Raw genomic sequence first — 57671 nt, forward strand, 5'->3', positions numbered from 1 at the left:
ATTTCCTGGAGGAGAAGGCTCCTCAGTTCTTGTGGAATAGATTCCACTAATCGCACGACTTCATGTCGCACGTCTTCGAGCATTTCTCGTTCTGGAGAAAGGTTGTCTTGGTTGAGAACCACGATCTTTGTTCCATCGAGCTGACAGAGCCATTCAATGAGTTCAAAACCAAATCTGGCGAGTCGGTCTTTGTGGGCTACCACAACAGAGCCGACATTGCCTGTACGGACGGTTTCCAGAATGGTTCTGGTTGAGTCGAGGGAGGCTATTAAACCCCGCCCCTCTCAGTTAGAACCGTGCGTGCGACTTTCGTTGCACACGGCTCCCGATATCCTTAGCTCGCGCTTTTGCTCATGTGAGGTTCAGATTGGCAGGGTTCGTATATTTCAATTGCTTTTTCCCTGTTACTCATATGCACGTAATCGTGACAGGATTCATGTATTGCTACTAGATTCTTTTTGTCCCAATTGTCGTGGTCTCCATCTACGTGATGTAGATGTACCTTTTCTTCACCTATGAATGTAAGTCCACAGGCTGCACATTTACGGGTTTGCTTTTTGATAGCTTTAGAGGTCGTACCGTTATAGAGCTTACTATTCCGTTCGCTCCAGTAGGTCACATCCCCGTCGTAAGGAGATTTAGTTCCTTTGACGTTGATGTGTTTGTTTTCGGCGTAAGGAACTGTTGGAAATGCTCTGTCTAGCAGTTGCTTGCTAGTGTTGCAGTTCTGTTTGGTTTCTTTATTGAACACCCTGAATGCGCGGTGTTGGATGAAGTATAGAGAGTATCTTGACCCATCCATCTTGCAGTATCGGTGATAATTACGCCATCCTCTAACCAATGGCGCAAGCTTGGCGGCTTTTGCTTTGGCTCCGTAATTTGAGTTGTTGACGATGATTTTAACTTTCTTGCGGAATGCCTCAAAGTTACCCACTGAAGGGATACATCTGAATTTTCCGTTGTTTTTCTGGACGTAGAAATTCCACCCCAGGAAGTCAAATCCATCTGTCGTGGCGGTAATCTTAGTCTTACGTTCGCTGACCTTCATTCCTCTTGCTGCTAAGAACTGGCTGATTCGTTCAAGTATCTTATCGGCATTGTCTTCGGGCTTAAGGAATATCACCATGTCATCCGCATAGCGAACTGATGGATGGATATCTTCAATCCCATTGAGAGCGATGTTAGCTAGAAGAGGACTCACAACTCCACCTTGTGGTGTTCCTTGGTCTGGATATCCGATTGCTGTTCCCGCTTTTAGACATCGGAAGATACCGAGTTTTAATCTTGCGGGGGCGATTAGATTATCCATGATAGAGGTGTGTGAGATTCTATCGAAGCACTTTTCGATATCGAGTTCGATGACTCGTTTACCTATTCCATTTTTATTGGCACATAGGTTTAAGAATATGTATTTCTGCGCGTCATGTGCTGAACGTCCAGTTCTAAACCCGTAGCTCCGTGCATGGAAGGTTGCTTCATGTGCTGGTTCGAGGGCGTATTTTGCTAGGCATTGCCATGCTCTGTCCGCCATTGTGGGCACTTTTAGCATTCGGGTTGTTCCGTCCTTTTTGGGGATAGGAATTTCCCGTAGACCTTGGTGCTTCCAGTTGGTATGATTAGCTGATATTAAGTCTGCCAAGGCAAATCGTTCCTCAAAGGTGAGGGACTTTTTGCCGTCCATACCAGCCGTCTTCTTACCAGCGTTTAGCTGCGTAACTTGTCGAATCGCTAGCATTCTAGCGGAGTGGGACTTGAGTATCAGTTTTTGTAGTGACCGCGCCTTCCGCTTGTCTCCAACTGAAATAGCTTTGAACACGCGACGTTGTAGGCGGAACAGATTACGCCGGAATTGCTTCCAGGGTAAGTCTCTCCAAGATTCACTAGATTTTACTCTGCGACTAATCATGCTCTACTAAGTGTAGTGTTTTCTGAATACCTTGACCCAATTACGGGTCATCCTACCCGATTCTAGGGGATTAATCGGCTCGTCCCGTCTACATTGAGGGCGACCCCTCTCAGACCTCAGAATCGTTTTTCTTCGTTCCATCTATTCGATTGATTGTCCCTTTAGATGTAGCCAATTCAACCGCCAGAACCCCTTACTCTTGCCATTGTTGGTCTTAAAACATGGCGGGATACTAATCTCTGGCGAAGTCAGTCTTTAAGATTGCGACTGCTTAGGAATAGGTTGCTTTTTTAGGCTCGGTTTCATCATGGAGACTCCCTGTTAACGCCAGTGTCATCTGCAATTGATGTCTGATTGCGTCCTGTTCCCAGCTTCGACCTCCCGAATTCCGAGTCGGGTCATCGTGGGCAGATGAGGATTCACACCTGAGTTTGGTGGGAAGGGCTTTCACCTTCATCGGTTAGATAGTTAAGCTAGTCTTAGGAGACTAGGCTCCAGCAGTTATTTTCGGATTGATTACCGAGATTCATGCTGAACGAATCGCACAAGTCCTTTCCTTTTGAAATTAAGCCCCCCAGCAATGTCGGTAATGAGTTCGGCTGATGGGTAGAGTTCCAGTAATTTTGCAATTTGTCGGTCAAGGTCGGCTTTTTGACTTCGACTGGAGACTCTGGCGTACAAGAGAGTTCTAAGATTAGTTGTCTTGCGTCCGGCATAGGAATTAATCAAATATCGTCGTTGACCAGCGGGTGTGCGAATAGCCTTGATTGTGCCATCCTTCTCCCATCGTCTGAGTGTATGCAGGCCAACTCCAAAATGTTCGGCTGCTTGTCTTGGGGTTGAGTAGTTATCCAAGGTCGAACAATGCTGACTACTCTTCTAGAAGAGTGCATTGTTCAGGTAATTCCAGCAAAGTTCAGTAAATTAATCGACAGGACTTAACTCTTGTTATAGCCGAGAGGCAGATCACTTGGGGATTGCCCGTACCTGGTGAGAAAAACGGGCGGGGTGTGTCCCCGAACCGCGATCGTTCTATATTCGCAAATTGTTTGGTCAAATTACAGGGCCCTCGCAGGCGCGGTTAGCTGTCAATTAGTCACTAAACAAGACTTCGGACTATTTTTGATGGCAAACCGTATAATAAGGGTGTAAGGGCGCTGCTCTGGGAGCAACGCTGACTAGCCACACTCTAGCCTTTCCGGTAAATCTCGGGTTTCAGACTACGACAAAACAATATTCCCGACTATTGACTAAATACAAAATTATCTTCCTCCCGACTTTTGAAACGCCACAAATGCTAAAAATGCCAGAGTCTGCTCCCGACTAAAATAGCAGACACATTAACTTTAAATCACTATCGCTTTCAGCAAATTTAGAACCATTAATCCTCGAAATATGGAAGGATTTTAGCAGGCGTAACACCCGATTTTTTGATAAAAATTCCGGGCTTATGCGATAGCCTAAATCCCCAATTATGAGCCAACAAAAGGTTGGTTTGTTCCTCATACTATCGGTAGATATCTCGACGACAATTTCAATATTTGATGAAAAGCTTTGAGAGATGCCTCCACAAAGGGGCGAGATTTCCTATGAGTCAGATAGTGCCATACACACTAAATTCTAGTTCTCTAGATTTACCAGGTAAAATGTATCTGCTAGAATTGATAGGGTTCTGTCGCGCAGCTTTTATGATTGACGAGGAAAAACAGCAAGATCAAGATCTTAACTCAACAGGGGGAACCCCAGAGGGTTCGCCAATGGCAAGCGAAACTCCGCCGGCACCAGCAAACTCCAACGAAGCAGCCGATTGGGAACTCGAACTTGCTCAAGCTTATCAAAGTGCCCAGACCGATCGCAAGGGAGCAAACGCATCCGGGTCTACCGTTACCGGCAGTTCCACCAACAGCCCGACAGCAGACGCGGCTGATTCATGGCAGAGGGAACTCGCCTCCGTAACAGATGAAAAAGAGGCTTTAAAAGCTCAGTTGCAAGCCACATCCGCTCAACTAGAAGACCTGAAAAATCAAAATCTCCGCCTAGCAGCAGATTTTGACAACTTCCGCAGGCGCACCCAAAAGGAAAAAGAAGAGTTAGATTTACAGGCAAGGTGTGTGACGCTCAAGCCTCTGTTGCCGGTCATCGACAATTTCGAGCGCGCTCGATCGCACATCAAGCCGCAAAATGACGGCGAAATGAACATTCACAAAAGCTACCAAAGCGTTTACAAGCAAATGGTAGATAGCCTCAAGCAAATCGGGGTTTCTCCGATGCGCCCCGAAGGCGAACCGTTTGACCCCAACCTCCACGAAGCTCTCCTCAGCGAGCCCACAGACGAACACGAGGAAGGAACAATCATCCAAGAACTAGAACGCGGCTACATTCTGGGCGATCGCGTCTTGCGGCACGCCAAAGTGAAAGTTGCAGCGCCTGGGATATCTGTGGTAGCCTCAGATGAAAATCCCGATAGTTCGGAAAGTTAATCAGGATACAAGCTACTGCATTCCTCGAAGTCACTGACCCCCGAATTCTATTCGGGGGCCCGAAGGTGGCAGACTCACCAACTTCTTAATTCAGGACTAAAAGCAGGTCAGCACTTTCTCAACAAATTCGGAAAAATGTTTGAACCAGCCCAAAAACGGGTAAAAACCCCCGACTTAAGTCGTGGAACTCCCCAAATTTTAGACCAAAGTTTAAGCTCCAAGATTCATCTGTGGGAGTAAATCTCAAATCTCAAATCGAAAAATGGAAAATCGACTTGCCCGTCTTTGATATTGGATTAAAATATCAAGTTTGTTTCCTACAAATCCAGTCGGGTGATGCTTGTTTTAACAAGCTGAGTCGTTTTTCATCCCCCAACTTGTAGTTGCAGGTTCCCAAACATCCCACAAAGTTTTATGAGGCGCTATGGGAAAAATTATTGGAATTGACTTAGGCACGACCAACAGTTGCGTAGCTGTGTTAGAGGGCGGTAAACCCGTCGTAATCGCCAATTCCGAGGGCGGCCGCACAACTCCGAGCATCGTTGGATTTGGCAAGGGGGGCGATCGCTTAGTAGGTCAACTAGCCAAGCGACAAGCTGTAACTAATGCTGTAAATACTGTCTACAGCATCAAACGATTTATCGGGCGCAGGTGGGACGACACTGAAGAAGAAAGATCCCGCACTCCCTATACCTGCATCAAAGGCAAAGACGACACCGTTAACGTCCAAATTCGCAACAAGGTTCACACCCCCCAAGAAATCTCGGCAATGGTACTCCAAAAGCTGAAGCAGGATGCTGAAGCTTATTTGGGACAAGCTGTTACCCAAGCTGTAATTACAGTGCCGGCATACTTCACAGACGCCCAGCGACAAGCTACTAAAGACGCCGGTACGATCGCGGGTTTAGAAGTCCTGCGCATCGTCAACGAACCGACGGCGGCCGCCCTTTCCTACGGGCTCGACAAGCAAAATATCGAACAGAAAATCTTGGTCTTTGACCTCGGTGGCGGTACTTTCGACGTTTCGATCCTGCAATTGGGAGACGGAATTTTTGAAGTCAACGCCACCGCAGGTAACAACCATCTCGGAGGAGACGACTTTGACGACTGCATAGTCCAGTGGCTGGTAGAAGCTTTCCGGACTCAAGAAGGAACTGACCTCTCAAAAGACAAAATGGCATTACAGCGCCTCCGAGAAGCTGCCGAAAAGGCGAAAATTGAACTATCCAACCGCGAATCCACATCGATTAATTTGCCGTTCATCTCCTCTGATGCCAAAGGGCCGAAGCATTTGGAAATGGATCTTTCCAAAGCTAAGTTTGAAAAACTGGTAGCTCATTTGGTGCAAGCGACGATCGATCCGGTGACTCAAGCCCTCAAAGACGCAAGTCTTACCCCCAAAGAGATAGACAGGATTATTTTAGTCGGAGGCTCAACCCGGATTCCGGCAGTTCAAGAGGCAATTAGCAAGTATTTTGGCGGCGCTTCTCCCGATAAATCGGTCAATCCCGACGAAGCTGTAGCCGTAGGCGCGGCAATTCAAGCCGGGGTGTTGGGCGGTGAAGTCAAAGATTTGCTGCTGCTAGACGTGACGCCTCTGTCCCTGGGACTCGAAACCTTGGGCGGTGTATTCACCAAAGTCATCGAGCGCAATACAACGATCCCCACCAGTCGATCGCAAATGTACAGCACTGCGGCAGACGGGCAAACCTCCGTAGAAATTCACGTCCTCCAAGGCGAGCGCGCATTGGTAAAAGACAACAAAAGTCTCGGCAAATTCCTGCTCAAAGGCATTCCCGCAGCCCCCCGCGGCGTACCTCAAATCGAAGTTACCTTTGAAATCGATGCCAACGGCATTCTCAAAGTTGCCGCAGAAGACAAGGGAACCGGCAAAGAACAAAGCATCCAAATCTCCAATACAGGGGGATTGACCGAAACCGAAGTCGAGCGGATGCGGCAAGAAGCCGAACTTTACGCCGACGAGGACATCAAGCGCGCTCAAGTCGTCGAACTCAAAAATCAAGCCGACACCCTAGTCTATAATTGTGGTGTCACTTTGAAAACCAACGCGCAAGTGCTGGGCGACGACCTCAAAGCCGAAGCCGAAACAGCAGCAGCAGCCTTGAAGGCGGCGATGGCTAACCCCGACATCACAGGCGAGGAACTCACCGATCAAATCGAAGCTTTCAAGCAACTGCTATACTCGCTCGGGACAGCAGTCTACGAGCAAGCCCGCAGCGGCGTAGCTCCGTCAGGAGCAGAGGTTGAAAGCGAGATGGTGTCAGAACTAGAAGAGGTTGCAGCTACCTCCGACAGCATTTCGCTGACGGAAGAGCTGCTGGTGGCGCTCGAAGCTCCGCCGCAACCTCCGCCACAACCGCAACCAAAACCGGAACGACAGCCGGAACGACAGTCCAAGCGACAGCCGGAACCAAAACCGGAACCAAAACCGGAACCAAAACCGGAACGACAGTCCAAGCGACAGCCGGAACCAAAACCGGAACCAAAACCGCAGGTTCCCGAACCTGAAGTTGATGATATGAATCCTTTCCTTTAGAACTGAACAGCTAAAAATTAAAAGTTAAAAATTAACAATGAGAATTTTTAATTTTTAATTGTAATTTCAGGAAAGGTCGCCCGTTTCTTTTTCGTACACTTTTTGTTATTTACCTCCAGGCAAGCAGCTCTATGGCCGGTGATTACTATGAAATATTAGGCGTTTCTCGCAGCGCAGACAAAGAAGAAATTAAGCGTGCTTATCGCCGCCTAGCTCGCAAGTACCATCCAGATGTCAACAAAGAATCCGGTGCCGAGGAGCGGTTTAAAGAAATTAACCGCGCTTATGAGGTTCTCTCTGAACCGGAAACCCGCGCCCGTTTCGATCGCTTTGGCGAAGCAGGCGTGAGCGGTGCGACAGGGGGCCCAGGGTTCCAAGACTTCGGCGACAGCTTCGCTGATATCTTTGAAAGCTTCTTTCAGGGTTTTCAAGGAGGGCCGGGCGGCCAACAACAGCAAGGTCGCAGACGCAGCGGGCCTGTGCGCGGAGATGATTTGCGCCTAGACTTGCGACTAGATTTCCGCGAAGCAGTGTTTGGTGGGGAAAAAGAACTCCGCATCAAGCACCTAGAAACCTGCGAAACTTGTACCGGAACTGGCGCCAAACCGGGAACCAGACCTCAAACCTGTTCGACTTGTACCGGCAGCGGTCAAGTCCGACGCGCTACCCGCACGCCTTTCGGCAGCTTTACTCAAGTTTCAGTTTGCCCTACTTGCAACGGCACCGGGCAAGTGATTGAGGATAAGTGCGAAACTTGCGGCGGCCGCGGCCAGAAAGAAGTGATGAAAAAGCTGAAAATCACTATTCCGGCTGGGGTTGACAACGGTACTCGCTTGCGCGTTTCCAATGAAGGGGATGCTGGCAAGTTGGGCGGGCCGCCCGGGGATCTATACGTGTTTTTGGCTGTGAATGAAGACCCGCTATTTAAGCGGGACGGCATTAACGTTAATTCGGAAGTGAAGATTAGTTACTTGCAAGCAATTTTGGGCTGCCGGTTGGAAGTGGAAACTGTAGATGGGCCGACGGAATTGTTGATTCCTACCGGAACTCAGCCTGGTACGGTTCTGACTTTGGAGAAAAAAGGAGTGCCTAAGTTGGGCAATCCAGTCAGTCGCGGCGACCATTTGATTGCGGTGTCTATTGATATTCCGACTAAGGTGACGGCTGAGGAACGGGAGTTGCTGATGCAGCTTGCTAAGCTGAAGGGCGATCGTACTGGTAAAGGTGGCTTGGAAGGATTTCTGGGCAATTTGTTTCAGAAATAAGCAATTTTTGACACCCATGGGTGTCAAATTTTTCTGTTTGATGATTCCGTGGCATTTTGTTTAATTCTCTCTCAAAAATTTGTGTCCAATTGGACACATTTTGTAGAGGAATAATAATAGGGTGGCAATTGGCTTAATTATCTGTCGGAAAAATGAGCGCAATTGCGCTCATTTCGTCCAGGAAGAATAATATGATGGCATTTTGTTTAATTCTCTCTCAAAAAAGTGAGCGCAATTGCGCTCATTTTGTACAGGAAGAATAATTGTTCGATAAAAGTTTCACGAAAAAATAAGGCTTTCAGGATTTGAGATGGGAAATTTGAAAGTAAACAACGCATTATGAATTCAACATCCAAAATTGAAAATCCCAAATCCCCAGATGCCAAAATCGATCTGCGGGGGACTCCGTGTCCTCTGAATTTTGTCCGCACTAAATTGCGCTTGGAGCAAATGGCACCGGGTGCGGTTTTGGAAGTGTGGCTGGATGCTGGGGAGCCGATCGAACAAGTGCCTGATAGTCTGAAAATGGAAGGCTACCAGATTCTCGAAACGCAATTTATGGCGGATGAGTCGGAGTCCGGCTTTTTTGCCATGAAAGTCCAGCGCCCAGAACTCCAGGAAGCCGGATGAGCCTGAATTTGTCCTCGATCGTCGGTACAGTGGTGGCTGTTCAGGCTAACTTTTACCGAGTCAGGTTAGATCCCGCCGCCGGCATTCACCAGAATATAGCCCTGGCGGATGCTCCAACTCTCCTGTGTACTCGCCGCACTCGACTGAAAAAAATTGGTCAGCAGGTGATGGTGGGCGATCGCGTGGTGGTAGACGAACCGGACTGGACTGACCGCCGGGGTGCTATTTCAGAAGTCTTCCCCCGCCGTACAGAACTCAACCGCCCGCCTGTCGCTAATGCCGATCGCATTCTCCTCGTTTTTGCCCTCGCCGAACCCGATTTAGACCCCGCCTCATTAACTCGGTTTTTAGTCAAGGCAGAATCTACAGGTTTAGAGGTGAGTTTGTGCCTCAACAAATGCGATTTGGTGACGAACGGGGAGTTGGAACAGTGGCGCGATCGGCTTTCAGGCTGGGGCTACGAACCAATGTTTATTAGTGTTCGCAGCGGATTAGGAGTCCAGGAAGCTGCGTCTAACTTGCAAAATAAAGTTTGTGTCGAAAAAGTAGCAGACCAGCATTTAAAGGACAAAATAGATGGTTCTCTGTTGCCTTATGAGGATAATCCCCTAGTTGCAAATTCCGTCAATCCGTTAGATTCATTAAATTCCGTACAAAATCCGTTGCCGAACTCCCTCAACAGCCACATCCAAGAAAAAATAACGATAATTTGTGGCCCTTCTGGGGTCGGCAAGTCCAGCTTGATTAACCAACTGATTCCGGCGCTGAAGCTGCGAGTGAGCGCTGTTTCCGGCAAACTCGGCCGCGGGCGCCACACGACTCGCCACGTCGAACTATTTGAACTCCCCGACGGCGGACTGCTGGCGGATACTCCGGGCTTTAATCAGCCGAGTCTCGAATGCGATCCGTCGGAGTTAGCTGAATATTTCCCAGAAGCTCGTCAGAGGCTGGCTTTGGGTAGCTGTCAGTTTAGCGACTGTTCGCACCGAGATGAGCCTAACTGTGTGGTGCGGGGGGATTGGGAGCGCTACCAGTATTATTTGAATTTTCTGGAAGAGGCGATCGTCCGCCAACAAGCTCTGCAAAACTCTAGCAGCGCCGAATCGAGTTTGAAGCAGCAAACCAAGTCGGATGGTACGCAGCAGTACGAACCGAAGCTGCAAACTAAAAAATATCGCCGCACGAACCGCCGCCTGCAACACCAATCGCTGCAAGATATGTGTCAAGAAGATTTAGAGGAATTCTGAGGAGGTAGTCGCCGATCGCCCGCGAGGAGGTCGAAAATATCACCAAGACTTACCCAGCAACCGGATTTGATGGAGTAAGATACTTCTTTGCAGCCCGAGGCCTTGGGCTGCAAGACCCGGTTTCTTTAGTCGCGAGTGCGTCAGTCCGGAGTACATTAATAGCTAAAATTAAATGGCCGATAATTTCTTAAAAAAAGTAGAACAGAAGTAAAAGTTAGCGGGTAATGCAGGAGCAAAAATATTGTGAATATTCAAGAGCTATTTCAGAAAGGCGGCCCCGCCATGTGGCCCCTGTTGGTGTTATCGATTCTATCTGTAAGTACAATTATCGAGCGCTTGTGGTTCTGGGCGAGCCTCTTGAGTACAGAAAAGCAGATAGTTAGCCGCATTCTCGACGCGGCCCGCAGCGATTGGGGGGCTGCTAACGAGATTGCTAGACAAGCTAACCGACAGCCGATCGGGCGATTTCTATCTGCACCCCTGCGGCTGTACAATCCTGAACCAGATTTATTTCGACTCGCACTCGAAGCTGCTGCTGATGAAGAGTTGGCTTCGATGCGCCGGGGCGACAAAATCTTAGAAGCGACGATCGCTCTCGCCCCTTTGCTGGGCTTGCTGGGAACAGTTTTGGGATTGATTAACTCCCTCAGTTCCATCCGTCTGGGCGACATCGGCACGGCGGCAACCACTGGCGTGACTTTGGGGATTAGTGAGGCGCTGATTACTACTGCTTCTGGGATGGTAGTAGCAATTTTTACCTTGGCATTTTATCGGATATTTCAAGCTTTTTTGTTCAATCAGGCCAAAATATTTCGCAAAGCTGGCAATGAAATGGAAATGCTTTACAGGCAATATTGGCCGGCGGCTAATGCTAAAGGTCGATCGCCCGGCGCAGAATACAGCAATTCTTCCTTTGGTTCCGATGGTTTGAACAGGCGTTCTCTCAATTCTCAAGAGTCGGGCGAACGCAACCGCGAGCCGAAATTGAAAAGTTCCGATCCTGATGTTGATTCAACTTCTAATAATTAGAACAAAGGAGAATTGATGAAGATTCACTTAGAAACTCCTGCTGAAGATGCTCGGATTGAACTGGTACCTTTAATTGACGTGATCTTTTGCATTCTGACGTTTTTTTTGCTGGCGGCTTTGCAACTGACTCGCCAGCAAGCGATTAATGTCGATTTGCCGAAGGCAAAGACGGGACAAACGCAGATGCGAGAGATGCTGATTGTCAGCATTGACGATTTCGGGCAAACTTATATCGACCAATTGCCTGTTAATTACCAACAGCTCGATCGAGTTTTAAAGAGTTTCCACAACAAAAATCCTGCCGGGTTGACGGTGTTGTACGCCCCTCAAAATGCTAAATACGCCAAAGTTGTGGAGGTTTTAGACAAATTGCGGGAGGTTGGGGGCGATCGAGTAGCGCTGGCAACACTACCTAGTTCGGCTCCCTCTGGGCAGCCGAATAATCCGTCGCTTCCCAATTCTGGCATTCCTGCGGCACCTTCGGGCAATTCGGCTCAACCGCTGCCGTCTCCCGTGGCTCCCGGACAGCAGCAGCTCAATCCCAATCGGTTTCAATCTCCTCTCCCGGCTCCGGGACAGCAGCAGTTCAATCCCAATCAATTTCAATCTCCTCTCCCGGCTCCGGGACAGCAGCCTAGCAACTCTGGGGCAAATCTGGGCATTCCTCCCGTTTCGCCCGCAGCCACTGCCCCCAATTTGAGGCCCGGAGCGGCCGCTCCACCCCAGAAAGTCGCGCCCTCCAATTAGTTAGAAGGTTTCCGAAGCAAGAAGGAAGTTCGGCCAACGACCAATTTACGGGATTTAACGGATGTAGCGGATTTAACGAATGGATGTTGAGGGTAGAAGTCCGAAGCAAGTTAGGCAAAGGATTTGATCGCGGATACAACGAAGAAGGGAAGGGAGAAGAAACAAATACAAATTCTCCCACTCTCCCCATCTCCCCCTCACCCAGAGAGAATTTTTGCGCTAGTTGGTATAAATGGCTTCAATTATTTTGGTTCGTACTGAGCCTTTTTTCTCTTGACAAGTAGATAGAGTGGTATCAGCCTGCGGAAGGAACTTTTGCAGACATCCTGCCATCTCTCTAGTTAAGTTATTTCTTGGGACAGATGGTAATTTTGTCAAATCATTGTTACCTTTTGTAATATACTAAAGCGAGATGGGCTGGTGAGGCATCCTGAAATCAACAGCCGATCGCTGAAGCAACTTACAGAAACAACTTACAAATCTGGTTAATCCAGGTTTTCACTGTCAAGTCACCTTTACTTACAGAGGAGTCTTTAGTCATGAGCCAACCAGCAGAATTGTCTTTGGAGCAGCAATTTAGCCTGTGTTCCTTCAAAACACAGGTAAGTGACATGAGCCGCGAACAAGCTCAGGAGTTTTTGGTCAAGCTTTACGAGCAAATGATGTTGCGCGAAACCATGTACCGCCATTTTCTCAAACACCACTGGGGATTAGAACCCAATCCAGGCGTTGAATAGGTGAGAGTCGCAGTCGGCGACCTCCGTCTCTTACTCTCTTCCCTCAGGCGGAAAGGAGTTGGGGGTGATGGGGCGTCACTCTTTCAGCAGAAGGCTTCAGAAGGCTTCAGAAGGCTTCAGAAGGAAGAAGTCCGATGGAAGTCGGAAGATGGAAGATGGAAGATGGAAGGCGCAATAAAATCAAGGGTTTCAACAGTTAAGAACGTCCTGACAGTCAGGGCGGTTGCTATAGAAGGCTGAGGAAAAAGGTCTCTGGATGGATTTATTGTCGATCGCCAAAAGTTGACAGTTTGTTTGTTGATTACACTCGATTTGGGAGTCAATCTTAGCAATCTGTCGATCGACACAGCGGGAAAACTCAAAAATAATGAATCGCGACGAGACTCAAAACCTCGATCGTTTTTGAGAATAAGTTTTAAGTTTTTAATAAGATATTATAGCGCTTCGAGATCCCATATGAGGTATGCCAAATTCTCCTGCAAGCACCAGGGAGAACACACACACAGGGAGAGCATTTTTACTCCCAGAAACCTCAGAAAGCTTAGAGAAACTATCGATTACCTTTTTTCCAATTACCTTTTTCCCAATTACCAGACATACCTCATATGGGATCTCGAAAGGCTATAAATATATTTGTCTTTAGTTGCAGCGGATGAGGTTTGACAATAATGGCGCTAGTCGGACATCTGAGCGCGACCTCCGACTAGCAAGACTTTCAATTTTGATATTAAACCCTAGAACTCGCAACAGTTGACTTGAGAAAGAGTTATTCCGACTGACGTTCCAGAGTCGCCTCCATCGTACTCGTCAAGTAATGACCAGACATGATGCCGCTAGATTGGTAGTAGCGGTTGTCATCAACGCGGTGGAGGGTATCAAAACCCGTCCGCCGCTGGCGTTCGTCTCCCAATACCCAGTAACGTTGGACGATCGACTGGGGAGCAATCCAACCTTCGCCCTCGACGCGGCCGAGTTCGCCGTGTTGGAGTACAAAAGTATACTGCCGCTCATCGCTGTTGAGGTGTCCTCGGTACTGCAAAATAATCTCTTCGCGATCGCCTCCTGGAAACACGAGCTTCGTCACCATACTGAACCAATCTGTTCGGTTCCAGCTCACTAAAGTTTTGCCTTTCACCGTAATTGGCACGCCATTGCGCTCAATCCAACTTCCTTCGAGCGTCCATTGGCCAGATTCCATTAAAAACGTGTGAGCCACAGTGCTGTTCCTATGCTTTTCCTGCTGGCTACAATGCTGGTGCAACAACGCACAGCCGTTGTCCCTCAGACTCTATGCTATCATGCCCAACTGTGCCAACAAGAGTTAATTTCTCCTAACAGAACCGGTGCACAAGCACCAGTAACTTGAGGCAGATTGCCGGGAATACCCCGAACCCGCCAGGCGGCTAAAACCGCGAAAGCGATCGCCTCTTTAAAATCTACACTCAAGCCTGCCTCAGAAGTAGTCAACACTTGCACTGGATGCAATTGTGCTTGCAATCGGCGTTTTAAGTAAAGATTGTGGCTGCCGCCCCCGCACAATAAAACTCGATCGGGCATCTGCGGCAAAAAAGTTTGGTAACTGTGAACGATCGAAGCAACAGTCAGTTCCGTCAAAGTAGCCAGCACATCAGCAGGACTGAGGTTGTAACCTTGAGCCTCGACCAAACAACGGTTAAAATAGTCTACACCAAATAACTCTCGCCCTGTAGATTTGGGCGGTGCTTGGAGGAAAAAATCTTGCTGTAGCCAATCCTCTACTAAAGCTTGACAGGGAGTGCCGCTTGCCGCCCAAGCTCCACCTTCGTCACAAGTTTTTGTTCCGTCACAGAAGTGCTGCACTGCCAAGTCTAACAGCGAATTTGCCGGCCCGGTATCCCAACCCAAGATACCCTCGCCTCCATGAGAAACCCCAGACTTCTGGGCCAATTCCCGATCTTTCGTGGCAGGAAGATAAGTACAATTGCCAATTCCGCCGAGATTTTGGATGCAGAGGTTGCGGTTGGGTTCGGCCAGCAGGCAGGCGTCAACTATGGGGACTAAGGGTGCTCCTTGACCTCCTGCTGCAATGTCTGCCGATCGAAAATTGCTCACAGTTGTAATGCCTGTCAGTTGCGCGATGAGCGCGCCCCGCCCGAGTTGCAAGCTGTAACCCATGTCTGATCTGGGACTGGGTACAGCAGAAAAACTACTGTTTGCCATATTCCCTGGGGGTCGGTGGTAGACAGTTTGACCGTGAGAACCAATTAATTCCGCTTTATCATATTCTGTTTGAATTGTCAAGGCTGCCTTAGCAAATTCTTGGGCGATCGCATCATCTAATTCGGCGAGTTCAGCCACGGACAAGGCGGAACCACTGCAAACCGAGAGAATTTGCGATCGCAAAGTAGCAGGATAAGGGAAAGTCTTGCCGGCCACCAACTGCACTTTCAAGTCTGCTTGGGAACCAACCACATCCACCAAAGCAGCATCAATGCCATCCACCGACGTGCCACTGATCAAACCAATAACCCGGATCATGCGATTTTAGATTTGAGATTTGAGATTTTTTGATTGGGAGATTTTTTGATTGGGAGATTGGGAGATTGAGAGATTGGGAGGATATTATTTGAGGTCGATCGTCACGATCACCACAGTAATATTGTCCCGTCCCCCCTTATCCTTAGCCGCTTCAATCAAAGCAGTTGCAGCTCCCTCGCACGCGCGAATCGACTTCAGAGGCGAAGCAATCAAAGGATCGGAAAGTTCCTCAGTCAAGCCGTCGCTGCACAACAGCAAGCGATCCCCGGGCTTTACATCCACCGGCAGAATATCTATCTCCTGCAAATCATCGCGGCCCAAACACTGGGACAAAACGTGACGCCAAGGATGACTGCGAGCCTGATCCGGAGTCAGGGCCTTTCTTTTCACAGCCTGAGCCACCCAAGTCTGATCTTCAGTAATCTGATCCAAGTGAGATCCGTGCAGCCGGTACAAGCGAGAGTCCCCGATATTAGCGCACCAAGGTCTGCCCTCATCTCTAAAGATCAGAACCACAGCCGTAGTCCCCATATCAGCACGCTCGGGATGTTCGAGCTGATCCGTCAAAATTGCTTGATTGGCAATTAACAAAGCCTTTTCCAACAACAGGGGAGAATCTTCAGGCCCTTCCCAATTTTCGAGCAAATAAGATTGAATCGCCTGAGTCGCAATCCGACTGGCTTCTTGACCTCCCGCGTGTCCTCCCATGCCGTCGGCCACTATGAAAAATCGCCCGTCAGGGTCTATGTAGTACGAATCCTGATTTACGGAACGAACTAGCCCTGTGTCTGTCTTGCCTGCGAAAGAGCGTTTCATAGATTGGGTGATTTGACTCATCGAACTTGAAAGCTTGATTTAACACGTGCAAAGTTTTCTTGCCAAACTTAACTCACGAACCGCAGTTGACATTTCTGCCACCGACGATCGCCCGTTTGGGAAAAATTGCAGTTACTTGATCTTATATTGTAGATCGTCTGATGGTAATCGCATCTAAAAATTTCCCTAAATCAAGGATATTAAGCAGCACCTGCAAAAAAACGGGATTTAGACACAAAAATCAGAGGTTAAGCTGGCGAGAAATAGGAATCAGCGTGGTTTTTAGTTGAGAGGGCGCGGCTGGTGGTGGTGTAAATTTTAGCTAGACTGCTGTTCATCCCTAGTCGGTAGCACTTTGGGGCTGGTGCGCGGATGAAAAGCAAGTGAGGCGAGGAGTACACTCACCTACTTGTCCGACAATCGCAGATATTGGCAAGTGGTGGGTGGATGAGGAGACGAACAAAATCCCTTGCCTGCTCTTGGTGTTTGTGCGATTTATAGGGCGATGACTTTCGTGGTGTTAAAAGCAGTCAAAGTTAGAATGTATCCCAGCCAAGAAGAAAAAAGTCATCTAGCGCCAGCTTTTGGTCGTGTCCATTGGGTATGGAATCAGTCATTTGCTACCATGTTCCAAACCTACAAAGAGGCTGGGAAAGGTATTTCTGCTTTCACTTTCAATGTCTTGAGTCGATGGTTTTAAATACCAAAACCCTTCTTGGTGAGAGGCACTAAACCGCAGCGGCAAACTTGTTCGGTGCTTTCACACAGTCTTTACAAAGCTTTGCAAAAAAATTGTAGAGTTTTGCATAAAACTACCGAGTCCGCCCTGATAGATAAATGAGGACTGACGCACCAAGGTCAAGAAACCGGGTTTTTAGCCTAATCTCCTGCTAACAGCGAATAATTTTCGTAAAAACCCGGTTTCTGGCCACCCGCGCATCAGTCCTAACCTCTGTTTCCGTGCTTTCACGCAGTCTTTACAAAGCTTTACCAAAAAACCGTAGAGTTTTGCATAAAACCACCGAGTCCGCCCTGATAAGTAAATGAGGACTGACGCACCAAGGTCAAGAAACCGGGTTTTTGGCCTAATCTCCTGCTAACAGCGAATAATTTTCGTAAAAACCCGGTTTCTGGCCACCCGCGCATCAGTTCTAAACTGGGGGCGATCGCGCTTCAACTCCCAAAACCAGCTCTTTTCAGTGCTTTTTACTGAGTATTTACAGAATTTCTCAAAATAAAGTGAAATTTTGCATAAAACTACCGAGTTAGCCCTGATAAGTAAATGTACGGAACAGTTAGGCGGTTGGGGCGATCGCGCTTCAACTCCCGAAACCAGGTTTTTCCGGTGCTTTCACGGAGTCTTTACAGAATTTCTCAAAAAAAATTGAAATTTTGCATAAAACTACCGAGTCCGCCCTGATAGATAAATGAGGACTTACGCACCAAGCTCAAGAAACCGGGTTTTTGGCCTAATCTCCTGGTAACAGCGAATAATTTTCGTAAAAAACCCGGTTTCTGGCCACCCGCGCATAAATCCTCTGGTGCGATCGACAATCAGGTGGTTGGGGCGATCGCGCTTCAACTCCCAAAAACCAGCTCTTTTCGGTGCTTTCACGGAGTCTTTACAAAGCTTTACCAAAAACAAGTTGAGTTTTGCATAAAACTACCGAGTCCGCCCTGATAAGTAAATGTAAGCAACAGTTAGGCGGTTGGGCCCAAATTCCCGAGACTTCAAAATCTGAAGGGTTATGGGAAACGGGGTATTCCGATGTGCGATTAATCTGTTGTTGTCGTTGGGTGTATTAATTTCACGGGGTGTATTGAGTATGTTTGACGATTTTTCGATGTTTTTAGAGGTTTACGCACGAACACTGAGTATGTTTTGCGTAGATATACGGGTTTTGAGCTAATCGGACTTTGACGGTTGTCTGCGGTTGTTGCGGGCGATCGAGCTTTTTAACAATACCTTAACTGACTTGAAATGACTTGAAGGGCGATCGACCCTAATTTTCAGGCGAGCAAATTCGGTAAATGTGACACGTCTGTGCGTGTCGGCGGAGTCTTTTTGTCAATTTTCAGCACACATTGTATCTACTCTTGGAGAATAAAACCATGACTTCTAACAACTCTTTCAATTCTGCGATCGAAGCTTCTCTACAACAGGCTTACAGCATTTTAAATAATTTTGCCAATGGTGATGATTTTGTAGCCAAAGTTCAAAGTATTTTCGGCACAAATTTTGATACTGGTAAGTTAGAAGAGATCCGCCAGCAGTGGGTTAACAGCGACTTTGCATCTCTGCCTGCGATCGAAATTCGCACTGGTTCTGAACTTCAAGGGGCTAATGCTGCCTATGCGGGTTCAAATAATACCATTTATGTTTCCCAAGACTTTTTGACTCAAAATAATGACAATCTTCAAGGGATTACGAGTGTTTTATTGGAAGAAATTGGTCATTCTGTGGATTGGCACATTAATACTTCGGATACTCCTGGGGATGAAGGTGAGTTCTTTTCAGCGATCATGCGTGGGGTGAATTTGAGCGATCCATATATTCAGTCATTAAAAGTAGAAAACGACTCAAAAACACTTCGATTAGATGGTCAAGCTATTCAGGTCGAGCAAAATTCTCCTGATATTAGCGCATTAGAACAATCTACATGGTGGACAAATAAAACAATCACCTATAGCTTTGTTACTAATTATGAGGCAGTAAAGCTACATCCTAAATTTTCCAGCTATGAAGTATCTGCTATCACAGACAACGGCATTATTACTAATACTGAAGAAATTTTAAGCCAGGTTTTTACACCTGTTATTCAGCTTGATTTTAATCTGCAATCAGAAAAAGTGGAAGATGCTTATTATTCTTGGGATACCTCTCAATCATCTCCTTATAAAAAGCTAACTCAGGCTGGGAAAATAAGGTTTATGATGGATAAATCTAATACAGCCGGTGCTTTTTATCCTTTGGACGATCAAGATAAACCAGAAGCTATTGGAGGTGATGTTTTTTTTGGAAGAAATGCTAACGAATCTTTTTCTTCATTACCAGGGACATGGGCTTATGAAGCAATTATTCATGAAATTGGTCATGCTTTAGGACTAAAACACCCTCATGAAGATGGAGCTATATTATCAGACAATGAAGATAACTTGTCTAACACAGTCATGACTTACAACTTCGGAGGAGCATGGCCAGTATCTTTAATGCCTTACGATATTTTAGCGTTACAAAAACATTATGGTGCTAAGTCAAAAAATGATGGAAATACAACATATGAGTTTACGAACAGTGTTGACAAATATCAAGTAAATGGCACTGATTATTATCCTAGTTTCAGTAGAGTAACGCCAGAAACAAAACTTAGAAGTACAATTTGGGATAGTAGTGGTATAGACACGTTAGATTTTTCTCAGATTCCATCCATGCTCTCGTTATATCAGAATGCAAATATAGACTATAGATTTGAGATGAGACAAGGTGGCGTTCTTACTAAAATGTCTGCTTATAATCTTGAATATACGAACCTGAAAAAATATAAATCTAGTCAACCAAATTTACTAGATTTTATTTTCGGTTCTATTCCAGCAGGAGAGTTCAAGTTTAACACCCATGAATTTGGTACTCTACTTGCTTATAGTCCATCCAGTGGATCTTTCGATGCAACTATTGAAAACTTGGTGGGAACCCAAGGAAACGACTGGATTACTGGAAATATTGCAGATAATCAGATATGGGGAAACAAAGGTAGAGATTTCATAGAAGGGGATCTAGGTAACGATGAAATTTATGGTGGAGATAACAGAGATACACTGTTTGGTGGTAAACAATTTGAAATTGCTCAAGCAGGAGATATAACAGTCCAAAATGGACTTAATACTACTAACATAGCTCCGGCAGATTATGTCAGCGGAGTTAAAGTTAAACCACCTATCATCGTCGATTATACTGGCACTGCATTTGACGGTAATGATTTGATCTCTGGTGGAAATGGCGATGACTATATCGATGGTGGTAACGGTAACGATAACTTAGCAGGAGACAATGACGATGATTTCATTAAAGGTAATACAGGACAAGATACTATTTCGGGTGGTAACGGCCAAGATATACTTCAAGGAAACGAAGGTAACGACTTTATTAGAGGTGATGCTGGTGATGACCAAATTACAGGTGATGAAGGTAACGATAACATTCAAGGCAATGAAGGTAATGACAACATTTATGGAGGCAAAGACAACGATACACTCAGTGGTGGCAGCGACCAAGACCAACTCTTCGGTGGCGATAACGAAGATATTCTCAACGGCAACGATGGCAATGACATCCTTTACGGCGAACTTGGTAAAGACATCCTCAACGGCGACAAAGGCAGCGACTCCTTATTCGGGCAAGAAGGAAACGACACCCTTAGCGGTGGCAACGATGCCGACATACTTTTCGGCGGTGATAATGAAGACATCCTTAGTGGTGGAAATGATGACGATATTCTCTACGGCGAACTAGGAGATGACCAACTCTACGGCAACTCTGGCAACGACAAACTCTACGGCCAAGCAGGCAACGACTTCATCCAAGGCAACGAAGGCGAAGACTACGCCGAAGGTGGCAGCGGCCGCGACTTCATCCAAGGTAACGAAGGCGACGACATCCTCTACGGACAAGAAGGCAGCGACACCCAACAAGGAAACGCAGGCGACGACTTCATTGATGGCGGCAACGGCCAAGACTACCTCCAAGGCAACGAAGGCGATGACGAAATCTACGGACAAGCCGGCAGCGACTTAATTGAAGGCAACACCGGTAACGACTGGTTGGAAGGCGGCAATGACCAAGACACGATTTTTGGCGGGGCCGACGATGACGATATTTTCGGACAAGCTGGCGATGATTCGCTGTTTGGCGAAGACGGCAAAGATTTGATCGATGGTGGCGATGGCAAAGATACTCTGTTTGGCGGCGCCGATGACGATGTACTTTTAGGTCAAGCCGGCGAAGATACTCTCAACGGCAATGCTGGCAACGACGAACTTTACGGCGGTACTGGCAACGACTTCTTAACAGCAGAAGCAGGCGATGATTTAATAGATGGCGGTGAAGGAGTCGATCGAGTTAACTACGATAACTCACCAAACGGAGTCATTGTCAACATCGATGAAAGCCAAACCTACGAACACAACAAAAGACAACGGGCGAGACAAGCCGTCAATCCAGCAAACCCCGACCAATTCTACACAGACTTAGAACGCGACTTTGAAATCGACTCCGGCGCAGCCAAAGACGGTTTCGGCAACACCGACAAGCTAACCAACTTAGAAGACATCACCGGCACACGCTTTGATGACATCCTGATTGGCAACAGCAAAGACAATCAAATCAAAGCCTTAGCCGGAAATGACATCCTCATCGGCCACCAAGGAAATGACAGCTTTGACGGCGGAGATGGCATAGATATTGTCAGCTACCGCCGCGACTTCAACGGTGTCACCGTCAACCTCGAAACAGGTACAGCCACCGACGGTTCCGGTGCAAATGATGCCATTACCGGAGTCGAAAACGTTGTCGGTTCCGAATTCAACGACGACATTACAGGCGACAAAAATGCCAACACTCTCACTGGCGGTAGCGGCGACGATAAAATCAACGGCCTCGACGGCAACGACCAACTCTACGGCGAATTCGGCAATGACGAAATTTCCGGCGGTACGGGCAGCGACAGGATTTTTGGCAACCAAGGAGAAGACTCTCTCTACGGTGAAGCCGGCAACGACTTTGTGTACGGCGGCGACGGCAGCGACTTCGTAGACGCAGGTATTGGCGATGATTTTGTCTCCGGCGACAGCGGCAGCAGCGACAGCAGCTACGGCAACGACACTATCTACGGCAATGCTGGCAACGACAGCCTGTACGGACGCGCCGGCGATGACAACATCTACGGTGGTGACGACAAAGACACCATCTACGGCGAAAGCGACAACGACAAACTCTACGGAGAAGGAGACACCGACCTAATCTACGGCGGCACCGGCGACGACGAAATGTCCGGCGGCGACGACAAAGACACCCTCATCGGCGAAGTCGGCAACGACACACTCAGAGGCGATGCAGGCGACGACACCCTAGACGCCGGAATCGGCAACGACTTCCTCTACGGCGGCACCGGCAAAGACACCCTCAATGCAGGCCTCGGCAACGACCAACTCTACGGCGGCGATGATGCCGACATCCTCCTCGGTAAAGAAGGCGACGACAACCTCTACGGCGAAGCGGGCGACGACACCCTCGATGCAGCAGAAGGCAACGACAACCTCTACGGCGGCGACGGCAAAGACATCCTCGATGCTGGAATTGGCAACGACCAACTTTATGGAGGTCAAGGCGATGACACTTTACTCGGCAAAGCTGGCGATGACAACCTGTTTGGGGAAGGTGGCAACGACATCCTCAACGCAGCCGAAGGCAACGACAACCTCTACGGTGGCGACGGCAAAGATATCCTCGATGCTGGAACAGGCAACGACCAACTTTGGGGTGGTCAAGATGATGACACCTTATTAGCCCAAGCTGGCGATGACAACCTGTTTGGGGAATCGGGCAACGACATCCTGAATGCAGGCGATGGCAATGATTCTCTCTACGGGGCCGAGGGCAAAGACTTCCTTGATGCCGGAAGTGGTAATGACCTACTTTATGGAGGTCAAGACGACGATACTTTACTCGGTAAAACTGGCGATGACAAGCTGTTTGGTGAATCTGGCAACGACAGCCTCGATGCAGCCGAAGGCAATGACAGTCTCTACGGCGGCGACGGCAAAGACTTACTTGATGCCGGTAGTGGCAACGACTATCTCTGGGGTGGGCAAGACAATGACACTCTATTCGCCCAAGCTGGCGATGACAACCTGTTCGGCGAAAACGGCGATGACTTCCTGAATGCTGGCGATGGCAATGACAGTCTCTACGGCGGGAACGACAAAGATACATTATACGGTCAAGCTGGCAGCGACTTACTGCAAGGCGGTTCCGGCGATGATTCCCTGTTGGGAGGCGAAGGAAACGATACCCTTCTCGGTCAATCTGACAGCGATACTCTCTACGGTAGCGGTGGCGATGACATCCTCGAAGGCAACTCAGGAACAGACCGACTTTTCGGCGAACTCGGTAACGACTCCCTGGATGGCGGTAGCGAAAATGACACCCTCGAAGGCGGCGACGGTAACGACTTCCTAGACGGCGGTGACAATAACGATAGTTTGTTCGGACAAGCTGGCGATGATACGGTTCTCGGCAGTCGCGGCGATGATATTGTGGATGGCGGTTTGGGGAATGATTTGCTACAGGGCAATGAAGGGCGCGATCGCCTGTACGGACAAGCTGGCCTTGATACCATCCTGGGGGGCAACGACAGCGACACCCTCTGGGGAGGCGATGACGGCGACAGTTTGCTAGGAGAATCCGGCAGCGACACCCTGTTCGGCGGCACCGGCGACGACATTCTCGATGGCGGCGATGACAGCGACGAGGTTTACGGTGAAGCGGGTAAAGACACCCTCTCCGGCGGTAGCGGTGACGACATGGTTGACGGCGGTACTGAGAACGATACTCTCTTCGGCAACGACGGCCGCGATCGATTGTACGGCCGTGCGGGCGATGACCTTTTAGAAGGCAATGCCGATAATGACGAACTCTGGGGCGGCGATAACAACGATACGCTGTTGGGACAAACGGGAGATGACGTTCTCTGGGGTGAAGCCGGCAATGACAGTTTGGATGGTGGTGAAGGGGACGATCGACTTTTCGGTCAAATCGGTACTGATACCCTCTCCGGTAACAACGGAGACGACTACCTAGAAGGCAACGCAGGCGATGATAGCTTGAGTGGCGGGGAAGGGCGCGATCGAATTTACGGCAACGACGGCAACGATATCGCCGAAGGTAACAGCGGTGACGACTTCATTGACGGCGGCGCGAACAACGATACTCTCTCTGGTGGTGAAGGGGTCGATCGAATTTTCGGTCAATCCGGCAACGACAGCATCGAAGGTAACGAAGACAACGACTTTATCGATGCCGGTACCGGCAACGACACCGTATTCGGCAACGACGGCGACGACGAAATCTACGGCCGCGAAGACCGAGATTTCATCGACGGCGGCCGTGGCAACGACCAAATTTACGGCGGTGACAACATTGACACCATCTTCGGACAAACCGGAAACGACAACATTGATGCAGGTTCCGGCGACGACTCCGTATTCGGTGGCGACGGAAACGACCAAATTTGGGGTCAAGCAGGCAACGACTTCATCAACGCCAACGCAGGCAACGACAACGTTTGGGGCAACGAAGACGACGACAAAATTTTCGGAGAAGCTGGCGACGACAAAATTGACGGCGGTTCCGGCTACGACACCATCGACGGCGGCGCGGGCAACGACGAACTCTTCGGCGGTACGGGCAACGACCAATTACTTGGAGGGGCTGGCGACGACAAAATCGAAGGCAGCATGGACGATGACAAGCTGTTCGGAGGCGCTGGAAATGACCAAATTTCCGGTAGTGAAGGTCAAGACACGATTTTCGGCGAAGTTGGCGAAGATACCCTCTACGGCGGCGACGAAACTGACTTGATGGACGGCGGCGCCAGCAACGACTTGGTTTACGGCGATTCCGGCGACGACACTCTGACAGGCGATTCTGGCAACGATACCCTCTTCGGCGGTTCTGGCAACGACTTCATGGGAGGAGGTGCCGGCAATGACTTGTTACTCGGTCAATGCGATGATGACACGATGCTGGGAGGTGCGGGCCGTGACACCCTCGATGGCGGTTGTGGCAACGACTTGCTAAGTGGAGAAGCTGGAAACGACTACCTGTTCGGCGATTTAGGCGATGACAGTCTCGATGCTGGTACCGGTGACGACATCCTCAATGGTGGGGGCGGCAACGACTTGTTAAATGGCAGCAGCGGCAACGATACCTTGAACGGTAACGACGGCAATGACCTTCTTTACGGTGGCGAAGGTAACAACGTCATTAACGGCGAAAATGGCGAAGATACGCTGTTTGGAGGCATCACTAGCGATCTGTTTGTCATCGGGCAAAATGCGGGAGTCGATCAGATTTTCTCCTTCCAAGCCGATCGAGATTATCTCGGACTCAACGGCAATCTCACCTTTGACCAAATCAAAATCTCCCAAGGGGCGAACGGTTTTACTAACGATTCCTTGATTACCATTGCAGACAGTGGCGAACAGTTAGCGGTCTTAAAAGACGTTCAATTCAATCAAATTGACAGTTCTCGCTTTGTCTCCTACAGCTACAACGGCGCCCTACCTCAAGGTTTCAATACTCCATCAAATATCGATCCGTTAACCGGTATTTCTTTAGATGCTGACGATTCGATGACTGGCAGTCTTAATCCGAACTTGCCCGGTGTGCAAAACAATACTGTTCCTGCATTAGCAAGTTCAACTATCAATCAGTTACCAACAGGTACTAGCGCCAGTATTCTGACAGCAACTACTACCACTAATGCTGTAGCACCAGCAGGTACTAGCACCAGCATTCTGACAGCAACTAACACTAATGCTGTCCAATTACCAGCAGGTACTAGCGCCAGCAGTCTCGCCCCAACTACCACGAAGACGAACCCTAGCGATCCATTAATCAATGGCGGTTCCATTTCTAGTATGATGAACTTTGGTGGTCAAACCGATGATGACATACTCATCTACGGTAATAACGGTTTCTTTGCTCCTCTAAGTCTCAGTACAACTCAATCAGTTACTGGTGTTAAGACGGCAAGCAGTGTTAATAATATTGTTCCCGATGCCAGCCTTGCTGCTATGGACAAGAACCTGTTAGTTACTTCTCCTACCAGCCCAGCTAATCCACTCACAAGTAATGGCGTTACTACCACGAAACTACTGTAGATAGATTGAAATCTATCGCATATATCAGATCAAAACCCGGTTTATTCTCGAAAGAAGCCGGGTTTTTGGCGATCGCACCAAAACTGATAATATTTTCACTTTTCATTGGTCATGTCATTAAATATACAATTTGGCACTTAGGAATGAAAATTCAATCATTTAATTGATTTTACTGTTGCCAGGAATAACCGGGTAACTAATATTTTTAGAAATAGCCTCGTTTTAAATCGCAGCTTATAGGAAAAAGGATTATATGAGGTGTTTAAGTTATTAAATTTTGGTTCCTTACCTGATGTAGAATCGGAAATCTAGTTTCTTAACAAAATATAGAGGTTGTAACTCGCAAATACCGGATGTTATGCTTTAACATCCTATTTATTCCAAGGTTTAAACAGTTGGTTAATCAAGGATGCGAGCAAAGCACTTAACCCTCGACATCTTAGAAAGCACGAACGAAACCTGAAGCGCAAATAATGCAAATTATATCGCAACAATATCAGGCTACAAAATAGCGACGCCAAGCTAAACTGGCTGTTGCCAAAATCACTTCAAAAATCGCTAAATATCGAGAATATTTCCGGCTTCAACTATCATGTAGGATCGATTGTGCAATAATTAAGGTTTGTAGTGCGGACTTTAGTCCGCAGCATTTTGCGGACTAAAGTCCGCACTACGAACTTTCATTACTACGAACTTTCATTGTTATGGTAATCGAGCTGACAAATCTGTGGTTGGCCAGCCAAAACTGAACGTTCACTTTTCAACTTTTGGCTGGTGAGAAATCTCAAATTAAAATTGCAAATTTGACATTGCAAAATTATGACATCCTGTCTAAACGATCGATCCGCTTGAAGACGCGCACCATAGCCAACCCCGCACCAGCCGCCAGCACTGCCAAACCCGCAGCCGGCCAGACTAGATTGCTGACAAACATAATTGTTGCCGAGACAGTAAAAGCACTCATCAACATCGCGTAATTCGTGCTGACTTGAGCGCTGCTCATGCGGCGGAGCAAGCGCTCTGTTTCGGCTGAACGGACGCGAATCCGCAAATCACCCTGTTCGAGCTTGTCAATCGTCTCCTCAATCCGGCGCGGCAAACCCAAAGCAGTCGAACTCACCTGAGCCGCCTGACGGCCGATTTCGTTAAAAATGCTGCCACTAGCGTCATAGCCATTTCCATTACTCATAAGCTGCATGGCAAAAGGTTGTGCCACCTCCATAAAATTAAACTCTGGATCTAAGCCTCGGCCCACCCCTTCGATGGTGGAAAAAGCTCGCATCACAAAAGTAAAAGTAGCTGGGAAGCGAAAAGGTTGGTTGTAGGCAATATCGTAAAGGTCGTCTGTAATGGCGCTCACGGACTGATTTTCAAAAGGCTTGTCCATGAAGTTATCCAGCATATACTGGATCGATCGGCGCACCGGACTCATATCGCCTGTCGGAACCAAAGCCCCCAAATTGATCAGAGAATCCATAATCCGCTGTCCATCCTTGGAAGCAATGCCGTAGAGAGTCTCCATCAGTCCTTCGCGGACGTTTGACTGAATTTGACCCATCATGCCGAAATCGTAGAAAATCAGAGCTCCGTCAGCACTAACAGCGATATTGCCGGGGTGGGGATCTGCGTGGAAAAAGCCATCGTTGAGCAACTGCCGCAAATAAGCTTTCGCGCCCAACTGAGCGATTAACTTGCGATCGATCCCGGCCGCTTCGAGAGCTTCGTAATGGCTGATTTTAATTCCCGGCAGGTATTCCAAAGTCAGGACTCGCGGAGCCGCGTAGCGCCAATAAACTCGCGGCACCCGCACCCAGTCGCAGTTGCTAAAATTGCGGCGAAAAGTATCAGCATTGCGGCCTTCATGGAGATAGTCAATTTCCAGCCACAGAATGCGACAACATTCCTCATAAATCCCCATCCAATCTCGGCCGCGGCCCCACTTAGGATGGTTTTGAAAATAGCGAGCAATTCCCTTGAGAATTTGCAAATCTATTTCAAACAGCTTCCGCAGTCCTGGGCGTTGCACTTTTACTACAACTTCCGGGCCTGAGTGTAGTTGAGCTTTGTGTACCTGACCCAAACTGGCAGCGGCCAGGGGCACGGGGTCAAAGCTGCGGTAGAGTTCCTCAACAGTCTTGCCCAAATCTTGCTTGACAATTACCTCTAGCTGTTCGTAGCTGAAAGCAGGCACTTTATCTTGCAGCTTAGAAAGTTCCTCGACAAACTCTGCCGGGAACAAGTCGGCGCGGGTGGAAAATAATTGTCCAACTTTAATGAAAGTTGGGCCTAAATCCAATAGTGTTTCTCGAACCCAGATAGCTTGAAAGCGGCGTCTGGCAACTTTCTTTTCTTCAGTTACGCCTCCCCAGTAGCTCCAGTTTTTGCTGTCGAACCACAGCGAAGCCAGCCAGAGCAAGACAAAGGCCCAAATGTCGAAGAAGCGCCGCTGCCGGGAATATTTTTCGCGATTCCAGCGATAAGATTTACTTTTGTAGGATTTACCAGCAGTTGTTGGCTCATCGGCGTCGCTAGTACGCTTGGGGGAGCGCTGGCGATTAACAGAGTCATCAAGGAGAGCAGACACTTGGGTTCCCAAATTGCTTATTTTATATTGTTGCTTTGATTGCAGGTAGGAAGGAGCGCAGGAGCGCATTGCTTTGCGCTCGTGTAGTAATCAATAGTTGTTGCGATCATCGCGAAGCACAGCTATCCCGAGCTTGAATCGCCCTTTGTTAAGGCAAACTGCTGCGGTAGCGCTGCAATTCGGATCGCACCAGAGCGACTTCAGCGCGCAGCTCGTCGATCGTTACTTGCAAGTCGGCGGGAGGGATATCTTGAATGGTAGTGGTGCTGGTGGTGGCAGTGCCAGTTCTGGTCTGCATCGCCTCATCCGCAGCTCGGTTTGCCCGTTCTACCACTCGATCGGTGAATTGGCGCAGGCGTTGTCTTTGTTCGGCGTCAAATTTGCCGAGTTCCGAGAAAGCGTTGGTTGCTGCGCTTTCTAATTGCTCGTATAGTGCTTCGGCAACTGCTCTGCCTACAAAAAAAGCATGAACTGGGGGTTTACTCATAAAAAAATCTCTGTGCGCTTCCGCAACAAATTATAACTTGATTCTCCTCGATGGTGCTTCCAAAGAAAGGAAGTTTGCCGGAAACCATCTACTGCCAGGAGTGCAGCCGGGAAACAAAGAACTTTTTTCAGGGTTGGCGATCGCTCCGGCAGTAGATCGCATCCGGGCTGCCACCTCGACCACCGGCCGGATTTTCAGATCTCTTGTTGCTTACTACTTTCTCAACCTCGTAGGTTTGGCCCAAGCAATGCGCGACATCACATTACCTGTGCGGCCTATATTTTAACATATTTATTATAAATAATCCAAGGTTTATACATTTTTTTGCAGCAGGCATTCTGATTGCCGATGGAATAGGAAATATGCGCTCTAGTCAGGCAGAGGCTGTTGGATTTTTCCGAGTCTATCGCAGGTTTTGCGAGATAGTCGGTGGTTCGGAATGGTGTTATTTAATCCACAATCGATCTCCTATTTGCTGACTGATAAAACCAAATCTTTGTCCGAACTTTTAACCGAAAAAAATAATTTTAATTGGTCACAGGTTCCGTCCAAGGCACAGTCGGTTCTGCCACAGGGGGCGGAGAGTAAGGTGCGATCGAGCTATCGGAATTGCTCCCGCTTTGGCTTGGTATTGGCGCGATCGCCGACGATCGCACACTCGGCGATCCTAGTGCTGGCGCGGATTCCGACTGCGGCAAGGTTTCAGCACTCTTCGCCACAGGGCCTTCGGGTGCGGGGGGCGAGTATTTGGGCGGTTCCGGCGGCAGGGGCGCAACTTCCGGTACCGGTGCCGATGCTGCTTGGGGTTCGGGTTCGATTTCGGTTTGAGGCTCGGGACTCGGAGACTCAGCAGCCTGCGCTTCTGGCTCCGGCGTCGGGGATGCTGAAGGTTTCGGTTCCGGCTGCTCGGCGGGAGTTTCCGGGCTTGGGGATGCAGAAGGTTGGGCGCTAGTTGCTGAGGGATCGATCGGTTCGGGTATGCTGCTGCTGTCTGAGGTGGGTTTGGGGCGCTTGTTGAGTTGGAGTGGGGGGAGAGGGCTGCTTTCGACAGACGGCTGGGCGAACATCGGCCCTGACAAATCCTGGGATTTAAGCAAATCTTCGAGAGATGGGAAGGATTGAGTGGTCGATCCGTTGTTGCTGACACTGATGCTGTTGTAGCGCCAGGCCAAGTCAAAACCCATCCAGCCTGCAATTGCAGCCGTTACGACAAACGCCAGCAGAGTTAACTGCGGCGGGGGAGGTGCGGGCAATCGCAGACTTTGCTTGCCTTTTTTCTGTGCTGGTACTAGCTCTGTTTCTTGCAGCATGGTAAGCCAATTTTCCACTGTCTGGGGGCGTTTCTGGGGGTCGGTTTCGAGTCCCTGGAGGATTGCTCGCTCGATTCTGGGGCTGAGGTTGGGCTGAAATTGCCGCAAAGAAGCTAGGGGAATGCGATCGCGCAGGGGGGCTGCTACGGGCGGCACGCCGGAGAGCAAGTAGTAAAGAGTGGCGGCGATCGCGTAAACATCTGTGGCCGGTGTACATTTACCGTCATAGAGGTATTGTTCGATCGGCGCGTACCCTGGGGAGAGCAAGTTAGTGTGAGTTTGTTTCGTGCCGGCGGTAAAGTCGCGCGCAATGCCGAAGTCTATCAACATTACTAGGTGAGAATCGGCTCGGCGGATCATATTTTCTGGCTTGATGTCTCCATGCAGCAATCCGCTGTGGTGAACTGTACTTACGGCTGAGGCTATTTGCCGAATGTAGTGCAGGGCCTGCGCTTCTGGTAGCGGCTGACTGGTTTCGACTATTTGGACGAGAGTTTTGCCCGGAATGTAGTCCATCGCGATAAAAGACTGTCCGGCTTCTTGAAAAAAGTCAATTACCCTGACGATGTTGGAATGCTGGCATCGGGACAGGCGTTGGGCTTCGGCAATAAACTGCTGCTGAAATTGGGTAGATGCTGGGTGTTGGCGCAGACTTTCGTTGAGGGTTTTGAGTACGACGGTTTGGTTTAAATGGGTGTGGATAGCTCGGTAAGTGATGCCGAACCCTCCTCTGCCTAAAGTCGCGTTGATTTGATATTTGCCCTTTTGCAGGACTGTTGCTGGCGCTCTGTTCATCTTTAGTTGATGCCGGTTCCCCAACTATGCTACCGCCTTTGGGTGATTTCGCTTTCTTTAGGGCTGATGTTCGATCGACGATCGGCCCCCTAGTTTTGGCTCTCTTCTGATCCCGATCATCTTTGCATCCCCGCGTTATTGTATCTGTAGCAGGCGTCTTAAAAAACTTAACACAATATTTTTCCAATAAAAATCCCGCTCTTGTGGAACGGGAAAGCCATCAGGGTGCATCTATTTATCTGACTATAGCGCGTGGGGGGTATCACCCCTCTTCGGTTTACCAAATCTTTACGATTCGCAGCTTTATGTAAATATTTAGGTTTTTATTTGACTTATAAGCACTATTGTGATATTTATGATGACCCTATGTCGAGTTTGAGCTTGGGGAAATAAAAAAGCTGGTGATTTTGATGCGTGTTGGGAGCAACGCAGATTCATTTCCTGATTGGAAAGCTTGGGAATGCAATGCAAGTCTATTGAAGATCCTGACAGGGATCAAATCAAGTGAGTTTCCTCTGAATCATGTCAACTTTAATCTCCCTTACCGTGTTTCGGCAAATGGTGCAGCAAATACCATAACACTGCTATATTTGCGATAAATACGGCTAACTTAAGTACGGTGACACCCTGAAATAACTCATATATTTCTGGTGGAATACTGATTCCTACCAGCACTAACACTAAAATTGTTGCCCAACCTTTTTCGTACCACAAACCAACCGCTTCAACAGCGGTTAAACCTGCATACATGGCGGCTGCCAGCCCGCTAAAAAGTAAGGTTTTAGGCTTAATGATTAGAATTTTGTATAATAAAAATTCAATAATTTTCAGCTTGCTTTCTAACAAATAAGATTCTGAAAAATCCTCCAATGCTTGATGATTTTTTAGTGCTAAAAGCAAAGCGAGCGAAGTTACTGTCAAGAGGGCAGCCACAAAACTTTTGTAAAGTACAATTGCGATTAAACCAGGAGGGCGCTGTTTTTTCACGTGAATTATCGGAATATTAATAATGTGCGATCGGTTTGTAAAGGAAGTTGGGAAACGGATTTTTTAACGGATTTAACGGATGGAATAAGGATCGAAAATTTAATAAATTAAACATATCCTACAGTCCTCTCTCCTATAAGCTGCGAGCTACAAGGAGGCTCTTCCTCCGGATATGCATTACCAGGCTCTTCCTGGTAAAAAGCAACAAGCAACAGTTATTAAATTTTCATTCCTAAGGAAGTTCGGCAACGATAAATGTACGCAATTTAACGGATAGTAAAAGTTGAGTATGCTGTGTCAGCAATTAGCTAATCAATTATACAAAAAATAACGCGCGGCTGACACACCCTACTAAGATTGAGGATAGCGTTGTGCTAAGAAAGAGATAGCAGTAGCCCGATCGCCCAAATCGCCATCCAACCTCGCAGCCAACAAATCATCCAACATCCGTTTAAACCCAGGCCCTGGCTTGTAACCCAATGCCTTCAAGTCATTGCCGTTCAATGGCGACTCAACATTTGCCCACCGGGTGAGGTATTCCCAAATCTGGCGGCGGGCGCTGCGGGGGCTTTGCAGGGCGATCGCAATTAACAGCGGCAACTCATGATTCCTCAACAGAAACACCAATTGACTGGGTAAATTACACTTCAGTAAACCCTTTGCTAATTCCTGATTTCCAGCTTCCAAAACTTCCAGCCGCTTAATACTATCAGCAGGTAACTGAAGATTTATAGCCACCTTAACCCGATATTCCGGTGCTAAATAAGCAATCAAAACTTCCAGCCGCATCAGCCAATCTGGAATATTGATAATTGGGAATTGGGAATTGGTAATTGGTAATCGGGCATTGGGCATCTTGCCCTGAGCGAAGTCGAAGGGTGGGCATTGGGCATCTTGCCCTGAGCGAAGTCGAAGGGTGGGCATTGGTAATTGGTAATTGGTAATATTTGCTGCCTGATTTCCTCTTCCGTCTTCCGTCTTCCGTCTTCCGTCTTCCTTCTTTCCATCCATTACATCCGTTAAATCCGTTACAGAATCCGCTGCCGAACCTTCTTCCTTCTTCCTTCCATTCAAACATCGATCGAGCAAACGCAGTCGCCGCCACAACGGACGATCCAACTCCAGAGTAGGATGAATGCAGCGCAAAGCCTGCAAATCTCCCAGCATTTGCAAAGCAACTTTCCAATAAGGAGCTTGCAAAATGTATTTTAACTCACTTTTGAGGCGAGTTTCCAAAGCCGGAGCTCTGCCGTTTTCCCCCTGAATGCGGTAATAAATCCCGCTTTCCAAAGCGTGGCGGATGTATCCTTCCGTCTGCGATTCAATTACAAATCCCAGCCGTACCGCAAACCGCACAGCCCGATAAATTCTCGTCGGATCTTCAATAAAACTATTAGCGTGTAAAACTCGAATTTGCCGCGCTTCCAAATCCAGCAAACCACCAAAAAAATCCAACAATTCGCCACTGCGCGGCACACCCAACCGCACAGCTAACGCATTAATTGTAAAATCCCGGCGGTACAAATCTTGACGGATCGAACTCGCTTCAACTTCAGGATTTGCAGCCGGATAAGGGTAAAATTCTGTACGAGCCGTAGCGATATCCAGCCAGAGCGAGCCGAAAGCAGAGTCTTTGTGCCACAACAGGGCGGCGGTTTGAAATTGACCGTGAACGTCTAAACGCGAGTCTGGGTAAAGCTTTTGCAGCGCTGAGGCTAATTCGACTCCAGCGCCGGAATCGTGGGCACCGCAGTTTCCATCGACTACCAAATCAATATCTGTGAGCGTTAGTTTATCATCCTTGGCTAGCAGTAAATCGCGGACTGCTCCACCGACAATATAAAGTTGCCAGCCGCGCTCTCGTGCTATGTTGGCCGCGATCGACAATAATTGCCATAATTCGCTACTAATGCCCGATCGCAATAATTGCTCAACCGATTCAGATACAGGATAATCGGACAATTGAGGATTACTGCTTCTATCGCGGGCTTTTTGCTGGTGCAATTCCCGCAATACGTCTGTGCGAGTCACAATTCCTACCAGTTGGCCGTTTTCCAATACTGGTAAACGCCCGATATCGTATGTCACCATTAAACCTTCAATTTCTGGTAACAAGGTATCCGGGGCGATAGTTTTTAGCTGCGGAGTCATGTAACCTTTGACTGGGGCGTGACTGAAACCGTGGTGTAGGGCAATATCAATGTCGCGGCGCGAGATAATGCCTGCCAGTCGATCGCCCGTATCGACAACTGAAAGTCCAGAATGCCCGTAGCGTAGGAGGATACGGTGAGCATCTCCCACGGAGGTTTCCGGGCGAATGCTCCGCACTGGGGATGACATTAACTCGCGGGCGGTGGGAGGGTGCGGGATTTGAGCTTTAAGTTCGTCGGCTAATTGATTTAAAGTCAGTAGGGCGTCAACATCGCGGGTGGCGAGGGAGGCGGCGCGGGCGTGCCCTCCACCGCCGAAAGGTTTGAACAATTCGCTGAGGTTTGTGCTGGAAATGCGCGATCGACCGATAATAGCTAAGCGGTTGGAAACTGCGGATTCGGAGATGTGGCGATTGTTGTCGTTTTCGCTAAATTTATAGACATTGCCTAAAAGTAAAGCATCGGTTTCAGTTAAATCTAGCAAGCGAGAAGCTAGCGCCGAAAGTCCGGGAACGTAAGATTCAGTGGATAGTAATACTGAAGTTACTGTATAACCGTGCCAAGTTTGCGATCGCAAATTTTCCAACGCTTCTCTGAGCAAATCCTGCAATTCCGGAGACAAACCGGGTTCTACATATTCCGAGATTACCCGCAAACTCGCTCCCTGTTCCATCAACCACGCTAAAGCTATTGCATCTCGCGCCGTTGCGCCCTCAAAGGTGAGGGAACCTGTATCGACGTGGATACCGAGGGCCATGACTGTGGCTTCTGAAGGTAAAAGCCGAAATGTTGTATCGCTGTTTTCTGCGGCTTTTTTGAGTTTTTCGACAATTAATGTAGTGGTGGCGCCGACTGCTTCAATCTGTGTGACAGTAGCGGGAATATCCAAATCGGCTTGTAAGTGATGGTCAAAAACGGCTATTTCGTTGATGTATGGTAAGTCTAACCATTCGGCGGCTTTTCCTAAACGATCGCGCCCCGAGGCATCTACTATACTAATAGATCGAATTTGTTGCGGATTGACCGATCGACGTTCGATCAGCGGGTACTCGTCGCGGTGTAGCGCCAAAAAATCCCGCACAGTCGGGTGACAACCGCCAGTCAGCACGATTCTGCTACCGGGGCGCAGCACGCACAGTCCCACCGCCGCGCCCAAGGCGTCAAAATCTGCTGTTGTGTGGCACAAAACTAAGTCCATAGCCGAAAATCCCGCATCTCTATCTCCCAGAGTAGCAATTTCTGGGGCTTTGATACGGGATCTGGCGATCGGAGTCAAACCAATGGTTAAAGCTTAGCTCGAAAGACCCCCATGGGTTAAAATCCCTGTCGGACTGTCGGACTGATGGTTTGACCTGGTTGTTGACACGGCTTTGGGCTATAACTTAACCTTTCCAGTTTTCTGTGGAGTAGCGAACAATGATAAAATTGATGAAAATCTCAAGAGCTGGTGACGCCTGTTCGCGCAAAGCCCGAATTTGCACTAGCTCTTTCGTATCAATCAACCGACAATCTCCCGATGACCATCGAGATACTGTCAGTCGATTTTAGATTTTAGATTGAAGAATTTTAGATTTACTCCACAGATCGCTCTGGGAGATGCAACTTTGGTCTAAAATTTTGAAATATCCACGACGTAAGTCGTGGAAGTCAATCCGTTTTTGAGCGAACAAAAAACTCTAACCTGGAATGTTTCTCTAGGTTGTGACCAACTATTTCTCATCCACAACGCACGGTTATATCGAAAGGAGAAAAGATGTTATCAATTCTGTTTCAATTGGTTTTACTGGCTTTGGTACTGCTGTCTTTTGTAATGGTGGTTGGCGTGCCAGTTGCTTATGCCTCTCCCCAAAACTGGAATCAGTCTAAATCGCTAATCTTTGCTGGTTCTGGTCTCTGGTTTTTGCTGGTTATTGCAGTGGGTGTATTGAACTTTTTGGTGGTTTAAATTTTCCCAGCCCGACCGCAGGTAGAAGGCAGAAGGTAGAAGGTAGAAGGCATTTGTAGGTAATTTGAAGGCACTCGGCCTGAGGACGTACCAGCTAGAATTTTTCTAGAGAGCAGACTGTAGGTTTTGGCAAGTTAAATCCCGAGGAAATGTTTCTGCTTTCTAAATTTTGCCTGCTTGCAAAAAAATCTAAAAACTAAAAACTAAAATCTAAAATAGAACACTATGACAGTTTTTGAGGGAACTTTTACTCAAACAGAATCTCTCCGGTTTGCGATTGTCATCGGTCGTTTTAACGATTTGATTGTCAACAAACTTTTGGAAGGATGTCAAGATTGTTTGAAACGCCACGGGGTTGATATCAATCCTCATGGGAATCAAGTTGATTTTTATTGGGTTCCCGGATGTTTTGAAATTCCTTTAGTAGCCCGCAAAGCTGCTCAGTCTGGCCGCTACGATGCCGTAATCTGTCTGGGTGCGGTAATTCGCGGCCAAACCCCTCATTTCGATTATGTCGCTGGCGAAGTTTCTAAGGGAATTGCTGCGGCTGCTTTTCAAACAGGGGTACCGGTGATTTTTGGGGTGGTGACGACTGATACGATGCAGCAAGCTTTGGAAAGGGCGGGAATTAAGAGCAATTTGGGCTGGAGTTATGCGATGAGTGCTTTGGAAATGGGCACTTTGATGCGTCAAGTTAATGGTTTGGGTGGAAGTTCTTACGATCGATTACCAGAGGCTGCTGCTGTTCAAGTGCTAACGGGCGATCGGGCTTAAGATATCTTCTCAGATAACTCGGCGATTGAAAGAGACTGTTGGCGAATTGGTGGGGGCATTACCCCTCACCTCTGGAACTCAATACTTGCGTTCGCTATAGGTAGTTAACAGCTATAGCAATCCTAAATGATTCATGAAGATTTGTAGGGGTAGTGCCTTTGGTTGCCTACCCCTATTTCTAGTTTAAAGTACGATCGCGAAACCAAGCTATCTTTGTATGCTGAGGCGGGAATTGCTAATTATTGGATATTTAATTTAGTCGATCGTCAACTCGAAATGCACAGCGAACCTTATCAAAAAAGACAAGGTGACTTCAATTATCGATCGCAACGAGTAGTTCTGTCCGATGAGACTGTCTTAATTCCGGGTTTTCCAGATTTGTCTCTGGATTTGTCCTTGCTGTTTTCAGCCTAAGCTGAATTGAGGCTCTAAGTTAATTTATAGCAACCGGGCAAGGCTGTTAAGGCGACTGTTATAAAACACTCTCTGAAGTTTCAGTATATTTTTATACATCTATTAGTATGGCGAGCTAACTCGGATTTACTGAGTATTATATTACACATCAAATTGTTCAAATACTGAAGGATTATCAACTTTTTAACTTAAAATCCCTGACTATCTAATATCTCTCAACAGTTTTATGAGATTTAGATGAATCTGGTTGCACAAATATGAGAAATTCGTTATGTTAAGTTTTGTGTAAGCATTGAGGCAGTCTCAACTCGATCCTAGGATGGCTTTCAGCATAAATGCTGTACAAACAGTATTTAACGTATTCTTAACAAACAGGTCTGAAAGTAAATTTTCAGGTCAATTGTTAACGTGATATTAAATAATCAATTTGTCCAGTTAATATCTAGGAAGCTTACCAACAAAGGGATTGATAATTTTGAGGTTCGCCCGGATACTTACCGTTACTTACCAACATGAAAGTGAAAAAATTTTATGGGTGACATTCAAGCTACGTTTACAGCTACCGATCGCGCTTTTCATATTGAAGGGTACGAAAAAATTGATTTCAGCTTACTCTATGTAGATGGTGCTTTCAAGCTTGAAAATCCAGAAATTGCGGATAGTTACCGCCAACTTGGTCGCTGTTTAATGGTTGTAGACGAAACAGTCTATGGTCTGTATGGCAAGCAGATGCAGGCTTATTTCAAGTATCACGAGATAGATTTAACAGTCTTTCCAGTGAATATCAAGGAACCGGATAAGACCTTAACAACTTTTGAAAGCATCATAGATGCCTTCGTTGATTTTGGACTGGTGCGGAAAGAGCCTGTGTTGGTGGTTGGTGGTGGATTGACTACTGACGTAGCTGGTTTTGCCTGCTCCTCCTATCGCCGTCGGACTAACTACATTCGTGTACCAACAACCCTAATTGGGCTGATTGATGCGAGTGTGGCGATCAAGGTAGCCGTGAACCACGGTAAGCTCAAAAACCGCCTCGGTGCTTACCACGCTTCGCAGAAAGTAATTTTAGACTTCTCCTTCCTGAAAACTCTGCCGATCGACCAAATACGCAACGGCATGGCAGAGTTAATTAAGATCGCCGTAGTAGGTAACACAGAAATCTTTGAGATGTTAGAAAACTACGGCGAAGCATTGCTGCACACCCATTTTGGTTATGTAAACGGCACACCGGAACTTCAAGAAGTGGCACATCGGCTCACTTACAAGGGGATTGAGTCGATGCTGGCATTAGAAGTACCGAACCTACACGAGCTAGATTTGGATCGGGTGATTGCCTACGGTCACACTTGGAGTCCGACGCTGGAACTAACGCCGGAAATTCCGATGTTCCACGGCCATAGTGTCGCCATCGATATGGCTTTTTCGGCCACCATTGCCCAACTGCGGGGCTACATCTCGATCGCCTCGCGCGATCGGATCTTAGGGTTAATGAGCCGCCTCGGACTAGCAATAGATAGCCCTTATCTGACATCAGAACTGCTCTGGAAAGCGACAACATCGATCAGTCGTACCCGTGATGGTCTTCAACGTGCTGCGGCTCCGCGCCCCATTGGTGAATGCTTTTTCATGAATGATTTGACTCGAGGTGAGTTGGATAAAGCCCTACTGGTTCATCGAGAAATCTGTGAGGGCTATCCGCGCCGCGGCGATGGGGAAGATATGTACCTGTGGTCAGAAAAAGCTGAAAATCTTTCCACATCAGGGGTTTGACAATGAGACCAGTTACCCCAGTCGGGATTTTAGCCTCTTTACTCGAAAGTCTCGTCGAGCAAGTAGAAAAAATCGATAATCTCGATCGAGCTTTCAAGGCAGAATTACAACAAGCCTACGAATTGGCAAATGGTCTCGATCCGTACCTCGATCTTTGTACCACGCCGGAATCTCCTGCCTTAGCCACGTTAGTAAAGCGCACCCAATCAGAAGATTGGAGTAAGCGATTCTCTGACGGCGAGACAGTGCGGCAGTTGGAACAGGAAATGCTATCGGGTCATCTCGAAGGCCAAATGCTGAAATTTCTCGTCCATCTCACCAAAGCAAAGCGGGTACTGGAAATAGGGATGTTTACCGGGTACTCAGCACTAGCGATGGCGGAAGCACTGCCGGTGGATGGAGTGGTGGTAGCCTGCGAAGTAGACGCTTATGTAGCTGAATTTGCCCAGAAGTGTTTTCAAGAATCTACTGCCGGTCACAAAATCTCAGTGAAGGTGGCACCGGCTCTAGAAACCATGAAAGAATTGGCGGAGAATGGAGAAGTGTTCGATCTGGTATTTATCGATGCCGATAAAGCTGGATACATAGACTATCTCGATTTACTCCTAACTACGGGGCTGTTAGCTCCTAATGGCTTGATCTGCGCCGATAACACTTTGATGCAGGGACAGCCCTACTTGTCGGGCACTGCTACTGCTAACGGAGTTGCGATCGCCAAATTCAACCAGGCTCTAGTTGACGATCCGCGGGTAGAGCAAGTGTTACTGCCGCTGAGAGATGGATTGACCTTAATTCGGCGCGTTGAGTAGAACAAAACTTACGCGTCAAAACCAAAAAAACCGGGTTTTTTGCCCAGGCGGGTTCTAACGAAGTCCGATGTCAAAAAACCCGGTTTTTAACCACCCGTGGGTAATATCAAATCCGCGCTTCATCGGCACGATCCATCTCTCTGTTCTGGAGACTCTGCGCCTGCGTAGCTTCAACAGCGGTTTAAGCATTCAAAAACCGCCGCTAATTAGAGTATTTACTTAGTAAAAAATTATGATCGAAACAGTTTCAACGGCAGCGATGCCATCTGAACAGGAAACAAACGCGGCTTCTAGCCGCTTCCAGACAGTCAAAACCATAGCAACCTTAATTTTGCTGCTATTGGTACTGCCCCTGAATCTCGCTTTAACTGCGATCGCCCTACTGAGATCCATCATCATCAAACCGTTTCAGTCTCGAACGATCGCGGACTCTCCCCTAACGATTTTGGTCGGCGGCGGCAAGAGGACCAAAGCATTACAGCTAGCGAGATCGTTCCATAAGGCCGGTCATCGGGTAATTTTGTTTGAAACACACAAATACTGGCTGACAGGTCATCGTTACTCTTGGGCAGTCGATCGCTTTTACACAGTACCAAATCCCCAGACAGAGGAATACCCTCACGCACTCTTAAAAATTGTCCAACAAGAGAAAGTTGATGTTTACGTTCCCGTCACTAGTGCAGGCGGCAGTTACTACGATGCCAAAGCCAAAAGCGTACTTTCTCCTCACTGTAAGGTAATGCAGCTAGATGTCGAAACTCTGGAACGTTTGGATAATAAATATGAGTTGGCAACAGCCGCCAAAGCGTTGGGGCTGCGAGTTCCGAAGTCCTACCGCATTACTAATCCGCAGCAAGTAATCGATTTTGATTTTACTGATGCACAGCGTCCATATATTATGAAAAGTATTCCCTACGATTCTATTCGGAGGTTAGACCTGACGAAGTTACCCTGTGCAACTGAGGCGGAAACGGCCGCGTTTGTGAAATCTTTACCAATTTCCGAGAGTAAACCTTGGATTATGCAAGAGTATATTGCCGGGCAAGAATACTGCACTCACAGTACAATTCGTGACGGTCATCTTCAGTTGCATTGTTGTTGCAAATCGTCGGCGTTTCAGATAAATTACGAGCATGTCGATCGCCCGGATATCGAAAATTGGATTCGTCACTTTGCCAAGAGTCTAAATCTGACTGGACAAGTTTCCTTTGATTTCATGGAGGCGGCGGATGATGGAGAGATTTACGCGCTCGAATGCAACCCGCGCACCCATTCAGCCATCGCGGTGTTTTACAACCATCCCGATGTGGCAAAAGCTTATTTGGAACCAGACCCTTTACCACAGACACTGCTGCCTTTGGCATCGAGTCGCCCGGCTTACTGGATTTACCATGAAATTTGGCGATTGGTGACTCATTTGTGGTCGCCCAAACAAGTTTATGAGCGGTTACAAATTATCGCCAAAGGTAAAGATGCAATCTTCGAGTGGGACGATCCGCTGCCCTTTTTGATGGTGCATCATTGGCACATTCCCTTGTTGTTATGGGCAGATTTAAAGAAGCCGAATGGGTGGATTGGGATTGATTTTAATATTGGCGAACTTGTGGAAATAGGGGGAGAGTGAGTATGTCAGTATTACGGGTTTTGCATTTAGTCGGCTCGGCAGTTAGCGATTTTTACTGTGATTTATCAGGGTTAATGAGCCGCCTCGGACTAGCAATTGATAGCCCTTATCTGACATCAACCAGGCTCTAGTTGACGATCGGCGGGTAGAGCAAGTGTTACTGCCGCCCAGAGATGGATTGACTTTAATTCGGCGCGTTTAGTAGAACAAAACTTAGGCGTCAAAACCAAAAAAACCGGTTTTTTTGCCCAGGCGGGCTGTAACGAAGTCCGATGTCAAAAAACCCGGTTTTTAACCACCCGTGCGTCATATCAAATCGGCGCTTCATCGGCATGATTCATCTCTCTCTTGAGACTCTGCGTAGCTTCAAGATCGGTTTAATCATTCAAAAACCACCGCTAATTAGAGTATTTACTTAGTAATAAATTATGATCGAAACAGTTTCAGTTGCAGCGATGCCATCTGAACAGAAAACAAACGAGGCTTCTAGGCGCTTCCAGACAGCAGTCAAAACCATAGCAACCTTAATTTTGCTGCTATTGGTACTGCCCCTGAATCTCGCTTTAACAGCGATCGCCCTCCTGAGATCCATCATCCTCAAACCGTTTCAGTCTCGAACGATCGCGGACTCTCCCCAAACGATTTTGATTAACGGCGGCAAGATGACCAAAGCATTACAGCTAGCGAGATCCTTCCATAAGGCCGGTCATCGGGTAATTTTGGTTGAAACCCACGAATACAGGCTGATTGGTAATCGATACTCTTGGGCAGTCGATCGGTTTTACACAGTACCAAATTTCCAGGCAGAGGAATACCCTCAAGCACTCTTAAAAATTGTCCAACAAGAGGGAGTTAATGTTTACGTTCCCGTCAGTAGTCCAGAGGGCAGTTACTACGATGCCAAAGCCAAAAAGGTACTTTCTCCTCACTGTACGGTAATGCACGTAGATGTCGAAACTGTGCAACGTTTGGATGATAAGTATGAGTTGGCAAAAGCCGCCGAAGCGTTGGGGCTGCGAGTTCCGAAGTCCTACCGCATTACTAATCCGCAGCAAGTAATCGATTTTGATTTTAGTGACGCAAAGCGTCCATATATTATCAAAAGTATTCCCTACGATTGTGTCCACAGGTTTGATCTCACTAAGTTACCCTGCACAACTGAGGCCGAAACAGCCGCTTTTGTCAACTCATTACCAATTTCCGAGAGTAAACCTTGGATTATGCAAGAGTATATTCCGGGGCAAGAATACTGCACTCACAGTACCGTCCGTAACGGTCATCTTCAGTTGCACTGTTGCTGCAAATCATCGGCGTTTCAGCTTAATTACCAGAATGTCGAGCGCCCGGATATCGAAAATTGGATTCGTCAGTTTGCCAAGAGTCTCAATCTGACTGGACAAGTTTCCTTTGATTTCATTGAGGCGGCGGATGATGGAGAGATTTACGCGATCGAATGCAACCCGCGCACCCATACAGCCATCACGATGTTTTACAACCATCCCGATGTGGCAAAAGCTTATTTGGAACCCGACCCTTTACCGCAGACAGTGCAGCCTTTGGCATCTAGTCGCCCGACTTACTGGATTTACCAGGAAATTTGGCGGTTGGTGACTCATTTGTGGTCGCCAAAGCTAGTTTATGAGCGGTTAAAAATTATCGCCCAAGGCAAAGATGCCATCTTCGAGTGGGACGATCCGCTACCGTTTTTGATGGTGCATCATTGGCAAATTCCCTTGTTGTTATGGGGAAATTTGCGTCACCCGAAAGAGTGGATTAAAATTTATTTTCATAGTGGAATAATTCTGTAAATAGGGGGAGATTGAGTATGTCAGTATTACGGGTTTTGCATTTAGTCGGATCGGCAGTTAGCGATTTTTACTGTTATATATCGCGGGTTTATGCAGAAGATTGTCTAAAAAATGCTGCTACTTCAGCACTTTATGAAAGTCATATTGCCTATGTTTCTACCGATGGCCAATGGTATTTTCCCACCTCTCTCGATCCGAGTGCGATCGCGGCAGCTAATCCCATGTCTCTAGCGGGCGCAGTACAGGTGCTGGCAGATCTCCAGGTAGACGTGATGGTGCCCCAGATGTATTGTCTCCCCGGCATGACTCAATACCGAGCCTTGTTCGAGCTGCTGAATATTCCTTACCTGGGTAATACCTCTGAGGTGATGGCCCTGACTGCTGACAAGGCGAAGACTAAGGCAGTAGTAGCGGCCGCTGGGGTAAGTGTGCCACAGGGAGAAGTTCTCCACGCGGGCGATCGCCCTTCGATTGATTTTCCGGTGGTGATCAAGCCAGTGAATGCGGATAATTCTCTGGGAGTTACCTTAGTTAAAAATGCTGCTGACTATGATGCGGCTTTGCAGACAGCATTGACTCATTCAGAGGAAGTGCTAGTAGAAAAATTCATTGAAGTGGGTAGAGAAGTTCGCTGTGGGATTATTGTCGAAGCTGGCGAGCTAGTCTGCTTGCCGCTGGAAGAGTATGCTCTCGATCGTGATACTCTTCCGATTCGGAGTTATGATGAGAAGTTTAAACCAAAGGACGATGGCAACTTGAGCTTGACTTCTAAGCATAGTCCCAAGTCGTGGATAGTTGACACCAGCGATCCGATTACCGAGAGAGTTTGGGCTCAGGCCAGAAAATGCCACATCGCTTTGGGCTGTCGTCACTACAGTTTATTTGATTTTCGCATCGACCCCGATGGACAACCTTGGTTCTTAGAAGCGGGGCTGTACTGTTCTTTTACACCAAAAAGTGTGCTTGTAAATATGACCAAAGCATCAGGAGTTTCTCTGGATACTTTTTTTGACAGTATGTTGCAAAAGGCCTTACAAGGTCGATCGGAACGGTGCAACAAGTAATCTAAATTCGGGTTGCACGGCAATGATGGTTGAGCGTTGACAGTCTAGTGATGAATTGGGAATGGGTGCAACTAAGAAGGATAACTTGCAATTTTTGAAATTGTGTGATACCATAAAACGTTCTCAAAAATAGCGCAACACTAACTATTACTGCATGGCAACGAAGCCAACGATCGCATTTACTCACCTCGGCTGCGAAAAAAATCGCATCGATACCGAACACATGATCGGCTTGCTGGCTCAAGCGGGCTATCAAGTCGATTCTAATGAAGAATTAGCCGATTATGTTGTAGTCAATACTTGCAGTTTTATCCAAGCGGCGCGAGAAGAGTCGGTCCGCACCTTGGTAGAATTGGCAGAAGCTAATAAAAAAGTAGTCATCACCGGCTGCATGGCACAGCATTTTCAGCAGGAATTGCTGGACGAATTGCCGGAAGCAGTCGCAATTGTAGGCACGGGCGACTATCATAAAATCGTCGATGTTATGCAGCAGGTGGAAAAGGGCGATCGAGTTTCCCTCGTCTCCAATGAACCAACTTACATCGCTGACGAAACTACTCCTCGCTATCGCACAACATCCGAAGGTGTCGCTTATCTGCGGATAGCCGAAGGCTGTGACTACCGCTGTGCATTTTGCATTATCCCGCACTTGCGCGGAAATCAAAGGTCTCGCACGATCGAATCTATTGTCGCCGAAGCTAAGCAATTAGCCTCCGAAGGTGTCAAAGAAATTATCTTAATTTCTCAAATTACCACCAACTACGGCAAAGATATCTACGGCGAACCCAAGCTAGCTGAACTGCTTCGGGCTTTGGGTGAAGTAGATGTGCCTTGGATTCGGATGCACTACGCCTATCCAACAGGTTTGACTCCCCAAGTTGTGGCGGCAATCTGCGAAACGCCCAACGTTTTGCCATACTTGGATTTACCGCTGCAACATTCCCATCCCGAAATTCTGCGGGCGATGAACCGGCCTTTTCAAGCTGGGATTAATGATGCCATAGTCGATCGGCTCAAAGCAGCAATTCCCAACGCCGTGATGCGGACAACTTTTATCGTTGGCTTCCCCGGCGAAACCGACGAACACGCAGCACACTTACTGGAATTTGTCAAGCGCCACGAATTCGATCACGTCGGAGTTTTCGTATTTTCGCCCGAAGAAGGCACCCCAGCCTTCAGCTTGCCCCAGCAAATACCGGCAGAAATAATGGAAATGCGCCGCAATTCGGTAATGGCGGCACAACAACCTATATCATTGAAAAAGAATCAAGAATCTGTCGGTCAGGTAGTTGATGTCCTGATAGAACAAGAACAACCAGAGACAGGTGAGTTGATTGGTAGATCCGCTCGGTTTTCCCCAGAAGTAGATGGGCTCGTCTATGTGACAGGAGAAGCACGGCTGGGATCGATCGTACCTGTGAAAATTACAAGTTCAGATGTCTACGACCTCTACGGTCAAGTCGATTTGAGATTTGAGATTTTGGATTGTAGATTGAAGAATTGACTTCACAGACAAATGTGGGGGCTAGGACTTTGGTCTACAATTTGAGGATTGACCCTCTTGAGTGTCCAGGGCTTGTATCCGTTTTTGGGCGGGGTCAAGTCTAAGTGTTGCTGTAACTGTCGCCTTAGACCGTGTGGCGAAAAAAACCAGACACCAACCAAAAATGATTAGCGGATTGTGCAAGAAAAGTAACCATTAGCGCCAGATTGTGCAAAGATATGTAGAAAAGGGGCTGTAAACTTTTTTACCCCCTCTCTGGCAATCGACCCGCCCCTTGGGGTGTGGTAATCTCTACAGAACGATCGGAGAATTTTAACGAATTTAATGTTTTGTTTCTGAATGTAAAGAGTTATGATGATAGCAAGCCAGAAATAAGCGGGGAGAATTTGAGATTGCTTCGCCGTCCGCCCTACACCACAACGGTATCCCGAAAGAGTGTTGAGATGGATAGGCGGTAACGGTAATCCAAAAACGGATAGAAGCCACCGACGCCAGGAGTAGAGAGATTGAAAATTTTAGACGCTAGTGAAGACCCCCCAGATTCATCTGTGGAGTAAATCTAAAATCTAAAATCTAAAATCTAAAATCGACGCTCCGGTCGCTACATACCCTGTTGAATCCCGCAGGCGACGGATTGCGGGATAGCGCCTGAACCAACAAACCTGTAACTACTATGTAGTGCAGTTCAGTGGGGCTGGTCATGATCCTCACTATAAAATGCCCGCGTAGGGAAAGCTTGCAAGTACCTCAAAGGAAGTCCAATGTACTGTTTAAAGAATGTTGGAAGCCGATAACTCGATCGCTGGCGGTTGATATCGGTGATGTCACAAAATCAAAGACGGCTGTCGAATCGGTAAATTTAGTCACCATCGACGGAGCTGCCCTATACTCGATTGCTATTTAAAAAGGTGCGCGCAGGCGCAGCACCGTACAGAACTCATAGATGAGTTCCTGCCCTAGAGCAGAAATCCGCATCCGAGTTGGGCGACTTAGAAGGCTAAGACTCGTTATTAGGAGCATTAATGAATTTATTGTTTGAAGGCTTGGGTCTTTCGGAAGAACTCGTTCTCCATCTGGAAACACTCGGCTTTACAGAACCTACTCCCATCCAAGTACAAGCAATTCCGCACCTGTTAGCAGGTCGCGACGTTGTGGGTCAAGCCCAAACAGGAACGGGTAAAACGGCAGCATTCTCGTTGCCCATCTTGGAGCGGATTGATTTAGATGTAACTGCGGTGCAAGCATTGGTGCTCACACCGACTCGCGAATTGGCGATGCAGGTAACTGAAGCCATCCGCGATTTGAGCGGTATCAGCAGCGACGGCCCGGTAAAAGTGGGTCGCTCTCTGCAAGTTCTGACGGTGTACGGCGGTCAGTCGATCGATCGCCAAATGCAGCGTTTGAAGCGCGGCGTTCACATCGTTGTCGGTACACCCGGACGCATACTAGATATGCTGAGCCGCGGTAGCTTGAAACTAGACAAGGTACAATGGCTGGTTTTGGATGAAGCTGACGAAATGCTCAGCATGGGCTTTATCCAAGATGTGGAAAAAATCTTGGATGCTGCACCAAAAGATCGTCAAACAGCATTTTTCTCGGCGACGATGGAACCTTCCATTCGGAAATTGGTAGCGCGGCATTTGCGCAACCCAGTCAACGTCACGGTAGAGCAGCCAAAAGCAACGCCGAAGCGCATCAGCCAAGGCGTGTACATGATTCCTCGCGGCTGGTCGAAGGCAAGAGCTTTGCAGCCAATTCTAGAAATGGAAGACCCAGAATCTGCATTGATTTTTGTGCGGACGCGGCAGTCGGCGGCGGAACTTACCAGCCAACTGCAAGCAGCAGGCCACAGCGTTGATGAGTATCACGGTAATTTGAATCAGGCACAGCGGGAACGCTTGCTGTCTCGGTTCCGCCAATGTCAAGTCCGCTGGGTAGTGGCGACTGATATTGCGGCTCGGGGTTTGGATGTGGATCATTTGACTCACGTAATTAACTACGATTTGCCCGATAGTGTAGAAAGCTACGTTCACCGGATCGGGCGCACGGGCCGCGCCGGTCGCGAAGGAACTGCGATCACCCTGATTCAACCGGTAGATCGCCGCAAATTGCGCTTGATTGAACGCCACGTGCGATCGAGCTTGACTGTACGAAACATTCCGACACGCGCACAAATTGAAGCTCGTCAGTTGGAAAAGATGCAGGGTAAGGTTCGCGAAGCTTTGGCTGGCGAACGGATGGCATCTTTCTTACCTCTGGTGTCTCAGTTGTCGGAGGAGTACGACTCCCATGCGATCGCGGCTGCTGCTTTGCAAATGGCCTTCGATCAAAGCCGTCCTGCTTGGATGGGCGCTGATTACGCTCAACAAGAAGATCCCCCGGTTGGAGAAAACAGCGTCAAGCCAATCTTGATTAAGAAGCGGGCTAAGACTGGCGCGCCGACTAATTCAGTCGGTTCGAGCGTTCCTTCTCCTGTTCCCCAGAACAGCTAATTAGTAGGGTGCGCAATGCGCGCCTTATTTTCTAACTGGTAGGGTGCGCAGTGCGCACCTTATTTTTTTATGTGTGGAATTAAAGTCTAGGTACGTAGTTGCGCTTGGGCGCTCTTTATCTATATATGAAAGAGCGCCCAAGTGCAACTACGTACCTTTATTTAATTTGATAGTTGCGTCCACGAAAGTGGCGCTGAACGTGCAAGTTTGATTGTTGTTTTGAGCAACCCTGAAACTCGACAGAAGTAAGAAGGACTGAAGTCCTCACTACGAACCTGAAGTAAGAAGGACTGAAGTCCTCACTACGAACCTGAAGTAAGAAGGACTGAAGTCCTCACTACGAACCTCTATACGGGGATTTTGGGACTGCTGTCTAATATTTTAGTTGAGCTGCGTGCCGACAATAATCTTTTGCACGCGATCGCCCTTAAGTTCCAAAACCAAATTAGAAGCCTTTTGGTCGTTGCTGTAAGTCAACCGACTCACTCCACCCTCCACAGATTGCGAGCTGTAACCGTAAGTTTTAAGGACTTTTTGGGTTTTATCTCCTACTTTGACACTATTAAGTGTCCCGAACTTGGGATTTGTAGTAGAAATTAAATAAACTTTGCCATTCCAGGCTGCTACCGTCAATTTCGAGTAGGTTAGAGTGCGAATCTTGCCGCCGATCGCCTTACCAGCCGGTTTAGTTTCGTCGCGCTGCGGTTTACCCAACTTGCGTTTAGCCTCTTCGACAGACATTCCCAACTTCACGCCGCCAATCCCCAAGCGCGAATAGTCGATCGCCGCCGGCTTTTGTGTGGCGTTCAGCATTTTTTCGAGAGCAACAACTGTTTGATTCATACCCGCAACAGGGCGAACTAAAGCAGCAAATCCGAAGCTCGAAATTGCGATATTGAGCATGATGCCAGCGACGGCTGTTGTCACAAACAATCTTACCATTTTTTTATACCTTTATTTTGCAGTTTATTCCTGCAATACCCCGTTATATCCGGATAAATACTAATGATTGCGGGCGAATACAATTCGCACGCCAAACAGCCAAAGTCCGCCTGCGAGGACTAAAACAGTAAGGATATTCATCCCCCAAAATATAACATAGAGAAACCCGGTTTCAGTAGGGGGCGTACCCCCGTGCTCGTCTTTATTCGGGGTTTCTGAATACCAACACCATTTTACGTTTAATTAGCGCGAATACTTAATCGCGGGAATGGGTATGATATCCTAACAAAAGCCGTTTCTCCATAAAATCTGCAATTTAGATGACCGCCATAGATTCCACTAAACACCAGAAATCTAAAGCCCTAAAACCGGGCAGCCGCCGCCCCGCGAAAGAACTTTGCAGCGAGTGCGGTTTGTGCGATACATATTATATCCATTATGTCAAGGAAGCTTGCGCTTTCTTAACTCAGCATATCGCAGAACTGGAAGAGGAGATTCACGGGCGATCGCGCAATCTCGACAATCCCGATGATTGGTACTTCGGCGTCAGTCAAAATATGATGGCTGCTAAGAAAAAAGAACCCATTGAGGGCGCTCAGTGGACGGGAATTGTCAGCTCAATCGCGATCGAAATGCTAGAAAAAGGCATTGTTGAAGGCGTTGTCTGCGTCCAAAATACCAAGGAAGACCGCTTTCAACCGATGCCAATAATTGCCAGAAATCGCGCCGAGATTCTGGCAGCAAAAGTCAATAAACCAACTCTTTCTCCCAACCTTTCAGTATTAGAACAAATCGCAAAATCTGGGATGAAGCGGCTGTTAGTAATTGGCGTCGGCTGTCAAATTCAAGCATTGCGAACAGTCGAGAAAGAACTTGGTTTAGAAAAACTTTATGTTCTCGGAACTCCCTGTGTCGATAATGTCAGCCGCGCGGGATTGCAGAAATTCCTAGATACGACTAGCCGTTCTCCCGAAACGGTGGTGTCTTATGAGTTTATGCAAGACTTTAACGTTCATTTTAAGCACGAAGATGGTTCGGAGGAAAAAGTGCCGTTTTTTGGATTGAATACGAAGGAATTGAAAGATGTTTTTGCTCCTTCTTGTTTGAGCTGTTTTGATTATGTGAATTCCTTGGCAGATTTAGTTGTGGGCTACATGGGTGCACCTTTTGGCTGGCAGTGGATTGTGGTGCGAAATGATACCGGGCAAGAGATGTTAGACTTGGTAACGGCTCAGCTAAACACTCAGCCGGTGATGTCTCAGGGAAATAGAAAAGAGGCTGTTCAGCAAAGTATTCCGGCTTATGAGAAAGGTGTGACTTTGCCGATGTGGGCGGCGAAGTTGATGGGGGTTTTTATTGAGAGAATTGGGCCGAAGGGTTTGGAATATGCCCGTTTTTCAATTGATTCTCATTTCACTCGCAATTATTTGTATGTGAAGCGGAATCACCCGGAGAAGTTGGAGGCTCACGTGCCGGAATATGCTAAGCGGATTGTCGGTCAATATAAGTTACCAGATGTTTAATATTGTGGTAGCGCGAATCCTATCGTATCCTGTAAATTACCATTAAAAAAAAATGTTTGTAGTGAGGACTTTAGTCCTGCGATCGATGCGGACTAAAGTCCTCACTACAAACCAATTTTATGGTCGCATAAATATTGTAGGGTGCGTTAGTCAGAAGCTAGTTAATTATTCAAGAAATCATGCTAGCTGACGCACCCTACGAGTCTACGCCTAAGCTGCTAAGGCCTTACGGTAAACTATCTTGTCATCGCCTGCTTTGTAGAAGTCGCGAATCCGCGCTTCTTCGTCGAAACCGCACTTGCTGTAGAACGATCGCACGCGATCGAATTCCGGGAGCCCCGACGTTTCTACCAGTAACACTCGCCCGCCTCGGGCCATCAACGTTTGTTCAACGTAGCGCAGCAGTGTCGCACCGCGCCCTTGTCCCTGGCGATCGGGTAGAATGGCGATCAATTGCAGGTTCCAGGTGCGATCGGTCATCGGTTCCAATTCGCAGTAGGCGACTCCCACGGGCCCGCCGTCGTCATCGGTAATCCAGAAGCGATCGCTATCGTTGTTAGTGGCGAAGTAATCAGCCAGCATTTCACTAACCTCGTCGAGTTGGTTCGCCTCGAACAAGCCAGTCGCTTCGGCTAGGGCGATTAGGGCGATCGTGTCATCCGGCGCAGTCGATCGAATCATTATGAACTCCGGTTGAAATTTTGGACGGTGCGTAGCTTCATACTGAGTAAAAATGGCGATCGCACATTCCTATAAATCAGCAGCGTGTTCCTTCAATTCGTCCAAAGAAACGTATTCCAAAGTTAAGACGTGAGTCGCAGACAAAACCACGCGGGGCGCGCATCCAGCATCCATTGCTTCCTTCCAGCGAGAAGCGCACAAACACCAACAATCCCCGGGTTTCAATCCCGGAAATTTAAAATCGGGAACGGGGGTACTCAAATCGTTTCCCATTCTTTTTGTGTACTTCAAAAACTCTTCTGTCACTTGCGCGCAAACGGTGTGAACTCCCAAATCGCCGCCGCCCGTATTGCATTTGCCGTCCCGATAATATCCTGTCATCGGCGATGTGCAGCAAGTCTCTAACTTTCCGCCCAGCACATTTGTCGCTTCCGTAACCATCGCAGCTCCTCCACACAACTCTGCGATCTAATTTTACACAAAAGGTGGTTTTTTATATATTTTTTTCCATTGCAAAGTTGATTAATTTTTGTCCTCTCCGTTCTACTTCTTGCTTTTTAATCACCATAAATCCCTGGGTTTCAAAAAAAGGTCGAGCTGTAATGCTGACTTCGGCAAATAACTTTTTAAGTCCTAAGTCTTGGGCTTTTGACTCAATTTGTGTTAGAATCAGCTTGCCAATTCCTTGTCTTTGAAAGTTTTTGTGACAGTAGAAGCGATCGATATGGCCGTTGATTTCTAATTCTCCAAAACCTGCGATTGTATCGCCCTCTTCTGCTACGAAGGTAAATTTACTGCTTAAACTTTGCATCCACGTTTGAATATCGGTATCTGCTGGCGCCCAAGCATCTACTTGGGCTGTTGTGTAATCGCGGATATTTACTTCGTGCACTGTGTCATAGAACAGTTTGACAATTTTTTCAGTGTCGCTGATTTCGTAGGTTCGTACTTTCATAAAAATTCAAGTCAGTTTAAAAAATAATGCCACTCTTTACAAGCTCAAAACGATGATATTCATCAGTGCTGCTCAATCCTCAAATCTCAATCCTCAAATCTCAATCCTAAATTATAAAATTTCCAATCTAAAATCGTTCGACTGAGCGAAGTCGAAGTCTAAAATCGTTCGACTGAGCGAAGTCGAAGTCTAAAATCGACTGACGCAGATTGATGGCGAGGTGTTTTCGATTTCGAGCTAAATCTGCCCCGAAAAATCGACTCTAAAAATAATTTTACTGCACCCCTTGACAAGCTCTGCTAGTCTGTGCAACATTAATTATAACAATTGTTCGATATACTTATATTTTCCAAGCTCAGCCGCCAAAAGCTTTTTTTGTATTCGCTTATACTATATCGGATGTTCGATATAGGAATATTCGGTCGATCGCTCTTAAATCTCCGATCACCTAGGATCTAGAATCAAACATCAGAAGATCGATCGACCTATGCCAAAGATAGTTGACCGCGAATTGTACCGCAAAGAACTGCTGAACAAAAGTTTTGAGCTTTTTGCCGAAAAAGGCTATTCCTCAGTCACAATGCGAGAAATTGCATCAGGAATTGGAGTTTCTACAGGCACGCTTTACCACTATTTTGCTAGCAAAGAAAGCTTATTCGAGCAGTTAATTGAATACTTAAGCTATGAAGATACAAAAGAAGAAGAACTAGCACAATTGGGAAATCCGTCCACCCTAGGAGAAAGGATTCAAGAAATGATGAATTATTTGGCAAAGAATGAAGATTATATTATTAAAAATTTGTTAATAACATTTGATTTTTGTCAGCACAAAACTCGCCAAGAGATTGACCACAACCAGGCCCTTCAGCAAGCAGGAAAGCGTTACGAAGAGGCAGTGTGTTGCTACTTGGGTGTTTCCGATCCGGCAATTGCTATATTTATTATCAACTCTGTTGACGGCTTGCTGGTAAGAAGGTTTTATCAAGGCGAAAGGATATCTTTTGCGGAACAAGCGAATTTATTAAAAGAAATGCTGCTGGCTTATTTAGAAAAAAAATCACTGCAAATATAGGAGGAATATGAATTTTCAATTTTTCATCAAGCCTAAAAATCCATTGGTAACGGGATTAGTAATTGCTGGCGCTGCTATTAGCGTCGCTACAACTTTTTACGGCATTTCTCAGTATGGATCGTTAGCTAAAAATGCTGAACCTTTACCCGTAGAAACGCCGCCGCCCAGGAAAATTACGGCATTGGGAAGATTGGAACCGATGGGGGAAGTGATTCGCTTGGGGGTGTCGCAGGCGTTGGATGGCGATCGCGTGGCGAAGTTGTTAGTCAAGGAGGGCGATCGCGTGAAAGCGGGGCAATCGATCGCAATTTTGGATGCGGGCGATCGGCTAAAATCTGCTTTAGAGGAAGCCAAAGAAAAAGTCAAAGTTGCTGAAGCCAGTTTAGCCAAGGTAAAAGCGGGCGCCAAGTCGGGAGAACTTGCAGCACAATCTGCCACAATTGGCAAATTAGAAGCCCAATTGCAAGGAAACCAGGAGGCGCAACAAGCAACAGTCGATCGGCTGCAAGCGCAATGGCAAGGAGAAAAAACCGCACAGCAAGCAACTATCAGGAGAATAACCGCACAATGGCAAGGCGAAAGGAAAGCACAAACAGCAACAATCAGCAGAATAACCGCACAGTGGCAAGGAGAAAAAACAGCACAAACAGCCGCAATTGACAAATTAAAAGCCGACTCAAATAATGCCGAAACCGAATACCTGCGGCACAAAGAACTTGTTGCCGAAGGCGCTATTTCTCAATCGGTAATGGACAGCAAACGGCTGGCATTAGAAACAAGTCGCCAGCAAGTTAAAGAAGCCGAAGCAAATCTCAGCCGCATCAACAGTACGGCAAAACAGCAGCTTAAAGAAGGCGAAGCAAATCTCACCCGAATTAACAGTACAGGAATCCAACAAGTCAACGAAGCAGAAGCCAATCTTGCTAGAATAAATAGTACAGCAATCCAGCAGTTAGCAGAAGCTGAAGCAACACTTAATCGCATCAAAAACAGTGGTCGCGAAGAACTGAAAGAAGCCCAAGCAACTCTCGACAAAATAGGCGAAGTACGCCCAGTAGATATCCAAGCAGCGCAAACCGAAATCAACAGCGCGATTGCCCAAGTCAATCGCGCCCAAACCGAATTAAATCAAGCTTACATCCGCACTCCCAACCCCGGAAAAATCATTAAAATTCACACTCGCCCCGGAGAAAAAATCAGCGATGATGGCATTGCAGACGTGGGAGAAACCCAGCAAATGGTAGTCGTCGCCGAAGTTTATCAAACGGACATCAACAAAATTAAGGTTGGGCAAAAAGCAACAGTTACCAGCCAAGCATTTGCAGGGGCATTGCCGGGGACAGTGAAAGAAATTGGGTTGAAAGTCAGCAAGCAAAACGTGTTTAGCAACCAGCCAGGAGAAAACTTGGACAGCCGAGTTGTCGAAGTAAAAATTCACCTGAATGCTGAGGCTAGCAAACAAGTTGCAGGATTGACCAATTTGCAGGTACAAGTGGCAATTCAAAAGTAGGGAGATTGAGAAACATGGGAGAATTTGGGCCAGCTCCAAACCTACCTTATCCGATGGCAAATCAGCGCCGGGTTTGCTTTATCAAAAACTTTGTGAAATCACCTAATATTATTGTCGGTGATTACTCTTACTATGACGATCCGAGCGATCCGGAAAACTTCGAGAAAAACGTACTTTACAATTATGGGAAGGAGAAATTAATTATTGGTAAATTTTGTGCGATCGCCACCAACGTCAAATTTATTATGAACGGTGCCAACCACAAACTCGACGGGATTTCTACCTATCCATTTCCTGTCTTTGGCAATGGCTGGGAAACTGCGATGAATTTATTAATCGAACTGCCAAGTAAAGGCGATACTGTCATCGGTAATGATGTTTGGATAGGTTACGAATCGGTGATTATGCCGGGAGTTAAAATCGGCGACGGTGCGATTATCGCTGCTAAATCTGTTGTCGTAAAAGATGTTCCAGCTTACACCGTTGTCGGGGGAAATCCCGCAGGTTCCATCAATCAGCGTTTCAGCGACTCCGAAGTTGTACAACTGTTAGAAATTCGCTGGTGGGATTGGGAAATTGATAAAATTTCACGCAATATTAAATTAATTATGCAATCTGATATTCAAGCGCTGAGTAATGCCGATCGGACTTAGGCACTCACCCACAAAGAAACCGGGTTTTTACCGAAATTAAAGGCTGCGATGCAATATCTTCGCAAAAAACCCGGTTTCTCCCCACCGGATGAGCCCAATTCCCGATGCCCGATGCCCCATGCCCCATTCCCAATTCCCCATTCCCCATTCCCTAAATTTATGTTTCGCAAAACACCCCTTGCTTGGTTGCAAGTTACCAGAGAAAAAACTCGTCTTGCTGTTGCTATTGCCGGAATTGCCTTTGCAGACATTTTGATTTTTGTGCAATTAGGATTTCAAGATGCACTCTTTGACTCGGCAGTTAAGCCGCATGAAAGTTTACAGACAGATTTAGTGTTAATCAATCCTCAATTTGAAACTTTCGCAGCGGTAAAACAGTTCAATAGAGAACGCCTTTACCAAGCACAAGGAGTTGCAGGAGTTAAGTCTGTAACTTCACTATATATTGGGATGGGACAGTGGCGAAATCCTACCAACCGTACTACGCGAGCTATTTTAATTTTTGGCATAGACCCTGGAAGCATAACATTTAATTTGCCAGATGTCAATCAGAATTTACCTCAAATTCAAATGTTCAATCATGTGTTATTTGACCAAGCTTCTCGGCCTGAATACGGGGAGATTGCGAATATTTTTAACACACAATCTAGCCTGGATACTGAACTAAATAAACGCAATATTCGAGTTGGTGGAATATTTACTCTCGGTACTTCCTTCGTAGCGGACGGCAATGTCATTGCTAGCGATTCTACCTTCATGAACTTGTTTCCCGAACGCAAGCCAGATCAAATTGATGTGGGTTTAATTCAGTTGAAGCCTGGGGCAGATCTCCTGAAGGTTCAGTCAATGCTCAAGTCTATTTTGCCTGATGATGTCAAGGTTCTGACATTAGCAGAATTTGCGGAAATTGAAAAAGCTTATTGGGGAAATGCTACTCCGATCGGCTTTATTTTTGGATTCGGTACAATTATCGGGTTTGTTGTTGGTCTGATTATTGTTTACCAAATTCTTTATTCTGATGTTTCGGATCACTTGGCTGAGTACGCGACTTTAAAAGCAATGGGATATAGCGATCGCTATTTAGTCGGAGTTTTAGTGCAGGAAGCATTGCTATTAGCTGTTTTGGGCTTTATGCCGGGGATTGTTTTGGCTAACGGGCTATATTCTTTGGCGCAATCTGCTACATTGCTGCCAATTTCGATGACGGCAAATCGAGCGACTACTGTATTGGGTTTGACGATTGTGATGTGTACGGGTTCTGGGGCGCTTGCTCTGCGGAAATTGCGATCGGCAGATCCAGCAGACATTTTCTAGAACCGCATAAGCTGTTGGGCATTTAAATTGCATATTCGGGACGGGCAAGATGCCCATCCCACAAGAATTTAATCAATGTTTGATAGATAATTTAAATATAAAATATGTAAAAATACCTGCATTAATTGTGGCACGGGCATCTTGCCCGTGACTTATCGAAAAAAACAAACAATCACCATGAAAACCCTAAAATCTACCACCAAGTTCAACCAACCCATCACAAATCAACCTGTAATCTCAGTCAAAAACCTCAACCATTACTTCGGTCAAGGTTCCCTCAAAAAACAAGCTTTATTTGACATTAATCTGGATATCAATTCTGGGGAAATAGTAATTATGACGGGGCCCTCGGGTTCGGGAAAAACAACTTTATTGACGATGTTAGGCGGCTTGCGTTCTGCCCAAGAAGGCAGCCTCAATATTCTGGGGGAAGAAATACGTGGCGCTAGTAAGAATCAGTTAACTAAGTTGAGAAAGCAAATTGGTTATATTTTTCAAGCGCATAACTTGATGACGTTTTTGACGGCTAAGCAAAATGTGCGGATGTCTTTGGAACTACACAAGGAAATGCTAAATCAGAATATGGATGCTTTGTCAATATCTATGTTGGAAGCTGTGGGTTTGGCCGATCGCG

Annotated in this window: 45 protein-coding genes (1 of these 45 running past the window's edge); 28 read left to right on the forward strand and 17 right to left on the reverse strand. The window is 47.3% G+C overall.

Translation table 11 applies throughout. The features are described from left to right. From QUB64_RS25240 to QUB64_RS25250, 3 genes are all read right to left on the reverse strand, one after another. A partial coding sequence (locus tag QUB64_RS25240; protein ID WP_333276242.1) for a recombinase family protein occupies nt 1-269 on the reverse strand: 269 nt, incomplete at its 3' end. Nucleotides 270-334: 65 nt separating this feature from the next. After that, entirely contained in the window at nt 335-1906 is a 1572-nt protein-coding gene (locus QUB64_RS25245; RefSeq protein WP_333276140.1) for a reverse transcriptase domain-containing protein, read from the reverse strand. 516 nt (nt 1907-2422) lie between these two features. After that, on the reverse strand, nt 2423-2761 hold the full coding sequence (locus QUB64_RS25250; RefSeq protein ID WP_333276142.1) for a MerR family DNA-binding transcriptional regulator: 339 nt from the start codon (nt 2759-2761) through the stop codon (nt 2423-2425). 833 nt (nt 2762-3594) lie between these two features. Here QUB64_RS25250 and grpE point away from each other — a divergent pair. The 8 genes from grpE (at nt 3595) to QUB64_RS25290 (ending at nt 12598) form a co-directional block, all read left to right on the forward strand. Further along, complete coding sequence (gene grpE, locus QUB64_RS25255; protein ID WP_333276244.1) at nt 3595-4386, forward strand: nucleotide exchange factor GrpE; 792 nt, start codon at nt 3595-3597, stop codon at nt 4384-4386. A gap of 424 nt (nt 4387-4810) precedes the next feature. Beyond that, nucleotides 4811-6943, forward strand: coding sequence for a molecular chaperone DnaK (gene dnaK / locus QUB64_RS25260; RefSeq protein ID WP_333276144.1), 2133 nt, complete (start codon nt 4811-4813; stop codon nt 6941-6943). 131 nt (nt 6944-7074) lie between these two features. Beyond that, nucleotides 7075-8208, forward strand: a complete 1134-nt coding sequence (gene dnaJ, locus QUB64_RS25265; RefSeq protein ID WP_333276146.1) for a molecular chaperone DnaJ — start codon at nt 7075-7077, stop codon at nt 8206-8208. A 339-nt stretch (nt 8209-8547) separates the two neighbouring features. Continuing rightward, nucleotides 8548-8838, forward strand: a complete 291-nt coding sequence (locus QUB64_RS25270; protein ID WP_333276148.1) for a sulfurtransferase TusA family protein — start codon at nt 8548-8550, stop codon at nt 8836-8838. Beyond that, the gene (gene rsgA, locus QUB64_RS25275; RefSeq protein WP_333276150.1) at nt 8835-10085 is read left to right on the forward strand and encodes a ribosome small subunit-dependent GTPase A; all 1251 of its coding nucleotides are present in this window, start codon (nt 8835-8837) and stop codon (nt 10083-10085) included. The genes QUB64_RS25270 and rsgA overlap by 4 nt, the downstream gene beginning before the upstream one ends. 243 nt (nt 10086-10328) lie before the next feature. Continuing rightward, the gene (locus QUB64_RS25280) at nt 10329-11114 is read left to right on the forward strand and encodes a MotA/TolQ/ExbB proton channel family protein (RefSeq protein ID WP_333276152.1); all 786 of its coding nucleotides are present in this window, start codon (nt 10329-10331) and stop codon (nt 11112-11114) included. 15 nt (nt 11115-11129) lie between these two features. Further along, the gene (locus QUB64_RS25285) at nt 11130-11861 is read left to right on the forward strand and encodes an ExbD/TolR family protein (protein WP_333276154.1); all 732 of its coding nucleotides are present in this window, start codon (nt 11130-11132) and stop codon (nt 11859-11861) included. A 539-nt stretch (nt 11862-12400) separates the two neighbouring features. Then, nucleotides 12401-12598 (forward strand): NblA/ycf18 family protein, encoded by a 198-nt coding sequence (locus QUB64_RS25290; protein WP_006635253.1) that lies wholly within the window; start codon nt 12401-12403, stop codon nt 12596-12598. 766 nt (nt 12599-13364) lie between these two features. Here QUB64_RS25290 and QUB64_RS25295 read toward each other — a convergent pair. The 3 genes from QUB64_RS25295 to QUB64_RS25305 all read right to left on the reverse strand — a co-directional run bounded on the left by QUB64_RS25295 (nt 13365) and on the right by QUB64_RS25305 (nt 15931). Further along, nucleotides 13365-13814 carry a hypothetical protein gene (locus QUB64_RS25295; RefSeq protein WP_333276156.1) on the reverse strand — a complete coding sequence of 150 codons (450 nt, stop codon included), beginning with the start codon at nt 13812-13814 and terminating at the stop codon, nt 13365-13367. 80 nt (nt 13815-13894) lie between these two features. Continuing rightward, nucleotides 13895-15115 carry an anhydro-N-acetylmuramic acid kinase gene (locus tag QUB64_RS25300; protein ID WP_333276158.1) on the reverse strand — a complete coding sequence of 407 codons (1221 nt, stop codon included), beginning with the start codon at nt 15113-15115 and terminating at the stop codon, nt 13895-13897. 84 nt (nt 15116-15199) lie between these two features. Continuing rightward, complete coding sequence (locus QUB64_RS25305) at nt 15200-15931, reverse strand: PP2C family protein-serine/threonine phosphatase (RefSeq protein WP_333276160.1); 732 nt, start codon at nt 15929-15931, stop codon at nt 15200-15202. 469 nt (nt 15932-16400) lie between these two features. On the opposite strand from QUB64_RS25305, the gene QUB64_RS25310 reads away from it, so the two are divergent. Beyond that, on the forward strand, nt 16401-16631 hold the full coding sequence (locus tag QUB64_RS25310; RefSeq protein ID WP_333325686.1) for a helix-turn-helix domain-containing protein: 231 nt from the start codon (nt 16401-16403) through the stop codon (nt 16629-16631). A gap of 735 nt (nt 16632-17366) precedes the next feature. On the opposite strand, the gene QUB64_RS25315 is transcribed toward QUB64_RS25310, so the two are convergent. Then, complete coding sequence (locus tag QUB64_RS25315) at nt 17367-17546, reverse strand: hypothetical protein (RefSeq protein ID WP_333276161.1); 180 nt, start codon at nt 17544-17546, stop codon at nt 17367-17369. Nucleotides 17547-18043: 497 nt separating this feature from the next. Between QUB64_RS25315 and QUB64_RS25320 the strand changes: the two genes are divergently transcribed. Further along, nucleotides 18044-25870, forward strand: coding sequence for a hypothetical protein (locus QUB64_RS25320; RefSeq protein WP_333276162.1), 7827 nt, complete (start codon nt 18044-18046; stop codon nt 25868-25870). Between the two features lie 817 nt (nt 25871-26687). Here QUB64_RS25320 and QUB64_RS25325 read toward each other — a convergent pair. After that, nucleotides 26688-28454: an ABC1 kinase family protein gene (locus QUB64_RS25325; RefSeq protein ID WP_333276164.1), complete on the reverse strand. Its 1767-nt coding sequence runs from the start codon at nt 28452-28454 to the stop codon at nt 26688-26690. Between the two features lie 148 nt (nt 28455-28602). Beyond that, nucleotides 28603-28941 carry a DUF6825 family protein gene (locus QUB64_RS25330; RefSeq protein WP_333276166.1) on the reverse strand — a complete coding sequence of 113 codons (339 nt, stop codon included), beginning with the start codon at nt 28939-28941 and terminating at the stop codon, nt 28603-28605. A gap of 37 nt (nt 28942-28978) precedes the next feature. On the opposite strand from QUB64_RS25330, the gene QUB64_RS25335 reads away from it, so the two are divergent. After that, nucleotides 28979-29227: a hypothetical protein gene (locus tag QUB64_RS25335; protein ID WP_333276168.1), complete on the forward strand. Its 249-nt coding sequence runs from the start codon at nt 28979-28981 to the stop codon at nt 29225-29227. 241 nt (nt 29228-29468) lie between these two features. On the opposite strand, the gene QUB64_RS25340 is transcribed toward QUB64_RS25335, so the two are convergent. The 3 genes from QUB64_RS25340 to QUB64_RS25350 all read right to left on the reverse strand — a co-directional run bounded on the left by QUB64_RS25340 (nt 29469) and on the right by QUB64_RS25350 (nt 35381). Continuing rightward, the gene (locus QUB64_RS25340; protein ID WP_333276170.1) at nt 29469-31046 is read right to left on the reverse strand and encodes a serine/threonine protein kinase; all 1578 of its coding nucleotides are present in this window, start codon (nt 31044-31046) and stop codon (nt 29469-29471) included. 531 nt (nt 31047-31577) lie between these two features. Further along, the gene (locus tag QUB64_RS25345) at nt 31578-32033 is read right to left on the reverse strand and encodes a DUF2127 domain-containing protein (RefSeq protein ID WP_333276172.1); all 456 of its coding nucleotides are present in this window, start codon (nt 32031-32033) and stop codon (nt 31578-31580) included. Between the two features lie 351 nt (nt 32034-32384). Continuing rightward, nucleotides 32385-35381, reverse strand: a complete 2997-nt coding sequence (locus QUB64_RS25350) for a CBS domain-containing protein (RefSeq protein WP_333276246.1) — start codon at nt 35379-35381, stop codon at nt 32385-32387. Nucleotides 35382-35936: 555 nt separating this feature from the next. On the opposite strand from QUB64_RS25350, the gene psbZ reads away from it, so the two are divergent. The 11 genes from psbZ to QUB64_RS25405 all read left to right on the forward strand — a co-directional run bounded on the left by psbZ (nt 35937) and on the right by QUB64_RS25405 (nt 48387). Beyond that, complete coding sequence (gene psbZ / locus QUB64_RS25355; RefSeq protein WP_293253055.1) at nt 35937-36128, forward strand: photosystem II reaction center protein PsbZ; 192 nt, start codon at nt 35937-35939, stop codon at nt 36126-36128. A 225-nt stretch (nt 36129-36353) separates the two neighbouring features. Continuing rightward, nucleotides 36354-36902, forward strand: coding sequence for a 6,7-dimethyl-8-ribityllumazine synthase (ribH, locus tag QUB64_RS25360; RefSeq protein ID WP_333276177.1), 549 nt, complete (start codon nt 36354-36356; stop codon nt 36900-36902). Between the two features lie 162 nt (nt 36903-37064). Further along, nucleotides 37065-37316, forward strand: a complete 252-nt coding sequence (locus QUB64_RS25365; protein ID WP_333276179.1) for a Uma2 family endonuclease — start codon at nt 37065-37067, stop codon at nt 37314-37316. Nucleotides 37317-37847: 531 nt separating this feature from the next. Beyond that, complete coding sequence (locus QUB64_RS25370) at nt 37848-39086, forward strand: sedoheptulose 7-phosphate cyclase (protein WP_333276181.1); 1239 nt, start codon at nt 37848-37850, stop codon at nt 39084-39086. A gap of 2 nt (nt 39087-39088) precedes the next feature. Then, nucleotides 39089-39895 (forward strand): O-methyltransferase, encoded by an 807-nt coding sequence (locus QUB64_RS25375; RefSeq protein WP_333276183.1) that lies wholly within the window; start codon nt 39089-39091, stop codon nt 39893-39895. A 232-nt stretch (nt 39896-40127) separates the two neighbouring features. Next, nucleotides 40128-41519 (forward strand): ATP-grasp domain-containing protein, encoded by a 1392-nt coding sequence (locus QUB64_RS25380; protein ID WP_333276185.1) that lies wholly within the window; start codon nt 40128-40130, stop codon nt 41517-41519. A 115-nt stretch (nt 41520-41634) separates the two neighbouring features. Continuing rightward, nucleotides 41635-41721: a hypothetical protein gene (locus QUB64_RS25385; RefSeq protein WP_333276248.1), complete on the forward strand. Its 87-nt coding sequence runs from the start codon at nt 41635-41637 to the stop codon at nt 41719-41721. A 226-nt stretch (nt 41722-41947) separates the two neighbouring features. Then, nucleotides 41948-43327, forward strand: coding sequence for an ATP-grasp domain-containing protein (locus tag QUB64_RS25390; RefSeq protein WP_333276187.1), 1380 nt, complete (start codon nt 41948-41950; stop codon nt 43325-43327). 17 nt (nt 43328-43344) lie between these two features. Further along, a complete protein-coding gene (locus QUB64_RS25395; RefSeq protein ID WP_333276189.1) occupies nt 43345-44391 on the forward strand; it encodes a D-alanine--D-alanine ligase family protein in 1047 nt (348 codons plus the stop codon). A gap of 154 nt (nt 44392-44545) precedes the next feature. Beyond that, nucleotides 44546-45895 (forward strand): 30S ribosomal protein S12 methylthiotransferase RimO, encoded by a 1350-nt coding sequence (gene rimO / locus QUB64_RS25400; RefSeq protein ID WP_333276191.1) that lies wholly within the window; start codon nt 44546-44548, stop codon nt 45893-45895. A 1022-nt stretch (nt 45896-46917) separates the two neighbouring features. Next, nucleotides 46918-48387, forward strand: a complete 1470-nt coding sequence (locus QUB64_RS25405; RefSeq protein WP_333276193.1) for a DEAD/DEAH box helicase — start codon at nt 46918-46920, stop codon at nt 48385-48387. Nucleotides 48388-48768: 381 nt separating this feature from the next. Here the strand turns inward: QUB64_RS25405 and QUB64_RS25410 are convergent, their stop codons facing one another. Then, nucleotides 48769-49314, reverse strand: coding sequence for a hypothetical protein (locus QUB64_RS25410; protein ID WP_333276195.1), 546 nt, complete (start codon nt 49312-49314; stop codon nt 48769-48771). Between the two features lie 335 nt (nt 49315-49649). Here QUB64_RS25410 and QUB64_RS25415 point away from each other — a divergent pair, with 335 nt between their 5' ends. After that, nucleotides 49650-50852: a Coenzyme F420 hydrogenase/dehydrogenase, beta subunit C-terminal domain gene (locus QUB64_RS25415; RefSeq protein ID WP_333276197.1), complete on the forward strand. Its 1203-nt coding sequence runs from the start codon at nt 49650-49652 to the stop codon at nt 50850-50852. A gap of 210 nt (nt 50853-51062) precedes the next feature. Here the strand turns inward: QUB64_RS25415 and QUB64_RS25420 are convergent, their stop codons facing one another. The 3 genes from QUB64_RS25420 to QUB64_RS25430 form a co-directional block, all read right to left on the reverse strand. After that, on the reverse strand, nt 51063-51533 hold the full coding sequence (locus QUB64_RS25420; RefSeq protein WP_333276199.1) for a GNAT family N-acetyltransferase: 471 nt from the start codon (nt 51531-51533) through the stop codon (nt 51063-51065). A gap of 69 nt (nt 51534-51602) precedes the next feature. Next, nucleotides 51603-51974: a DUF2237 family protein gene (locus QUB64_RS25425; RefSeq protein ID WP_333276201.1), complete on the reverse strand. Its 372-nt coding sequence runs from the start codon at nt 51972-51974 to the stop codon at nt 51603-51605. Nucleotides 51975-52026: 52 nt separating this feature from the next. Next, complete coding sequence (locus tag QUB64_RS25430; protein ID WP_333276203.1) at nt 52027-52488, reverse strand: GNAT family N-acetyltransferase; 462 nt, start codon at nt 52486-52488, stop codon at nt 52027-52029. A gap of 487 nt (nt 52489-52975) precedes the next feature. Here QUB64_RS25430 and QUB64_RS25435 point away from each other — a divergent pair, with 487 nt between their 5' ends. The 3 genes from QUB64_RS25435 to QUB64_RS25445 are packed head-to-tail and all read left to right on the forward strand — an operon-like array spanning nt 52976 to nt 55723. Further along, nucleotides 52976-53560 (forward strand): TetR/AcrR family transcriptional regulator, encoded by a 585-nt coding sequence (locus tag QUB64_RS25435; protein ID WP_333276205.1) that lies wholly within the window; start codon nt 52976-52978, stop codon nt 53558-53560. A 7-nt stretch (nt 53561-53567) separates the two neighbouring features. Beyond that, a complete protein-coding gene (locus tag QUB64_RS25440; RefSeq protein WP_333276207.1) occupies nt 53568-55070 on the forward strand; it encodes an efflux RND transporter periplasmic adaptor subunit in 1503 nt (500 codons plus the stop codon). A gap of 14 nt (nt 55071-55084) precedes the next feature. Further along, nucleotides 55085-55723: a Vat family streptogramin A O-acetyltransferase gene (locus QUB64_RS25445; RefSeq protein WP_333276209.1), complete on the forward strand. Its 639-nt coding sequence runs from the start codon at nt 55085-55087 to the stop codon at nt 55721-55723. Here the strand turns inward: QUB64_RS25445 and QUB64_RS25450 are convergent. Continuing rightward, complete coding sequence (locus tag QUB64_RS25450) at nt 55720-55893, reverse strand: hypothetical protein (RefSeq protein ID WP_333276211.1); 174 nt, start codon at nt 55891-55893, stop codon at nt 55720-55722. The genes QUB64_RS25445 and QUB64_RS25450 overlap by 4 nt on opposite strands. Between QUB64_RS25450 and devC the strand changes: the two genes are divergently transcribed. Together devC and QUB64_RS25460 are read left to right on the forward strand one after the other, a co-directional pair. Next, nucleotides 55883-57037 (forward strand): ABC transporter permease DevC, encoded by a 1155-nt coding sequence (gene devC, locus QUB64_RS25455; protein ID WP_333276214.1) that lies wholly within the window; start codon nt 55883-55885, stop codon nt 57035-57037. The two genes, QUB64_RS25450 and devC, sit on opposite strands and share 11 nt — an antisense overlap. Before the next feature lie 177 nt (nt 57038-57214). Further along, a protein-coding gene (locus tag QUB64_RS25460) for a DevA family ABC transporter ATP-binding protein (protein WP_333276216.1) crosses the window boundary here: on the forward strand, nt 57215-57671 show its 5' portion. Its footprint extends 281 nt past the window's final position; only the first 457 of its 738 coding nucleotides appear in the window; it begins with the start codon at nt 57215-57217; its stop codon lies beyond the right edge, outside the window.

Origin of the sequence: Microcoleus sp. Aus8_D2, from assembly GCF_036702665.1 — a bacterium.
Classification (GTDB): domain Bacteria; phylum Cyanobacteriota; class Cyanobacteriia; order Cyanobacteriales; family Microcoleaceae; genus Microcoleus.

Bases quoted from the DNA above. Each gene is read 5' to 3' on its own strand.
- QUB64_RS25245 (WP_333276140.1), bottom strand. From the start codon at position 1,906: ATGATTAGTCGCAGAGTAAAATCTAGTGAATCTTGGAGAGACTTACCC.
- grpE (WP_333276244.1), top strand. From the start codon at position 3,595: ATGATTGACGAGGAAAAACAGCAAGATCAAGATCTTAACTCAACAGGG.
- dnaK (WP_333276144.1), top strand. From the start codon at position 4,811: ATGGGAAAAATTATTGGAATTGACTTAGGCACGACCAACAGTTGCGTA.
- dnaJ (WP_333276146.1), top strand. From the start codon at position 7,075: ATGGCCGGTGATTACTATGAAATATTAGGCGTTTCTCGCAGCGCAGAC.
- QUB64_RS25270 (WP_333276148.1), top strand. From the start codon at position 8,548: ATGAATTCAACATCCAAAATTGAAAATCCCAAATCCCCAGATGCCAAA.
- rsgA (WP_333276150.1), top strand. From the start codon at position 8,835: ATGAGCCTGAATTTGTCCTCGATCGTCGGTACAGTGGTGGCTGTTCAG.
- QUB64_RS25285 (WP_333276154.1), top strand. From the start codon at position 11,130: ATGAAGATTCACTTAGAAACTCCTGCTGAAGATGCTCGGATTGAACTG.
- QUB64_RS25290 (WP_006635253.1), top strand. From the start codon at position 12,401: ATGAGCCAACCAGCAGAATTGTCTTTGGAGCAGCAATTTAGCCTGTGT.
- QUB64_RS25300 (WP_333276158.1), bottom strand. From the start codon at position 15,115: ATGATCCGGGTTATTGGTTTGATCAGTGGCACGTCGGTGGATGGCATT.
- QUB64_RS25305 (WP_333276160.1), bottom strand. From the start codon at position 15,931: ATGAAACGCTCTTTCGCAGGCAAGACAGACACAGGGCTAGTTCGTTCC.
- QUB64_RS25320 (WP_333276162.1), top strand. From the start codon at position 18,044: ATGACTTCTAACAACTCTTTCAATTCTGCGATCGAAGCTTCTCTACAA.
- QUB64_RS25330 (WP_333276166.1), bottom strand. From the start codon at position 28,941: ATGAGTAAACCCCCAGTTCATGCTTTTTTTGTAGGCAGAGCAGTTGCC.
- QUB64_RS25340 (WP_333276170.1), bottom strand. From the start codon at position 31,046: ATGAACAGAGCGCCAGCAACAGTCCTGCAAAAGGGCAAATATCAAATC.
- QUB64_RS25350 (WP_333276246.1), bottom strand. From the start codon at position 35,381: ATGGACTTAGTTTTGTGCCACACAACAGCAGATTTTGACGCCTTGGGC.
- psbZ (WP_293253055.1), top strand. From the start codon at position 35,937: ATGTTATCAATTCTGTTTCAATTGGTTTTACTGGCTTTGGTACTGCTG.
- ribH (WP_333276177.1), top strand. From the start codon at position 36,354: ATGACAGTTTTTGAGGGAACTTTTACTCAAACAGAATCTCTCCGGTTT.
- QUB64_RS25370 (WP_333276181.1), top strand. From the start codon at position 37,848: ATGGGTGACATTCAAGCTACGTTTACAGCTACCGATCGCGCTTTTCAT.
- QUB64_RS25375 (WP_333276183.1), top strand. From the start codon at position 39,089: ATGAGACCAGTTACCCCAGTCGGGATTTTAGCCTCTTTACTCGAAAGT.
- QUB64_RS25380 (WP_333276185.1), top strand. From the start codon at position 40,128: ATGATCGAAACAGTTTCAACGGCAGCGATGCCATCTGAACAGGAAACA.
- QUB64_RS25390 (WP_333276187.1), top strand. From the start codon at position 41,948: ATGATCGAAACAGTTTCAGTTGCAGCGATGCCATCTGAACAGAAAACA.
- QUB64_RS25395 (WP_333276189.1), top strand. From the start codon at position 43,345: ATGTCAGTATTACGGGTTTTGCATTTAGTCGGATCGGCAGTTAGCGAT.
- rimO (WP_333276191.1), top strand. From the start codon at position 44,546: ATGGCAACGAAGCCAACGATCGCATTTACTCACCTCGGCTGCGAAAAA.
- QUB64_RS25405 (WP_333276193.1), top strand. From the start codon at position 46,918: ATGAATTTATTGTTTGAAGGCTTGGGTCTTTCGGAAGAACTCGTTCTC.
- QUB64_RS25415 (WP_333276197.1), top strand. From the start codon at position 49,650: ATGACCGCCATAGATTCCACTAAACACCAGAAATCTAAAGCCCTAAAA.
- QUB64_RS25420 (WP_333276199.1), bottom strand. From the start codon at position 51,533: ATGATTCGATCGACTGCGCCGGATGACACGATCGCCCTAATCGCCCTA.
- QUB64_RS25425 (WP_333276201.1), bottom strand. From the start codon at position 51,974: ATGGTTACGGAAGCGACAAATGTGCTGGGCGGAAAGTTAGAGACTTGC.
- QUB64_RS25430 (WP_333276203.1), bottom strand. From the start codon at position 52,488: ATGAAAGTACGAACCTACGAAATCAGCGACACTGAAAAAATTGTCAAA.
- QUB64_RS25435 (WP_333276205.1), top strand. From the start codon at position 52,976: ATGCCAAAGATAGTTGACCGCGAATTGTACCGCAAAGAACTGCTGAAC.
- QUB64_RS25440 (WP_333276207.1), top strand. From the start codon at position 53,568: ATGAATTTTCAATTTTTCATCAAGCCTAAAAATCCATTGGTAACGGGA.
- QUB64_RS25445 (WP_333276209.1), top strand. From the start codon at position 55,085: ATGGGAGAATTTGGGCCAGCTCCAAACCTACCTTATCCGATGGCAAAT.
- devC (WP_333276214.1), top strand. From the start codon at position 55,883: ATGTTTCGCAAAACACCCCTTGCTTGGTTGCAAGTTACCAGAGAAAAA.